Annotated in this window: 56 protein-coding genes, 1 tRNA gene and 1 riboswitch (2 of these 58 only partly in view); of the genes, 32 read left to right on the top strand and 25 right to left on the bottom strand. The window is 67.5% G+C overall.

The window, feature by feature from the left end:
- On the top strand, nucleotides 1–549 hold the 3' portion of the coding sequence (locus H6844_12085) for an isocitrate lyase/PEP mutase family protein (protein ID MCB9930137.1). The gene continues 318 nt to the left of window position 1, outside the view; the window shows 549 of its 867 coding nt (coding positions 319–867); the start codon falls outside the window, past its left edge; its stop codon occupies nucleotides 547–549.
- Nucleotides 550–663: 114 nt separating this feature from the next.
- On the opposite strand, the gene H6844_12080 is transcribed toward H6844_12085, so the two are convergent.
- From H6844_12080 to H6844_12070, 3 genes are all read right to left on the bottom strand, one after another.
- On the bottom strand, nucleotides 664–1479 hold the full coding sequence (locus tag H6844_12080) for an OmpA family protein (protein MCB9930136.1): 816 nt from the start codon (nucleotides 1477–1479) through the stop codon (nucleotides 664–666).
- A 186-nt stretch (nucleotides 1480–1665) separates the two neighbouring features.
- Nucleotides 1666–3147 carry a hypothetical protein gene (locus H6844_12075; GenBank protein ID MCB9930135.1) on the bottom strand — a complete coding sequence of 494 codons (1482 nt, stop codon included), beginning with the start codon at nucleotides 3145–3147 and terminating at the stop codon, nucleotides 1666–1668.
- The gene (locus H6844_12070; protein MCB9930134.1) at nucleotides 3129–3920 is read right to left on the bottom strand and encodes a creatininase family protein; all 792 of its coding nucleotides are present in this window, start codon (nucleotides 3918–3920) and stop codon (nucleotides 3129–3131) included. The genes H6844_12075 and H6844_12070 overlap by 19 nt, the downstream gene beginning before the upstream one ends.
- Nucleotides 3921–4174: 254 nt before the next feature.
- On the opposite strand from H6844_12070, the gene H6844_12065 reads away from it, so the two are divergent.
- The 9 genes from H6844_12065 to H6844_12025 all read left to right on the top strand — a co-directional run bounded on the left by H6844_12065 (nucleotide 4175) and on the right by H6844_12025 (nucleotide 10033).
- Nucleotides 4175–4429: a DUF2282 domain-containing protein gene (locus H6844_12065; protein ID MCB9930133.1), complete on the top strand. Its 255-nt coding sequence runs from the start codon at nucleotides 4175–4177 to the stop codon at nucleotides 4427–4429.
- 33 nt (nucleotides 4430–4462) lie between these two features.
- Complete coding sequence (locus H6844_12060) at nucleotides 4463–5362, top strand: DUF692 domain-containing protein (GenBank protein MCB9930132.1); 900 nt, start codon at nucleotides 4463–4465, stop codon at nucleotides 5360–5362.
- Nucleotides 5346–6167: a putative DNA-binding domain-containing protein gene (locus H6844_12055; protein ID MCB9930131.1), complete on the top strand. Its 822-nt coding sequence runs from the start codon at nucleotides 5346–5348 to the stop codon at nucleotides 6165–6167. The genes H6844_12060 and H6844_12055 overlap by 17 nt, the downstream gene beginning before the upstream one ends.
- 68 nt (nucleotides 6168–6235) lie before the next feature.
- On the top strand, nucleotides 6236–6697 hold the full coding sequence (locus tag H6844_12050; GenBank protein MCB9930130.1) for a DoxX family protein: 462 nt from the start codon (nucleotides 6236–6238) through the stop codon (nucleotides 6695–6697).
- A gap of 181 nt (nucleotides 6698–6878) precedes the next feature.
- Nucleotides 6879–7130: a hypothetical protein gene (locus tag H6844_12045; GenBank protein ID MCB9930129.1), complete on the top strand. Its 252-nt coding sequence runs from the start codon at nucleotides 6879–6881 to the stop codon at nucleotides 7128–7130.
- A 94-nt stretch (nucleotides 7131–7224) separates the two neighbouring features.
- Nucleotides 7225–8076 (top strand): DUF692 domain-containing protein, encoded by an 852-nt coding sequence (locus H6844_12040; GenBank protein ID MCB9930128.1) that lies wholly within the window; start codon nucleotides 7225–7227, stop codon nucleotides 8074–8076.
- Nucleotides 8073–8861, top strand: a complete 789-nt coding sequence (locus tag H6844_12035) for a putative DNA-binding domain-containing protein (GenBank protein MCB9930127.1) — start codon at nucleotides 8073–8075, stop codon at nucleotides 8859–8861. Before H6844_12040 ends, H6844_12035 begins: the two co-directional genes overlap by 4 nt.
- A gap of 162 nt (nucleotides 8862–9023) precedes the next feature.
- Entirely contained in the window at nucleotides 9024–9533 is a 510-nt protein-coding gene (locus H6844_12030) for a hypothetical protein (protein ID MCB9930126.1), read from the top strand.
- Complete coding sequence (locus H6844_12025; GenBank protein ID MCB9930125.1) at nucleotides 9530–10033, top strand: hypothetical protein; 504 nt, start codon at nucleotides 9530–9532, stop codon at nucleotides 10031–10033. Before H6844_12030 ends, H6844_12025 begins: the two co-directional genes overlap by 4 nt.
- On the opposite strand, the gene H6844_12020 is transcribed toward H6844_12025, so the two are convergent.
- A complete protein-coding gene (locus H6844_12020) occupies nucleotides 9932–10675 on the bottom strand; it encodes a hypothetical protein (GenBank protein MCB9930124.1) in 744 nt (247 codons plus the stop codon). The genes H6844_12025 and H6844_12020 overlap by 102 nt on opposite strands.
- Before the next feature lie 685 nt (nucleotides 10676–11360).
- Here H6844_12020 and H6844_12015 point away from each other — a divergent pair.
- The 3 genes from H6844_12015 (at nucleotide 11361) to H6844_12005 (ending at nucleotide 14109) form a co-directional block, all read left to right on the top strand.
- The gene (locus H6844_12015) at nucleotides 11361–12569 is read left to right on the top strand and encodes a CoA transferase (GenBank protein MCB9930123.1); all 1209 of its coding nucleotides are present in this window, start codon (nucleotides 11361–11363) and stop codon (nucleotides 12567–12569) included.
- A gap of 181 nt (nucleotides 12570–12750) precedes the next feature.
- On the top strand, nucleotides 12751–13242 hold the full coding sequence (locus tag H6844_12010; protein MCB9930122.1) for an SRPBCC domain-containing protein: 492 nt from the start codon (nucleotides 12751–12753) through the stop codon (nucleotides 13240–13242).
- Nucleotides 13243–13371: 129 nt separating this feature from the next.
- A complete protein-coding gene (locus H6844_12005; GenBank protein ID MCB9930121.1) occupies nucleotides 13372–14109 on the top strand; it encodes an SDR family oxidoreductase in 738 nt (245 codons plus the stop codon).
- Nucleotides 14110–14127: 18 nt separating this feature from the next.
- Here H6844_12005 and H6844_12000 read toward each other — a convergent pair whose 3' ends face one another.
- The 5 genes from H6844_12000 to cysE form a co-directional block, all read right to left on the bottom strand.
- The gene (locus H6844_12000; protein ID MCB9930120.1) at nucleotides 14128–14967 is read right to left on the bottom strand and encodes a TauD/TfdA family dioxygenase; all 840 of its coding nucleotides are present in this window, start codon (nucleotides 14965–14967) and stop codon (nucleotides 14128–14130) included.
- Nucleotides 14968–15073: 106 nt separating this feature from the next.
- The gene (locus H6844_11995) at nucleotides 15074–16015 is read right to left on the bottom strand and encodes a hypothetical protein (protein ID MCB9930119.1); all 942 of its coding nucleotides are present in this window, start codon (nucleotides 16013–16015) and stop codon (nucleotides 15074–15076) included.
- Between the two features lie 259 nt (nucleotides 16016–16274).
- Nucleotides 16275–18383 carry an enoyl-CoA hydratase/isomerase family protein gene (locus tag H6844_11990; GenBank protein MCB9930118.1) on the bottom strand — a complete coding sequence of 703 codons (2109 nt, stop codon included), beginning with the start codon at nucleotides 18381–18383 and terminating at the stop codon, nucleotides 16275–16277.
- A 96-nt stretch (nucleotides 18384–18479) separates the two neighbouring features.
- On the bottom strand, nucleotides 18480–19811 hold the full coding sequence (locus H6844_11985) for a DUF2254 domain-containing protein (GenBank protein ID MCB9930117.1): 1332 nt from the start codon (nucleotides 19809–19811) through the stop codon (nucleotides 18480–18482).
- A gap of 9 nt (nucleotides 19812–19820) precedes the next feature.
- Nucleotides 19821–20525: a serine O-acetyltransferase gene (cysE, locus tag H6844_11980; protein MCB9930116.1), complete on the bottom strand. Its 705-nt coding sequence runs from the start codon at nucleotides 20523–20525 to the stop codon at nucleotides 19821–19823.
- A 160-nt stretch (nucleotides 20526–20685) separates the two neighbouring features.
- Here cysE and H6844_11975 point away from each other — a divergent pair, with 160 nt between their 5' ends.
- Complete coding sequence (locus tag H6844_11975) at nucleotides 20686–21684, top strand: cysteine synthase A (protein MCB9930115.1); 999 nt, start codon at nucleotides 20686–20688, stop codon at nucleotides 21682–21684.
- 132 nt (nucleotides 21685–21816) lie between these two features.
- Here H6844_11975 and H6844_11970 read toward each other — a convergent pair whose 3' ends face one another.
- Nucleotides 21817–22668 carry a TauD/TfdA family dioxygenase gene (locus tag H6844_11970; GenBank protein MCB9930114.1) on the bottom strand — a complete coding sequence of 284 codons (852 nt, stop codon included), beginning with the start codon at nucleotides 22666–22668 and terminating at the stop codon, nucleotides 21817–21819.
- Nucleotides 22669–22799: 131 nt separating this feature from the next.
- Here H6844_11970 and H6844_11965 point away from each other — a divergent pair, with 131 nt between their 5' ends.
- The gene (locus H6844_11965; protein ID MCB9930113.1) at nucleotides 22800–23828 is read left to right on the top strand and encodes a 5-methyltetrahydropteroyltriglutamate--homocysteine methyltransferase; all 1029 of its coding nucleotides are present in this window, start codon (nucleotides 22800–22802) and stop codon (nucleotides 23826–23828) included.
- A 10-nt stretch (nucleotides 23829–23838) separates the two neighbouring features.
- Entirely contained in the window at nucleotides 23839–24462 is a 624-nt protein-coding gene (locus H6844_11960; GenBank protein ID MCB9930112.1) for a glutathione S-transferase family protein, read from the top strand.
- A 247-nt stretch (nucleotides 24463–24709) separates the two neighbouring features.
- Here the strand turns inward: H6844_11960 and H6844_11955 are convergent, their stop codons facing one another.
- The 11 genes from H6844_11955 to phnG all read right to left on the bottom strand — a co-directional run bounded on the left by H6844_11955 (nucleotide 24710) and on the right by phnG (nucleotide 33912).
- Complete coding sequence (locus H6844_11955; GenBank protein ID MCB9930111.1) at nucleotides 24710–25333, bottom strand: thiamine phosphate synthase; 624 nt, start codon at nucleotides 25331–25333, stop codon at nucleotides 24710–24712.
- Nucleotides 25334–25509: 176 nt separating this feature from the next.
- Nucleotides 25510–26304 (bottom strand): thiazole synthase, encoded by a 795-nt coding sequence (locus H6844_11950; protein MCB9930110.1) that lies wholly within the window; start codon nucleotides 26302–26304, stop codon nucleotides 25510–25512.
- A gap of 9 nt (nucleotides 26305–26313) precedes the next feature.
- Nucleotides 26314–26517 carry a sulfur carrier protein ThiS gene (gene thiS, locus H6844_11945; GenBank protein MCB9930109.1) on the bottom strand — a complete coding sequence of 68 codons (204 nt, stop codon included), beginning with the start codon at nucleotides 26515–26517 and terminating at the stop codon, nucleotides 26314–26316.
- A 2-nt stretch (nucleotides 26518–26519) separates the two neighbouring features.
- Entirely contained in the window at nucleotides 26520–27680 is a 1161-nt protein-coding gene (gene thiO / locus H6844_11940) for a glycine oxidase ThiO (protein ID MCB9930108.1), read from the bottom strand.
- Nucleotides 27674–27782, bottom strand: a riboswitch (TPP riboswitch). (Overlaps the previous gene by 7 nt.)
- A gap of 108 nt (nucleotides 27783–27890) precedes the next feature.
- Nucleotides 27891–29027 carry an alpha-D-ribose 1-methylphosphonate 5-triphosphate diphosphatase gene (locus tag H6844_11935; protein MCB9930107.1) on the bottom strand — a complete coding sequence of 379 codons (1137 nt, stop codon included), beginning with the start codon at nucleotides 29025–29027 and terminating at the stop codon, nucleotides 27891–27893.
- Complete coding sequence (gene phnL, locus H6844_11930; GenBank protein ID MCB9930106.1) at nucleotides 29024–29737, bottom strand: phosphonate C-P lyase system protein PhnL; 714 nt, start codon at nucleotides 29735–29737, stop codon at nucleotides 29024–29026. Before phnL ends, H6844_11935 begins: the two co-directional genes overlap by 4 nt.
- Before the next feature lie 181 nt (nucleotides 29738–29918).
- Nucleotides 29919–30695, bottom strand: coding sequence for a phosphonate C-P lyase system protein PhnK (gene phnK / locus H6844_11925; protein MCB9930105.1), 777 nt, complete (start codon nucleotides 30693–30695; stop codon nucleotides 29919–29921).
- A 168-nt stretch (nucleotides 30696–30863) separates the two neighbouring features.
- Nucleotides 30864–31766 carry an alpha-D-ribose 1-methylphosphonate 5-phosphate C-P-lyase PhnJ gene (locus H6844_11920; protein MCB9930104.1) on the bottom strand — a complete coding sequence of 301 codons (903 nt, stop codon included), beginning with the start codon at nucleotides 31764–31766 and terminating at the stop codon, nucleotides 30864–30866.
- Entirely contained in the window at nucleotides 31763–32857 is a 1095-nt protein-coding gene (locus tag H6844_11915; protein ID MCB9930103.1) for a carbon-phosphorus lyase complex subunit PhnI, read from the bottom strand. The genes H6844_11920 and H6844_11915 overlap by 4 nt, the downstream gene beginning before the upstream one ends.
- Before the next feature lie 3 nt (nucleotides 32858–32860).
- On the bottom strand, nucleotides 32861–33466 hold the full coding sequence (gene phnH / locus H6844_11910; protein ID MCB9930102.1) for a phosphonate C-P lyase system protein PhnH: 606 nt from the start codon (nucleotides 33464–33466) through the stop codon (nucleotides 32861–32863).
- Entirely contained in the window at nucleotides 33463–33912 is a 450-nt protein-coding gene (gene phnG / locus H6844_11905; protein ID MCB9930101.1) for a phosphonate C-P lyase system protein PhnG, read from the bottom strand. The genes phnH and phnG overlap by 4 nt, the downstream gene beginning before the upstream one ends.
- A 153-nt stretch (nucleotides 33913–34065) precedes the next feature.
- Here phnG and phnF point away from each other — a divergent pair, with 153 nt between their 5' ends.
- The 7 genes from phnF to H6844_11870 all read left to right on the top strand — a co-directional run bounded on the left by phnF (nucleotide 34066) and on the right by H6844_11870 (nucleotide 42496).
- Nucleotides 34066–34800 (top strand): phosphonate metabolism transcriptional regulator PhnF, encoded by a 735-nt coding sequence (gene phnF / locus H6844_11900; protein ID MCB9930100.1) that lies wholly within the window; start codon nucleotides 34066–34068, stop codon nucleotides 34798–34800.
- A 291-nt stretch (nucleotides 34801–35091) separates the two neighbouring features.
- Complete coding sequence (gene pepN / locus H6844_11895; protein MCB9930099.1) at nucleotides 35092–37713, top strand: aminopeptidase N; 2622 nt, start codon at nucleotides 35092–35094, stop codon at nucleotides 37711–37713.
- A 21-nt stretch (nucleotides 37714–37734) separates the two neighbouring features.
- Nucleotides 37735–38844: a UDP-3-O-(3-hydroxymyristoyl)glucosamine N-acyltransferase gene (gene lpxD, locus H6844_11890; GenBank protein ID MCB9930098.1), complete on the top strand. Its 1110-nt coding sequence runs from the start codon at nucleotides 37735–37737 to the stop codon at nucleotides 38842–38844.
- 83 nt (nucleotides 38845–38927) lie between these two features.
- Entirely contained in the window at nucleotides 38928–39176 is a 249-nt protein-coding gene (locus tag H6844_11885; GenBank protein MCB9930097.1) for an acyl carrier protein, read from the top strand.
- Between the two features lie 9 nt (nucleotides 39177–39185).
- Entirely contained in the window at nucleotides 39186–40397 is a 1212-nt protein-coding gene (locus tag H6844_11880; protein ID MCB9930096.1) for a beta-ketoacyl-[acyl-carrier-protein] synthase family protein, read from the top strand.
- A gap of 12 nt (nucleotides 40398–40409) precedes the next feature.
- Nucleotides 40410–40485 (top strand) — tRNA-Ile (locus tag H6844_11875).
- A 130-nt stretch (nucleotides 40486–40615) separates the two neighbouring features.
- Entirely contained in the window at nucleotides 40616–42496 is a 1881-nt protein-coding gene (locus H6844_11870; protein ID MCB9930095.1) for a hypothetical protein, read from the top strand.
- Nucleotides 42497–42855: 359 nt separating this feature from the next.
- Here H6844_11870 and H6844_11865 read toward each other — a convergent pair whose 3' ends face one another.
- Both H6844_11865 and pdeM read right to left on the bottom strand, forming a co-directional pair.
- Complete coding sequence (locus H6844_11865) at nucleotides 42856–44208, bottom strand: cytochrome P450 (GenBank protein MCB9930094.1); 1353 nt, start codon at nucleotides 44206–44208, stop codon at nucleotides 42856–42858.
- 128 nt (nucleotides 44209–44336) lie between these two features.
- Nucleotides 44337–45032, bottom strand: a complete 696-nt coding sequence (gene pdeM, locus H6844_11860; protein MCB9930093.1) for a ligase-associated DNA damage response endonuclease PdeM — start codon at nucleotides 45030–45032, stop codon at nucleotides 44337–44339.
- A 144-nt stretch (nucleotides 45033–45176) separates the two neighbouring features.
- Here pdeM and petA point away from each other — a divergent pair, with 144 nt between their 5' ends.
- The 7 genes from petA (at nucleotide 45177) to H6844_11825 (ending at nucleotide 51439) form a co-directional block, all read left to right on the top strand.
- Entirely contained in the window at nucleotides 45177–45728 is a 552-nt protein-coding gene (petA, locus tag H6844_11855) for a ubiquinol-cytochrome c reductase iron-sulfur subunit (GenBank protein ID MCB9930092.1), read from the top strand.
- A gap of 5 nt (nucleotides 45729–45733) precedes the next feature.
- Complete coding sequence (locus H6844_11850) at nucleotides 45734–47023, top strand: cytochrome b/b6 (GenBank protein ID MCB9930091.1); 1290 nt, start codon at nucleotides 45734–45736, stop codon at nucleotides 47021–47023.
- The gene (locus tag H6844_11845) at nucleotides 47023–47793 is read left to right on the top strand and encodes a cytochrome c1 (protein MCB9930090.1); all 771 of its coding nucleotides are present in this window, start codon (nucleotides 47023–47025) and stop codon (nucleotides 47791–47793) included. The genes H6844_11850 and H6844_11845 overlap by 1 nt, the downstream gene beginning before the upstream one ends.
- A gap of 97 nt (nucleotides 47794–47890) precedes the next feature.
- A complete protein-coding gene (locus H6844_11840) occupies nucleotides 47891–48781 on the top strand; it encodes an S-methyl-5'-thioadenosine phosphorylase (protein ID MCB9930089.1) in 891 nt (296 codons plus the stop codon).
- 3 nt (nucleotides 48782–48784) lie between these two features.
- The gene (gene mtnA / locus H6844_11835; protein MCB9930088.1) at nucleotides 48785–49879 is read left to right on the top strand and encodes an S-methyl-5-thioribose-1-phosphate isomerase; all 1095 of its coding nucleotides are present in this window, start codon (nucleotides 48785–48787) and stop codon (nucleotides 49877–49879) included.
- Entirely contained in the window at nucleotides 49876–50526 is a 651-nt protein-coding gene (locus tag H6844_11830) for a class II aldolase/adducin family protein (protein MCB9930087.1), read from the top strand. Before mtnA ends, H6844_11830 begins: the two co-directional genes overlap by 4 nt.
- 82 nt (nucleotides 50527–50608) lie before the next feature.
- Complete coding sequence (locus H6844_11825; protein ID MCB9930086.1) at nucleotides 50609–51439, top strand: N-acyl homoserine lactonase family protein; 831 nt, start codon at nucleotides 50609–50611, stop codon at nucleotides 51437–51439.
- 9 nt (nucleotides 51440–51448) lie between these two features.
- Here H6844_11825 and H6844_11820 read toward each other — a convergent pair whose 3' ends face one another.
- Entirely contained in the window at nucleotides 51449–53023 is a 1575-nt protein-coding gene (locus tag H6844_11820; protein ID MCB9930085.1) for a hypothetical protein, read from the bottom strand.
- A 169-nt stretch (nucleotides 53024–53192) separates the two neighbouring features.
- On the opposite strand from H6844_11820, the gene tcuA reads away from it, so the two are divergent.
- Nucleotides 53193–54701, top strand: a complete 1509-nt coding sequence (tcuA, locus tag H6844_11815; protein ID MCB9930084.1) for an FAD-dependent tricarballylate dehydrogenase TcuA — start codon at nucleotides 53193–53195, stop codon at nucleotides 54699–54701.
- Nucleotides 54702–54885: 184 nt separating this feature from the next.
- On the opposite strand, the gene H6844_11810 is transcribed toward tcuA, so the two are convergent.
- A complete protein-coding gene (locus tag H6844_11810) occupies nucleotides 54886–55098 on the bottom strand; it encodes a DUF1127 domain-containing protein (GenBank protein ID MCB9930083.1) in 213 nt (70 codons plus the stop codon).
- 287 nt (nucleotides 55099–55385) lie between these two features.
- Between H6844_11810 and H6844_11805 the strand changes: the two genes are divergently transcribed.
- Nucleotides 55386–55807, top strand: the 5' end (the start) of a protein-coding gene (locus H6844_11805; protein ID MCB9930082.1) for a transcriptional regulator GcvA. 505 nt of this gene lie beyond the right edge of the window; 422 of the gene's 927 nt are visible here — the first part of the coding sequence; it begins with the start codon at nucleotides 55386–55388; its stop codon lies off the right edge, out of view.

Raw genomic sequence — 55807 nt, 5'->3', positions numbered from 1 at the left:
GACCAACTGATCCCGAAGCGCGCCCACCACCATATCGGTGTCGAGCGCATGATCGCGCCGGACCTGATGGCGGCGAAGGTGGCCGAGGCGTGCGCGGCGCGGCGGTCCGACGACTTCGTCATCATCGCCCGCACCAACGCGGTGCGGAACACCGGCATCGAGGATGCGATCCACCGCCTGGAACTCTACAAGAAGGCGGGGGCGGATGTGCTGCTGGCGAGCCCGCGCAATGCGGAGGAGGCCCGTTTCCTGGGCGAGCGCCTGCCGGCGCCGTTGATGCATCTCTGCTCGCCCGGCGGCCTCGCCGCCATCGGCCTGTCGAAGCAGGAAATGGCGGACCTGGGCTGGAAAATCCTGGCCGACCCCGGCACGGGCCTGTTCGCCGCCTATGAGACCTGGCGCAATCTCTATGCCGAACTGGCGGGCGATTTCAAAATCACCTCCCGCCCGCACACCGACTGGCGCGAGTTGGAGCACGAGATGCACGCGGCCATCGACCTGCCGAAGCTGATCGCGGTGGAAAAGCGCACGGTGGAGAAAGACGGCTGACGCGCTTCCCGTTTCGCAGCCCTTCGGCTGCTGCCAAACAAGAACGGCCCGCCCTTCGGTCTGAAGGGCGGGCCGCGCTTTTGAAGAGCCGGTCTGGCTCCGCGGATTGAAGTCTTACTTCAGGACGCGGATTTCGACACGGCGGTTCTTCGGCTCGCGCACACCGTCGGCGGTCGGCACGGCCAGATCGGCCTCACCGGTCGCGCTGACATTGATGCGGCTGCTGTCGATGCCGAGCGAGTTCAGGATGTCGACCACCGACTGGGCACGCTTGGCCGACAGGCCCAGGTTGTACTGTGCCGGGCCGCTGGTGTCCGTGTGGCCGCTGACCACGACCGCGCCGTTGGACATCGCAGCAGCGCTGGCGGCAGCGGCTTCGACCGTGGCCTTCTCGTCCATCGGAACGTTCGACCGGTCAAAGCCGAAATAGATCGTCCACGGACCCATGGCCATCGGCTTGCCGATGCCGGCCATGCCGTCCTCGTACATCTTCTTGCAGGCGGCGATGTCGTCCATCTGGAAGCCTTCCTCGGCTTCCTGCATCCAGCAGTCGAAGCCGGCGACCGCCATGGCGGCGGCTTCCGGATAGCTCGCGGCGGCGCCACCGTTCAGCGCATCCATCAGCGAGGCCCGCGCCGGGCTCAGCTCGGTCAGGAATTTCTCGTCGAGCATGCGCTCGGCCAGTTCCTGCGGGCCCTGCGGCGCGCCATCGGCCGCGGCCAGCGCCTTGCCGCTGAAGAAGTTGGCGTCGGTCCAGTCTTCCTCACGACGCTCGCTATCCGCCAGCATCATGTAGTTTTTGAACAACGCCTGCGAATAGCTGTCGCCCGTCGGGGTGGCTTGCTTCGCCGTATCGTAAAGGTTGGCGCACGCGCTGAGGCTCAGGCCCAACACCGCGACGAGAACTGGTGTCTTCAAGTTTGACAGCATGGGAGGCCCATTCTCCTACGATTTTAGGTTCCGCGCTTTCCGGTATCGATTGGCTCTCCCGAGGGCTCCCCCGATTGGCCTATCAACCCATACCCATTGCCTCGCGGCACTGACCACGCGACTTACACCATTTCCGTGTACTAAACATTCGAGGCTTTGAAAAGCCTGTTAATTATCGGACGTGTGCTACTTGGGGATAGTATCGGGGCGCAACCCAAGGGAAGCCGCCACTTCCGGTGGCAGGGCAGGGGGCCGGAACCCGGGTGGGGGGGATAGTATCCACTGGCGTAGACGGGCACTGGCTTCCGAATTGGAATAGATAAGTTTGCCCTTTTGCTCCCCGATGCCAAGTTGCTGCCATAATCCAGCCAAATTGAAGAAGGTGGGCAATTCGTGCCGGTGCACGAAATCCGCCAGTTCGGACCCGCCCATGGCCCGGTCGTACAGGCGCACCAACGCCCCGGTTTCCGCGGTTTGCGTCGCGTTGCCGGCCCGCGTGAGGCCCGCGCGTACCGCATCCGCAAGCGAGCGGCGGCCCTGGGTCCGCTCTGCCACCGCCACGTTGGTTGCAAGTAAGGCGAGCGCGCCACTCCAATAGGGATTGGATCGCCGCAATCCGCCACTGGCGAGACCGTGTGCGCCGCGCGGCATGCCCTGCCACCACTCTTTCCACACCGCGTCCGCGGCATAGAGGCCGGCAAAATGCCGCAGCAATGGCTCCACATAGGTGGCCATGCCCTCCATCAGCCAGCGGCCGTCGCGGCCCAGGTCCGGTTGCGCCAGATGCATCAACTCGTGCGTCAGGATCCAATCCCGGCGGTAGAGCGTGTCCAGATCGACGCCCCGGCCGACATCCAGTTGCAGCGTCGCCCCGCCACCGCCGCGCGAACGACCGAACACCACCTTGTTGGCGTCGCCCGTCGGCACGATCGCGACCAGCAGCCGGTCGGTGGCGAAGCCCTGCCAGTAGGCCGCGGCGAGGTCCGCGAAATACCGGACCCAGCGCACCAGCGCGGCTTCGCCCGGTGCGAAGTCCGACGCGGCCGCGTGGATGGTGATGACCGCCGGCCGGCCATGGCGGCCCGGCACCGTGATCGTCGCGCCGGGGCGGGTCGAGAACACCGTGTAGCCGGCAAACGCGAGTCCGCCGGCGGTGAGCCGGAACGTCCGGCCGTCGTCCGCCCCATCGGCCGGAGCCAGCGCATGCAGCGCTAGCAGGCCCGGCGGCAGCCGCAATTTCAGAAGCAGCGCCGCGTTTGCGGCCGTCGGCTCCGGCATGCCCAGCCAGGTGTCGAGCGGGGCCATCAACGTGTCGTCGGTCAGCACCAGGTCGCGGCTTTCGCCGCCCGCGCGCACCCGGCGGCTCAGGTCGACGGTGTAGCGCAGCCCGCCGGCGCCGGTGCGCCAGCCATAGGACGTTGGCTCCGCCGGTCGTCCGTCCAGGGTCCGGACCCTGTCCACCGCCGCCCGATCCTCCGGCGCGAAGTCCAGTTCGGCGATGTCCGGCCGGCACTCCGCCTCGATGTCGAGCGACAGATTGGCGGGCTTGCCCTTCGCGGTCACGCTATAGGTGCAGGCTGGCGCGGCCGTCGCCACGGTCTCCGCCGCCATCGCGATGGCCGGCGCCGCCAACGCCAGCGCCAGCGCGGTTAGCCAGCCGAACCGCATGTCGCCCCCGCTGCCAGGGCCGCCGGGAACCATTGCCGGAGGCCGGCCTCCAGATCGGCGAGAATTGCCGCCAGGATGGCCTCGCCCTTGGCCAAGGTCGCCCGTTGCGGCTCCCCGGACGTGCCGGTCGGCCAGCGGTCGGGCAGAGGGGCGGCGGCATCGCTGCGAAAGCGAATCGGCCGGCGAAACCCCGGCGGGGATGGCATATCCGGCTCGCCATAGGCGGGGGCTTTGGCGAATCGCACCAGCGCCGGCGCGAGCGCCAGCATCAGCGATGTCTCCGCCTCGTCGGCATGGCCGCCGCCCCGTTGTCGCATCAATCCCGCCGCCGCCTTGCCCAGCAGGCGCAGGTCGGCGATGGCCGGCCGCACGCCGGTTTCGTCGAACACGTTCTGCACGGCCAAGCCCAGTGGCGCCTCGGTGGAAACGCCGGTGTTGAGCAGCACCAGATGTTCGGCGCCCTGGGCGACGAAGCCGCGCAGCACGTCCTCGACCACGGCGACGAAGGTCTCGGCCCGCAAGTGCTGGCTGCCGGCAAAGCCACGGAAGACCGGGTAATAGCCCAGGGTCAGTGTGGGGGCGACCAGCACCGGCAGCCGCGCCGCGAGTCGGCGGGCCAGGGCGTCGGCGACGATGGCGTCGGTGCCCATCGGCAGGTGCGGCCCGTGCTCTTTTGCGGCCGCGCCGACTGGCACGATCACCGGCGCTGCCAGCCAGGGCTCGACCTCCGGCCAGGTCAGGTCCGAGAGAATGGCGCCTTTCGGTTCGGTCATGGCTCGATCCCGTCTCCGGACACCGGTCGATCCCGCGGATCCGGCCCGCCCGGTTCACGCGACGGTGAGAATGGCGGGTCCGGTGGCTCATATTTTGTGAACCCGCTGGAATTTCGGCATAACATGGCCGTGAGATCACGGCCTCGTGACTCGCAGTTCATCGCCAAAGCCAACTTTTATCAACCGTGGAAGGCGCAGGGTCGGCGACCCGGCGATGCGACCGCACCGACACCAATCAAAAAGGATCGATCATCATGACCAAAACGGCTCTTCTTGCCAGCGCGATTGCCGCCGCCGTCGGCGCCTCGGTTGCCGCCGGCCCCGTCGCCGCCGCCGACCAGAAGATGGAAAAGTGCTTCGGCGTTGCCAAGGCCGGCGCCAACGATTGCCAGACGGCGACCCATTCCTGTGCCGGCACCTCCACGGTCGACGGCCAGAAAGATGCCTGGTTGCTGGTGCCGGCGGGCCTCTGCGATCGTCTGGCCGGTGGCTCCAAGACCTCCGGCTGATCGCCTTCGGACCCGACCCTCGGAATGACCGCCATGCCCACCTCGCCGCACCGCCCGCCCGCCGCCGCGCCTGCCGCGCCTGCCGCGCCTGCCGGGATCCCGGCCGCAGCGGGGATCGGGCTGCGGGCCGTGCATTTCGAGGCGTTGACGCGGACGCTGCCGCCGGTCGCCTGGCTGGAAATCCATCCGGAAAACTATCTGGGCGGCGGCGCCCCGCTGGCCTATCTGGCCAAGGCGCGGGCGCAGTATCCGGTCTCGATGCACGGCGTCGGCCTGTCGCTCGGCTCGGTCGACGGGGTCGATGCCGCGCATCTGGCGCGGCTGGCGGCGCTTGCCCGGCGCATCGAGCCGGGCCTGATCTCCGAACACGTCGCGTGGAGCGTGCACCAGGGCACGTATTTCAACGACCTGCTTCCGCTGCCCTATACAGAGGAAAGCCTGGCCGCGGTCTGCCGCAATATCGCGGCGGTGCAGGAGGCGTTCGGCCGGCCGATCCTGGTGGAGAACGCCTCCACCTATCTGCAATTCGCCCATTCCACCATTGCCGAGCCGGACTTCCTGCGCGAACTGACCATTCGCACCGGCTGCGGCCTGCTGCTGGATGTGAACAACGTCTATGTCAGTTGCCGCAACCACGGCTGGGATGCCGACGCCTATCTGGATGCCCTGGCCGGCGCCCCGGTGGGGGAGATCCATCTGGCCGGCCACGCGGAAAACCGGGTCGGCGACCGGGTGATCCGCATCGACGACCATGGCAGCCCGGTCGCCGCGCCGGTCTGGGCGCTCTATCGGCGCGCGCTGGAACTGTTCGGCCCGGTGCCGACGCTGATCGAGTGGGACACGGCGATCCCGCCGCTGGCCGAGTTGCTGGCGGAGGCCGACCGGGCCCAGGCCCTTTTGACAGAGGTGCTGCGCCGTGCCGACGCTGCGTGAGATCCAGGACGCGTTCCGCGCCGGATTGTTGGCGCCGGACGCCGCTGCCGCAGGGACCGCCGCCGCTGCCGCGATCCTGCCGGACGGTCTCGACGCCGCCCAGCGCCTGCAAATCCACCGCAATCACGTGTTCACCACGCTTGGCGATGCCTTGGCCGGAGTCTATGCCGCCGTTGCCGCCATGGTCGGAGCCGAGTTTTTCCGCGCCATGGCGCAGCGCTTCGTGACGGCCGCGCCGCCGACCGAGCCGGTGCTCTACGCCTATGGCGCCGGCTTTGCCGATTTCATCGCGGGTTTCCCGCCCGCCGCCGGCCTGGCCTACCTGCCCGATCTCGCCCGGCTGGAATGGGCGCTGCATGCCAGCTTTCACGCGCCGGACGCGCCGACGCTGCAAGCCGCCGATCTGGGTGCCCTGCCGCCGGAGGCCTTGCCGCGCCAGACCCTGCGCCTGCGCGCCGACGCCCGCCTGGTGCGCAGTTCCTGGCCGGTGGCCGATCTCTGGCAGGCGGTGCGCAGCGGCGATGCCGACGCGGTCGGCTCTGTCGACCTCGATGCCGGCCCGGTGCATCTGCTGGTGCTGCGGCAGGCGGGCGATGCCCGGCTCTGGGCCTTGCCGGCGGGCGAGTGGCACTGGCTTTCCGCCTGTGCCGGCGGCCAGGGGCTGGCGGCGGCGGCGGAGGTGGCCCTGACCGTCGATCCGGCTTTCGACCTGACCGCCGCGCTCACCCGCAACCTGCAACGCGGCACCTTCGCGCCGCTGTCGGCCGATCCGGCCGACCCCGAACCCCTGCGCAATCGCCAATAACGAACGGAGACGGAACCCCGATGACCCAGCCTGCCGGACTGGAGCCCAGACCCGCCAACAGCAGCCTGATGGAGGCCGTGAACTACGGCATCGCCCTGCTGGAGAAAATCCCGATGAGCCTGATCCTGCTGGCCGCGCGGGTGGGTATCGGCATGGTGTTTCTGCTGTCGGCCAAGACCAAGGCCGTGGACTGGAACCTTCTGGACGCGCTGACCTTCCAGCTCCAGACCAGCCCCTCCTTGCCCTATCTGTTCGAGGAATACGGCGTGCCGCTGCTGGCGCCGGCCACCGCCGGCTGGCTGGCGCTCTACATGGAAAGCTGGCTGTCGCTGCTGCTGTTCGCCGGCCTGTTCACGCGGCTGGCGGCGCTGGGCCTGTTCGGCATGACCCTGGTCATCCAGATTTTCGTCCTGCCGGGCAGTTGGGACGTGCATGTGCTTTGGGTCGCCGCGCTGCTGCTGATCATGGCGCGGGGGCCCGGCCTGATTTCGGCCGACCATTGGCTCGGCCGGATGCTGGGAGGGCGGTAATGCTTGATATGGCTCACACAACCGTGAAGGCGTGTGTGCGTGTGTTTAGTGGTGTTGCTCGCCCGAACCGGCAGAATACGCCCAGCACCGAGCCCGTCCTTTCGGGTCTGTGCGGGAGTGTTCGCCATTGCGCCGGGCTGTCCGGTGCAACCACATCTTAGGAGACTTCACAATGTCCGTAATGCAAAAGACCACCGGTGTCGTGCTTGCCGCCGCTGCGGCCGCCATGTTCTCGGCCAGCGCCATGGTCGCGCCGACCGCCGCCGTCGCCGCCGATGGCGTGAAGTGCATGGGCGCGAATTCCTGCAAGGGCCAGAGCGCCTGCAAGAGCGCGGCCAACTCCTGCAAGGGCCAGAATGCCTGCAAGGGCCAGGGCTGGATCAGCACCAAGACCGCCGAAGAGTGCATGAAACTGGGCGGCAAGGCGGGCTGATCGCCCAACCCCGCACTTGTTTTGCCGCGGTCGGGCGCCCATGTGTGCCCGGCCGTTTTTCTTTCCGGATCCGTTGCCCGAAGGAGCGCGTGCGATGGCCGACACTGCGCCGGACCGGCCGCCCTATCTGGGCTTTGGCCTGGGATTGCGGGCCCAGCACTATGCCGACGTGCTGGAGCGCAAGCCGCCGGTCGACTGGTTCGAGATCATTTCCGAGAACTACATGATTCCGGGCGGCCAGCCGCTGGCGATTCTCGACCGGATTCGGGCGGATTATCCGGTCGTCATGCACGGCGTCTCGCTGTCGATCGGCAGCACCGACCCGCTCGACCCCGATTATCTGCGCGACCTGAAGGCGCTGGCGGACCGGGTCCAGCCGCGCTGGATCAGCGACCATCTCTGCTGGACCGGCGTCGGCGGCGTGAACCTGCACGACCTGCTGCCGCTGCCCTATACCGAGGAAGCGGTCGCCCATGTCGCCGGCCGGATCCGGCGGGTGCAGGACTATCTCGACCGTCGCATCGCGATCGAGAACGTGTCCTCCTACGTCACCTATACCCATTCGGCCATGAGCGAATGGGAGTTCGTCTCGGCCGTGGCCGAGGCGGCGGATTGCTGGCTATTGTTCGACGTGAACAACATTTATGTCAGCGGTTTCAACCACGATTTCGACGCCCGGGCCTTTATCGAGGGCGTGCCGCGCGAGCGGGTGGTGCAGTTCCACCTGGCCGGGCACAGCCATAATGGCACCCATATCGTCGACACCCACGATGCGCCGGTGATCGACGATGTCTGGGACTTGTACGAAACCGCCTGCCAGCGCTTCGGCCCGGTCTCGACCATGATCGAACGCGACGACAACATCCCGCCGCTGGACGAGCTGCTGGCGGAGCTCGACCAGGCCCGCGCCATCGCCGCGGCGGTGGCGGAACGGGCCGTCGCATGAGCCGCCTTGCCGCCCTTCAGGCCCGATTCCAGGCCGGCATTCTCAGCGAATCCGACGACCGGGTCCTGGCCGACCTCGACGATGCCGCGGGCGAGAACGCCGCGACGCGCTTCGGCATTTACCGCTATGCCTACACCGCCCGGCTGGTGGAAGTGTTGCAGGCCAATTTCGAATACACCTGGAGCCTGCTGGGCGATGAGGGCTTTGCCGACGCGGCACGGACCTATGTGCGGACCGGGCCGTCGCGGTTCCGCAATGCCCGCTGGTTCGGCGACGGCTTGGCGCCATTTCTGGCGCGCCGCTTTGCCGAGACGCCGGCGGTTGGCGATGTCGCTGCGCTCGACTGGGCCATTGCGGGCGCGTTCGATGCTCCGGATTCGCCCCCGATGCGGGCGGAGGCGCTGGCCGCTCTCCATCCCCAGGCCTGGCCGGGCCTGCGTTTTGGCCTGCACCCGTCGGTGCGGGTGGTGCCGGTGGCGACGCCGGCGGCCGCCATCTGCGAGGCGCTGGCCACGGGCAACGCTCCGCCGCTCGACCCCGTCGAGCCGCACACGGTTCTGGTCTGGCGCGACGAGGCGACCGTGCGCTATCGTGCCCTGGAAGCGGATGAGGCCGCGGCACTCGATGCGGTTGCCGCCGGCCGGTCGTTTGCGGAGGTCTGCGAGACTCTGGCCCAAAGGGTCGGCGCAGAGGCCGCGGGTGCGCGGGCCGCAACCCTGCTGGCGCAATGGCTGGCGGCGGGCGTGATCGGCCGGATGGAGGGCGATGAGTCAATAAACAATTGACTTTTAACCCGATGTCACTATTGCGATATCTGGTCGGGCGGATTAAATACCAAAAGTGGCGAAGTGAATAGAACGCATCTAGAGTATTAGGGAATTGCCGTGGTACTGTCTGGAGACGCAAATCAGGGGCGCGCTCTGCCGCAAGGGGGGCTCGCGACAATCGTGAAATCGACGGACATTCCGATTTTGTCGGCAACGGACCGTTTGCAACGGGCCCTGTTGCGTTGGGTGGATCTGTGCGGCATCTCCGGCCATTACGAGGTTGCGGGCGATGTCGAAACCAGCATGACGGAACTGTCCATGCTGGACGAGCAATCCTACATCATCGGGGTGGTCGGCAAGAATCCCAGCGACTGGCCGATCATCTGGTCGGGGCAGGCCGTGCTGATCCAGGCTGGACGGGATTTCGGGCCGGCCGTGGCCGAATGGGTGGGCGAGCCCCGCCTGCTGGCCTTGTTTGCCCAGGAATACGTGGATGCGGTGCGCTACCGCCGGGCGGCGGCCCGCCGGTTTTCCCGGAGCAGCGGCGAGAGCGATGATGCGATCGACCAGTTGATTTTTCCGCTGCGGGACAAATCTTCGTTTGAGTATGTGCTCGTGCAGGGCGAGGTGGTGAGTGGGGCATTGCTGTACAGCCAGAGAAATCCGGCGCAGGACGGTGACGTGTCATGATCGTTGAACGCGAGACCAGCAGCGGCGAACTGGTGGAAAGCCGGATTTGTCCGTTGAACGAACTGGACGAATCCGAAGACGCGCTTCTGGCGCGCTTGGTGCGCTATTGGTTTTCCCTGCCCCGCAATCACGGCGTGGTGCCGGATATCGACAATGTCGGCCTGATGAAGCTGACAAATCTGGGCGTTCTGGGCTGGTTCCATATTGTCGACGTGCACAACGACGACCCGGCGAACTTCTGCTACCAGCTGTTCGCGCAGCGTGCGACCGCCGTCGGCGGGTTTTCGGGCCAGCGCATTTGCGACATCGGTTCCAAGGTCCTGCAACGGACCCTGGAACGCGATCTCGTACGGGCGAAGTCCAACCGTTTCCCTCTCTTTCAGGGCGTGAGCACCAAACTAACCAGCCACAGCCGCGAGTACCGGCGGGTTGCTCTGCCGCTCGCGAGCGGAACGGATGATGTCACGCATCTGTTGATCGGAGTTCATTTCAATCAGTGACAGATCGCTGGCGATCTGCATGATCATCTGGTCGTGGGCGATGGAGGTCATGAACACCTTGTGCGATTGCTGGGTGTCCTCGAACCAGCCGTCGACCAGCAGGTCGCAGCGTGTATAGCCATAGGTGTTGAAGGGCAGACCGCGGGCGGCGACCGGCTCAAGCGAGTTGCCGCATTGCCAGTCCATCTGCGGCCAGCGCGTCAGGGCATAGGCGCGGGCCATGCGTTGCAGCAGCCAGGCCAACCCGTTGTGACGCTCGGATTTCGCCACGAAAAGTCCGGCGGGGTAACCCACCAGGCCGCGGGCTTCCGGATACTGGTCGCGCGTGAGCGCCAGTTGCATCGGCGGCCGCTCGCTGGCCTGCTCGCCAAACCAGAGCCTCAGGGAGCGCTGCTCCTCCACGAAATCGTCGCTTTCGATCATCCGCTGGGCGATGCAACCGATGATTTCCTTGGTGTCCTGCTTGTAGACCGCCAGCCAGAACGAATTGTCCGGGCCGAGTTCGTGATAAGCGGGATTGACTGCGGAGTTGACGACGCCGTGCGGATTTGTCCGCAGATAGTAGTCGACCCAGCCCGAAACATCGTTGCTGATCGACGTGGAATAGCCGGAATTCCACAGCAGCGAGGTGCAGGCGTTCATGAATGCTCGCGGGGTACGCTCCAACATAGAATAGACCTTTCACTCGGTTGGTTGTCGTGCCTGTGTATCGTACAATCTCGGGTATTTTGTGCCAGTGTCCATGCGGGAGTAGAGCGATTCCGAGTAGATCGCGTGGATCTTTAGGCTGTTGCCTGCCCGGTTCATACGAATTCCCCGCCTGGTAGCATCGCACTTACCTCTGATAGCAGAAGTTGGCGAAAGATTACACAAGTTGTAAATATGGCGATTGGTGTGACATTGTCGATAGTGGGAATTACCTAACAAAAAGTGGCAAAAAATACATACATATGTAAGATTTTTGCAATTCAAGATACGGTTGTAATATTATATGGATGACAATGTAGGAGAAATCACTGTATACACAGGGAAATTTTCCCGAATTTGCTAATAAAAGTTGAATAATAATGTTTTGTTGCGCTTTAAAAAAATTCTATATTCGCAAAATCTCATGAATGAACAGAGTAGCGGCTAGAATAGCGAATTTTGCGTAGGGCGTTACGGATGTATGTTATACTTATGGTAGAGGTCGCGCAAAGTCAGGTCCATGGCCCGATCGGGCCGTTGAGCGGTGCGGTCAGGGTGCCGCACCCGTGCCGTGCCGCGTTTGGCTTCCGCCTTGCTATAATTGCCGCCAAAAGACCCCGTTTCGAAGGACCTTTGCCTTATGGGACCGCTCGCCCACGCCCGCGTGCTCGAACTGGGCTCGACCATAGCCGGGCCATTCTGCGGCCGGCTGCTGGCCGATTTCGGCGCGGATGTCGTCAAGGTCGAGCCGCCGACCGGCGACCCGGTCCGTTCCATGGGCAAGCACGGGAAAGACGAGGCGGGTGCCGACGTCTCCCTCTATGCCGCCACCATCCTGCGCAACAAAAAGCTGGCCGCCATCGACATGCGCACGGCGGCAGGGCAGGAGGCGATCCGCGACCTCGCCCGCAACAGCGACGTGGTGATCGAGAATTTCCGGCCGGGCGGCCTGGAAAAATGGGGCCTGGGCTATGACGACCTGAAGGCGGTCAATCCCGGCCTCGTCATGGCCCGCATTTCGGGCTTCGGCCAGTCCGGCCCCTACAGTCCGCGGCCCGGCTTCGGCATTATCGGCGAGGCGGTGAGCGGCCTGCGCCACATCACCGGCGACCCGGACCGGCCGCCGGCGCGGGTGGCGGTGTCGCTGACCGACTACATCACCGGCCTTTATGCCGCCTTCGGCATCGCCATGGCCCTGATCCACCGCGACCGCACCGGCGAGGGGCAGGTGGTCGACGCGAATCTGATGGAATCCGCCTTTAGCTTCATGGAACCGCACATCCCCGCCTACGACCAGCTGGGCCATGTCGCCAACCGTGCCGGCTCGCGCCTGCCCGGCGTGGCGCCGAACGGCCTGTTCCAGACCCGCGACGGGCGGCAAATCCAGATCGCCGCCTCGGCCAATCCGGTGTTCCGGCGGCTCTGTCGGGTGATGCAGCGGGACGACTGGCCCGATGACGAACGGTTCGCCACCGCCCGTGCCCGCGGCCGGAACCAGGACGTGCTGGAAGGCCTGATCCAGGACTGGGTCGGCACGCGGGACCTGGCGCCGTTGGAGGCCGATCTCATCGCCAACGACGTGCCCGCCACCCGCATTTTCACCATGGCCGACGTGTTCGACGACCCGCACTATGCCGCCCGCGGCAGCATCGCCCGCGTGCCGCATCCGGCCCTGGGCCTGCTCGCCATGGCCGCACCGGCGCCGCGCCTCTCGGCCACGCCGGGCGAAGTGCAGTGGCCGGGCCGCGCCATCGGTGCCGACAGCCGTGCGGTGCTGGCCGAGCGGGCCGGCTACGCGCCGGAGCGGATCGAGGCGCTGATTGCCGCCGGTGTCGTCAGTGCCGGTTGATGCCGCGGCCGGGGCCTTGCACAGAGGTGGGTACCTTGCTGACCGTCCGGCAGGCTGTTACGGTCCCGGGGTATGCCGTCGGACCCGATCAGCGCCCGAGTCCCGCCGACGCCGCGCGCGGGCGCCGTTCCCGGTCTGATGTGGTCATGCCCTCCAATCCTCGCAGATAAGGACTGAAGCCATGGCGGACGACAGCCCTGCCACCCCATCCGGCCCCTTTGATCTCAGCATCGAACTGCGGATCGAAGCTCCGCGCGACAAGGTCTGGCGCTGCTGGACCGAGGGGCCGCTGATGGAGCGCTGGTTCGCGCCGCCGCCCTGGACCACGCCGAAAGCGGATTTGGAAGCGCGGGCCGGCGGTCATTATTTTGTTTTGATGCGCAGCCCGGACGGCGTGGAGATCGAGAATAGGGGGGTTTTTCTGGATATGGTGCCGGGCGAACGATTGGTGTTCACCGATGCCTATACCGAGGCCCGCAACTGGACGCCCAGCGCCGACCCGTTCCTGACCGCCATCGTCACGTTCGCCGACGCCGGCCACGGCGCAACGCTGTTTCGCCTCTGGGTCCGGCATTGGACGCGGGAGGCGCGGGATACCCATATCGACATGGGGTTCAAAGCGACCTGGACGGCGGCGGTCAAGCAGTTGGAGGCGGTCGCCAGGACCCTGTAGCGACGCTTCCCGAACGCAAAGGGCAAGCGCCTCGGCGCCGGGCGAGGGACCCGCGCGTCCGCCGCGCCGGTTGACGCCGCCGCGGCCCGCCCGCAAGCTTTCGCATCCGAACGCGAGAGGGACCGGGCGATGCGCCTTGCCGACAAGACCATTCTCATCACCGGTGCCGGCTCCGGCATCGGCCATGCGCTCGCCGAGCGCTGCCTGTCCGAGGGCGCCGAGGTGGTGGCGGTCGACCGCGACGCTGGCGGCATGGCCCGCCTGGGGACGCCGCTCCAGCTGACCGGCGATGTCCGCGACCCGGACCTGGCCGCCCGCGCCGTCGCCCTCGCGGAGGAGCGGACCGGCAAGCTGGACGGGCTCGCCACCGTCGCCGGCATTTCCCGCAGCGGCATCGCCATCGACGCGATCAGCGAGGAGGATTGGGATGCGATCTTCGCCATCAACGTCAAGGCGACCTGGCTCTGGCTGAAAGCCGCCATTCCCGCCTTCCGCCGCCGGGGCGGCGGCGCGGTGGTGACGGTGGCCTCGCAACTGGCCTTCGGCGGCGGCGCCATGAACGCGGCCTATATCGCCTCCAAGGGCGCGATTGTCAGCCTGACCAAGACGGCGGCGCTGGAACTGGCGCCGGATCATATCCGCGTCAACGCCATCGCCCCCGGCGCGACCGAGACGCCGCTGTTCCAGGCCGGCATGGCCCGCAACCCCAATCCCGCGGCGCGCGAGAACTCCCGCAACCGCCACGCCATGAAGCGCTTCGGCCAGCCGCACGAAATCGCGAGCGGCATGCTCTATCTCTTGAGCGACGAGGCCAGTTGGACCACCGGCCACACCCTGCTGGTAGACGGCGGCTGGACCGCCGCCTGAGTCCGCCCCGGGGTGCCCCTAAACCGGCACCTCGTCCAGGCGGATGGAGCAGCGGTGCATGTGGCGGTAGGCCGGCCAGTAGTCCGCCACCGCATAGTGCAGCGTGCAGCGATTGTCCCAGAAGGCGATGGAGTTCGGCCGCCACTGGAAGCGGTACTGGAATTCCGGCAGGGACACATGCTCGAACAGGAATTCCAGCACGCCGCGGCCTTCCCGCTCCGGCATGTCCGCCAGATAGGTGGTGAAGGACTGGCAGACATAGAGCGACTTCTTGCCCGTCACCGGGTGGGTGCGCACGACCGGATGGGTCACCGGCGGGTTCTGGCCCTGCACCGTCGCCATGCCCTTGCCGCCGTCGCCCTGCCATGACCGCGCCTTGGAGGGGCGGGAGTGCAGGTTCATGAAGTCGTTGATGGCGTAGACGCCGTCCAGATAGCGCTGCATGCGGTCGCTCAGCGCCTCGTAGGCGGCGGTGCCGGAGACGAAAATGGTGTCGCCGCCCAGCTCCGGCACCTCGATCGCTCGCAGGACGCTGGCAAATTCCGGCTTTTCGCGGAACAGGCCGTCCGGGTGGTAGTGGTTGACGTTCGGCGGCCGCTCGCGGTCATAGGTCAGCGTCGAGATTTCCGGCGCATCCGCATCGACGCCGAACGAGGCCTTCTGCGCCGCCGGCACCTGGCCATAGCGCTTGGCGAAGTCCACCTGTTGCTTCGGCGTGATGTCCTGGTCGCGGAAAAACACGACGCCATACTGCATCAGCGCGTCGTGGACCGCGCGGGCCTCCGCGTCGGTGATGGTGGCCAGGTCGATGTCGGTGATTTCGGCGCCCACCGGCAGGCTGACGGGACGGATATGCATGGGCTCCAACCTCTGGGTCCGGGCGGGCCGGCGGCGTTCGCCTCGCCGGCCCCTTTGCCCCTAGCCCTACGCCGCCCGCCCCGGTTCGACAAGCCCGGATGGGACGTCAGATAGGGTCCTGGCGCTGCCGTCGCCGGGCGAGGCCGGCCAGAGCCAGACCGCCCGTTGCCAGCAGGGCCAGCGGCGCGGCTTCGGAGACCGGCGGTGCGGCGGGTTCCAGCAGCGCGGTCAGATTCCCTTGCAGCGCCGTTCCGTCCAGCAGCGTGTCATAGATCGCGACACTGTCGATGGCGCCCTGAAAGAACTCCTGCGCGGCTTCGGCGATGTCATCGCCGTTGCGGTCGATGGCGAAGGCGCCGATGCCGAAAATGCCGGGCGTTCCCGCCAGAGTGCTGGGGTTCGCGGTGTTCCAGGTCCGGTCGTTCGCGACCTGGGTCAGCAGGGTGTCGCCGGTCGAGAGATTGGCGAAGTAGATATCGGCGCTGGCCTGGCCCGGCGTGGTAACCAGGTCGATGGCGGCGGCCACATAAAGCCAGACGCCGTCGCCCAGATAGGTGTCGGCCGTCGCGCCATCGCTGAAATTGTTGCCGATGATCGACCCGATCTGGCTGGCGCCCACGGCCTCGTCCTGGACCAGGAAATAGCCGCGGTCCGCGTTCGGGCGGGTCTGGAAGATGTAGTTCACGGCCGACCCTGTCGTCTTCTGGTCGGCCCGCACCACCGCCTCGATGGTGAAGCGGTTCGGCGAGGTGAACAGCCCTGTGTTGCTGACCAGTGCGGCGCCGGCGGTCGACGACTGGGCCGGATCGACATAGGACGGCCGATAGGCCTGTCCGCCATTGAAGCCCGCCTCATAGCCGATATCGGCGACATTGCCGGGAACGCCGCCGACATTGCCCTCACCGGCGACCGCGTGCAGGTCGGCGCTGCCGGCGGAGTCCTGGTGCCGGGTGGCATTGCTCGCGCCTTCGAACGACCAGAGATGCAGGATGTCGGCATTGCCGATCTGGGCATTTTGCAGATCGATATTCGTCGCTAAAGCGGGCAACGGAGCAGACCATGCCAGGGTAATCGCAACGCCGGTGCAGATAAAGTGTGGAATAATTCTCATTTCTGCCTCCAAGTGATTCGAAATTTCCAACCCTGGACCGGGTTTCGACTTTCTGATACCAGCGTATCGTACATCGGTATGATAAGTCCAGCACCGCTTTATTGGGGGCGAATGGAGCGGTCCGCCGCATTCGCCCCAACGCAAAACGGGCACCGTTGCCGGTGCCCGTTCGCTTGGGTCCATCGGGGCAGGGGGCTCAGCCCGCCGCGCCCTTGGCCTCCTTGAAGGGGGTGCCGGCCTCGGCCAGCTTGCGCAGGAAGTCGGATGGCGCCCAGCGGTCGCCATAGCGCTGGTGCCAGGCGGCGATCTGGTTGTAGACCTCCTGCGGGCCGCCGATCAGGTCGGCCCAGAACATCAGGCCGCCGCGATAGCGCGGGAAGCCGAAGCCATAGAGCCACATGATGTCGACGTCGCTGGCGCGGTAGGAAATGCCCTCGTCCAGGATCTTGCAGGCCTCGTTGACGCTGGAGAACAGCAGCCGCTTCAGGATCTCGTCGTCGGAGATTTGGCGCGGCTCGACGCCGTGCTCCTTCATGTGCTGTTGGATCAGGTCGTGCACCAGCGGGTTCGGGTGCGGGGTACGGTCGCCCTTCTGGTAGACGAACCAGCCCTGGCCGGTCTTCTGGCCGTAATGGCCCAGTTCCACCAGCTTGTCGGCAATCGGCAGGGTGCGGTAGTTCGGGTCGGCCTCGGCCCGGCGCTTGCGCCCGGCATAGCCGATGTCGAGCCCGGCCAGGTCGCCCACCGCGAACGGCCCCATCGGATAGCCGAAATCGACCATCACCTTGTCCACCTGCTCCGGCAGGCAGCCTTCCTCCAAGAGGATCACCATCTCGCTGTTGAAGGGCGCGCGCGAGCGGTTGGCGAGGAAGCCGTCGCAATTGCCGGTGGCCGCCGGCGCCTTGCCGATGGCCTTGCCCAGCGCCATGGTCGAGGCGATGGTCGTGCCGGACGACTCCTTGCCCTTCACCACCTCCAGCAGTTTCATCACGTTGGCGGGCGAGAAGAAGTGCGCGCCGGCCACGTCCTGCGGCCGTTTGGTGACGCCGGCGATCTGGTCGATGTCCAGCGCGGACGTGTTGGAGAGGATCAGCGCGCCCTCTTTCATGGTGGCGTCGAGCTGCTTGAACACCGCCTGCTTCACGTCCATCTGCTCGAACACGGCCTCGATCACCACGTCGCAGTCGGCGATGGCGGCATAGTCGGTGACCGGCTCGATGCGGGCGAAGCGGCGCTCCATCTCGTCGGCGGCCAGCGAGCCGCGCTTGACGCTGGTCTCGTAGTTGGCCTTGACCTTGGCCATGCCGCGGTCGAGCGCCTCCTGGCTGGTCTCCAGCACCTTCACCGGGAAGCCGAAATCGGCGAAGCTCATGGCGATGCCGCCGCCCATGGTGCCGCAGCCGATGACCGCGGCGGTCTTGATCGGCTTCACGGGCGTGCCCTTCGGCACGTCCGGCAGCTTCTGCGCCTCGCGCTCGGCGAAGAAGGCATAGCGCAGCGCCCGGCTTTCGTCGGTGTTTTCCAGGTGCTTCAGCTTGGCGCTTTCCCAGGCCAGCCCCTCGTCGATGGCCGTCTTGCAGGCGACCTCGATGGCCTCGATATTGGCATAGGGCGCTTCCTGGTTGCGGGCGCGGCGCGCGATCTGCTTGCGCTTCGCCTCGAACAATTCCGGCGTGCCCTCCGCCAGCTTGTCGCCCATGTCGCGGATGCGCGGGATTGGCCGGGTGTCGGCCACGCCCTCGGCATACGTCACCGCCTCGGCCAGCAGGTCGGCATTGGCCGGGAACACGGCGTTGATCATGCCGAGTTCCAGCGCTTCCGGCGCCGGCACATGGCGGCCGCTGGTCACCAGGTCCAGGGCCTTGGCCGGGCCGATCAGGCGCGGCAGCCGCTGCGTGCCGCCGCCGCCCGGCAGCAGGCCGAGCGTGATCTCTGGCAGGCCGACCCGGGCGCTCGCCAGCGCCACGCGATAGTGGCAGCCGAGCGCCATCTCATAGCCGCCGCCCAGCGCGAAGCCGGCAATGGCGGCCACGACGGGCTTGCCGCTCTGCTCCAGCGCGTCCTGCGGCCGCATCGGCAGCTTGGCGCGCGCCTTGCCGAAAAAGCGGATGTCGGCGCCGGCGATGAACTTGCCGCCCGCGCCGATCAGCACGATGGCCTTGACCGCGGCATCGGCATTGAAGGTCTGGACGCCGTTCAGAATGCCTTCCGGCACGCCGGGGGAGAGGGCGTTGACCGGCGGGTTGTCGACGGTGATGACGCCGACGGCACCCTGTTTCGACAGGCGGACAAGGTCTTCGGACATGGGGCGTTCCTTCGTGTGCGCGTTCGTGCGGGGGCGCCCAATCTATCCCTGCCGGCCGGGCGGGGCCATAGGCGAATACGTCCTCGGATGCGGCGCTCAGCCCTCCCAGGCGGGCAGGGGTTTGCGGCCGACCTCGTGCCGCAGCGCCCGCTCGACCAGATCGCGGATCACGGCCTTGTCGGGATCCAGCGCCGTCGAGGCTTCGAATTCCGCCTGCACCAGTTGCAACTCGCGCCGCACCGTCTCCTCGCCCGGCAGGCCGACGCCCAGCCCCAGGGTCGCGAGCGCGTCGACCAGGCTCCGACACATCAGCATGTTGGTGGCCGACGCCCGGCGCAACGGCGTGAAGGCCGACTCGATCAACTCGCTGACCGTCGCGTGCGGCGCGGTCACCCGCGCGCCGCCGGCCGGGTCCGTATAGACGCCCAGATTGAGCCGCGCCCGGCGCACCCACAGCAGCGACGAGGCGAGGCGGTCGGCACAGGCGACGGCGGTGAAGGTGTCGTTGACGCCGGGGGAGAGGGCGCGCAGGGCGATTTCCACCAGCAGCGTGATCGAAAACGCCAAATCCTCCGTGGTCGTCCGGCACGGGCCGTAGACGATCAGGCCGTGAATATGGCCGATCAACGGCTCCGAATGGGGGCCCACCACCAGGGCGATCCGCTGGCCCGGCACCACATAGGAGCCGGGGACGATGTCGAAATCGACGAAGGCTTCATGGTCCCTGGCAAGGGCGGCGACCGCGCGGAAATCGATCCGGTTCACATAGCCGCTCCGGCGCGCGGTCATCACCGTATCGCCGCAGACCGGCCGCGCGAGATCGGCGCGCGAGAGAGGATTGCTCCAGGCGATGGCGCGTTTCAGTTCCGCGTCCAGCGCGTCGCCGATCAGGCCGATTTCCTCGTCGACGGTCACCTTGCGCGCGGCCGAGTTGACGAAGAACAGCAGCATGACCACGCAGGTCGCCGCCAGCAGCACCGCCACGCCGATCGTGATCTGTCCGGGCGCGTCGCTCGGATGGCTGTAGAGTGCGATCACGCAATAGAGGAAGGTCGCCCCCAGCAGGCCCACCGCCACCTGGTTGGTGCGATCCTCGGCGAAGCGCTGCAACAGGCGCGGGCCGATATTGCCCGCGGCCAGCGTGAACACCACCAGCACGCTGGAATAGACCAGGCTCAACGCCGTCATGGTGGAGCCGGCAATGGTGGTGAGCAGGGTGGAGAGTTCGCCGTGCTGGGCCGAAAGATTCAGGCCGAAATCGGGAAAGGTCCGCACCCACAACCAGTCCAGCCAGCGGGTGACGATCGCCAGGGCGATTCCCATCAGGCTGATGGAGCCGGGAACCGTCACGAACCCCCGCAGCCAGCGAATGCCGCCCAGCGTGGCGGATACCCGCGCCCGGACCAGATTTGCCAGCCGTGAAAACACGCCCGGCCGTTACTCCTTACCGGAGATCACATGCAGCGAGGTGCGCTGTTCCGGCCGGAGCGCGGCCAGTTCGCCTTCCAGCAAGGCCACCCGCTGGGTCAGCCGCTCGACCTCGGCCAGCAGGGTCTCGACCCGGCGCTCGACCGGGTCCTTGACCCCGCCGGAGACGCCATAGGCATCGAAGGGCTGTTCGTTGTCGGCCTTGCCCTTGGCCACGCGGGCCGGGATGCCGACCACGGTCACGCCCGCCGGCACCTCGCCCAGCACGACGGCGTTGGCGCCGACGCGGGCGCCCTTGTGCACGGTGAACGGCCCCAGGATCTGCGCGCCGGAGCCGACGATGACGCCGTCTTCTAGCGTCGGGTGGCGCTTGCCCTTGTTCAGCGAGGTGCCGCCCAGGGTCACGCCCTGATAGAGCGTCACGTCATCGCCGACCTCGGCCGTCTCGCCGATGACGACGCCCATGCCGTGGTCGATGAACAGGCGTTTGCCGATGGTGGCGCCCGGGTGAATCTCGATGCCGCTCAGCACCCGGCCCATATGCGAGATGAACCGGCCCCAGAAGAACCAGCCGTTGCGCCACAGCTTGTTGGCGACGCGGTGGAACACCAGGGCGTGAAATCCCGGATAGCTGAAGATGACGTCGAGCCGCGACCGCAAGGCGGGGTCGCGCTCCTTGTAGGTTTCGATTTCCGACCAGAGATCCCGCAACATGGCAGCCTCACACCGAAAAGGTTGGCCTATAGTATGGCGCCGATCGCGCCGATCGGCTAGCGTCCCCGGCAAACACAGCATTTTTGCAAGCGATGCAAGGAAAACCGCACTATCTTCGCGGTTCTTGCTCCCAACGGCTCAGATTACGAAGGCACCCCCGATGGACGTCCGCAGCGGCTTTGTCGACAGTATTGGCAACACCCCTTTGATCCGCCTCAACCGGGCGTCGGATGCGACCGGGTGCGAGATCCTGGGCAAGGCGGAGTTCATGAACCCCGGCGGCTCGGTCAAGGACCGGGCGGCTCTGGCCATCGTCCGCGATGCGGAAGCCAAGGGCCTGCTCCGCCCCGGCGGCACCATTGTCGAGGGCACGGCCGGCAATACCGGCATCGGCCTCGCCCTGGTCGGCAACGCGCTCGGCTACAAGACCGTCATCGTCATTCCCGAGACGCAGACCCAGGAAAAGAAGGACATGCTGCGCCTTTGCGGCGCCGACCTGCGCGAGGTGCCGGCGGTGCCCTATCGCGACCCCAACAATTACGTGAAATACTCCGGCCGGCTGGCGGACGAGATCGCGGCGGAGAATGCCGCCGGCGCGATCTGGGCGAACCAGTTCGACAATGTCGCCAACCGCCAGGGCCATTACGAGACCACCGGCCCGGAGATCTGGCGCCAGACCGAGGGCAGGGTGGACGGCTTTATCTGCGCCGTCGGCTCCGGCGGTACGCTCGCCGGCACGGCACAATACCTGCGCGAGCAGAAGGCGGGCGTGCAGATCGGCCTCGCCGATCCGCCGGGCGCCGCGCTTTATGAGTACTACAAGAACGGCACGCTGAAATCCGAAGGGTCCTCGATCACCGAGGGCATCGGCCAGGGCCGCATCACCGCCAACCTGGAAGGGCTCTCGATCGACCGGCCCTACCGGATCCCCGACGCGGAATCGCTGCAATGCGCCTTCGATCTGCTGGCCGAGGAGGGGCTGGCGCTCGGTTCGTCCTCCGGCGTCAACGTCGCCGGCGCGATCCGCATGGCCCGCGACCTGGGGCCGGGGCATGTGATCGTCACCATGCTCTGCGACGGCGCGGCCAAATACCAGTCGAAAATGTTCAACCGCGCCTTCCTGGAAAGCAAGGGCCTGCCGGTTCCCGCCTGGCTTTAGGACGGGCTCCCCTTCGAGCTTCCCCGGCGTCGCCGGAGGCGACAGCCGGGGCCTCTATCCGTTGCGGCCATGCGCTGGCCGGAGGTCCCGGATCGCCCTCGCGGTCGTCCGGGAAAGCGCACGGGGCTTGCTTCAGGCGGCCACCAGTTCGCCGCGGGCATCGTCGGAGGCGATGGTACAGCGCCAATGGATGCGGCGTTCCTCGATCGGATAGCCGCCGCCGGCCATGTGCAGCAGGCAGCGATTGTCCCAGGTCACCAGGTCGCCCGCCTGCCATTGGTGGCGGTATTCGGCGCCGGGCGCGATCTGGTGCGCCTGGAGATCCTCGAACAGGGCGTTCGCCTCGCCATCCGGCAGGCCGACAATGCGCAGCAGGTGGGTCGGGTTGAAATAGAGCGACTTGCGGCCGGTTTCCGGATGCGTCCGCACCAGCTTGTGCCGCACCGGCGGCAGGTCGCGGTCCTCCGGCTCCAGCAGGTCGTTGCCGCGCCGCGCGGCGCCGCCATAGACATAGTCCGCCTCCAGCCCCTCAATCCGCGCTTTCAGGCTGGCCGGCAGGGCGGCATAGGCCATGGTCATGTTGGCGAACAGCGTGTCGCCACCATGGGACGGGATTTCCAATCCGTAAAGCTGGGTCGCCTTGCAGCCCTTCGGGTCCCACGGCCCGTCCGTGTGCCAGCTGCCGCCGCGGTTGTAGACCGACTGGTTCACCGAGCCGTCGGCATTGCGGGTGCCGATGCCCATCACCGTCAGTTCCGGATGCTCCGCGTGGCGCGATTTCCGCACCAGATGCGGAAACACCTGGCCGAAGCGCCGGCCGTGCGCCAGGAATTGCGGGATGGTCAGGTCCTGGCCGCGAATGCAGATGACGCCGGCGTCGAGCCAGGCCCGGTAGATCGCTTGCCACTCGGCCTCGCTCAGGGTGCAGACGTCGACGCCGGTGACGATGGCGCCGCAGCCGGGGCTCGCTTGCTCGATCCGCATGGGTCGGGTCCTCCTTGCAGCCGTCCGGGGCCGCATGCCCGGATGCCGTTTGTCCTCAGTCTAGCGGCTCTCGCGGCTTCGGCCTACAGTGTCGCCGAGCCCTTCCGTCCAGAAAATCGCAGGTCCGCACCATGGCGCTTCCCCTCATTCCCACCATGCTGGTCGGCAGCTATCCGCAGCCGGGCTGGCTGATCAACCGCGACGTGCTGATGGGCAGCGGCCCGCCGCGGGTGCGCATGCGCCAGGTCTGGCGCATGGGGGGCGAGGCGCTGGACGAGGCCCAGAACGATGCGGTCCTGACCGCCGTGCACGACCAGGAGCGCGCCGGCATCGACGTCATCACCGATGGCGAGGTGCGGCGCGAGAGCTATTTCAACGCCTTCGCCACCGCGCTCGACGGCGTCGACATCGACAATCCCGGCACGGTGCGGGCCCGCAACGGCAAGCCGACCCAGGTGCCGCGCGTTGTCGGGCCGATCCGGCTCACACGCTCGGTGCATGCGGAGGAAGTGGCCTTTCTGCGCGCCCAGACCGACCGGCCGATCAAGGTGACCATCCCCGGCGGCTTCACCATGGCCAAGCTGGCGCTGGACGAGCACTACAACGACCAGGAAGCCCTGATCATGGCCTATGCGGCCGCGGTGAACGAGGAGATCAAGACCCTCAAGGCCGCCGGTGCCGACTGGATCCAGATCGACGAGCCCTACATGCAGGCCAATCCGCAGGAGGCGGACCGCTGGGGCGTCGCCGCCATCGACCGGGCGCTGGAGGGGATTGCCGGGCCAACGGCGGTGCATCTTTGCTTCGGCTATGCCTATGTCGTCAGCGGCAAGCCGTCCGGCTATTCCTATCTGCCGCAGTTGAACGCCTGCCGGGCGGATGCGATCTCGATCGAGGCCGCCCAGCCGCACCTGGACCCGGAGACCCTGCGCAGCCTGCCGGACAAGAAGGTGATCTATGGCGTCATCGACCTTGCCGATCCGGTGGCGGAAACGGCGGAGGTGGTGGCGGACCGCCTGCGCGGCGCCCTCCGCCATATCGACGCGGACCGCCTGATCGGGGCCCCGGATTGCGGCATGAAATATCTGCCCCGCGGCCTGGCCTTTGCCAAGCTGAAAGCGCTGGCTGACGGCGCGGCGCTGGTGCGGGCATCGCTCTGAGGCTCTGGCCATGGCGCTCACCCTCTACGACAACTGGGATTCCGGCAACGGCTACAAGGTGCGCCTCGCCCTGGCGCATCTGGGCCTCTCCTATCGTCTGGTCGACCTCGACACCGACCGGGGCGAGACGCGCACGCCGGACTTCCTGGCGATCAATCCGAACGGCAAAATCCCGGCGGTGGTGTTCGAGGACGGCCGCATCCTGTTCGAGTCCAACGCCATCCTCTGCTATCTGGCCGAGGGCTCGACCCTGATGCCGGCGGCGCCGTTCGCCCGCGCCCAGGTGCTGCAATGGCTGTTCTTCGAGCAATACAGCCACGAGCCGCAGGTGGCCGTCGCCCGCTATATCCGCCGCCATCTGGCCGAGGGCCATTCCCGCTATGCCGAACTGCCGGCCCGCATCGCCGGCGGCAACCGCGCGCTGGGCGTGATGGAGGGGCATTTGGCCGGCCGGGATTTCCTGGTGGGAGAGGGCTTCTCGGTCGCCGATATCGGCCTCTACGCCTACACCCATGTGGCGGCCCAGGGCGGTTTCGACCTGGGGCAATTCCCGGCGGTGCAAGCCTGGTGTGCGCGGGTGGCGGGATTGCCCGGCCACGTGCCGATGCTGGAAGGCCCGCCGCAGAGCCCCTGACTCTATCCGCCGTCACGCTTCGCCCGCCGCAGTTTGTGTGTCGCGGCCGCCGCGGAGCGGTGAGCTTGTGTGTCCCGGCCGCCGCGGAGCGTTGTGCCGGGATCGGTTGCTCTCGCGAACACCGGCGGCTGCGGTGTTCGCACGATGACATCGGCCCCGGATCGGCGCTCCGCACCGTCCGGGGTACATCGGCGCTCCGCAGGCTCCGGGGTCCACCGGCGCTCGGGCTACACTACCGCCAATCGGCTTAAGTGTTCCAAGCCTCGACAAACGCCCGCATCACCCGCGCCGGGTCGTCGGCGCGCATGACCTCGCCCATGACGGCGATGCCCTTGGCGCCGGTCGCCCGGCAGGCGGCGACGCGCTCCGGCGTCAGCCCGCCCAGCGCCACCAGCGGCAGAGGGCTCCCGCCAGCGATGGCGGCGAGGCGGTCCACGCCCAGGGCCGGGCCATAGCCGGGCTTGCTGCGCGTCAGGAAGATCGGGCTCAGGCTCGCATAGTCGGCGCCTGCCGCTGCGGCCGCTGCCACCGCCTCGGCCGTATGGCAGGAGCGGCCGATCAGGCAGCGCGGGTCCGCCCGGCGCTTCGCCGCCGTCACGTCGCCGCCCGCCGGCAGGTGCAGCGCCCGCAGACCCAGGCTCGCGGCCAGCGCCACGTCGTCGTGCACGCCCACCCGCGCCTTGTAGGGCTCGGCCCGCTTTACCAGCGTTTCGGCCAGGCGGCGGCGGTCGTGGGCGGGCAGGTCCTTCTCGCGCAGGCTGACCCAGCGGCAGCCGCCGTCGAAGGCCGCGGCGACCACGTCCGGCAGCGGCCGACCGGCTTGGCCCCGGTCGGTGATCAACAGCACGGGCGGGGAGGGGAGCGGGCGCATCGCAATCTCTCTCAGCTTTCCCGGCTCGAGCCGGGACCTCTTGCCGATCGAACTCTTCCGGAGGTCCCGGACAGGGCTGCGCCCTTCCGGGAAAGCTCATAGGGGCCGGACAGGGCTGCGCCCTTCCGGGAGAGCGCAGACGGCGGAGTGTCCGGCACGGTCTCCGCCGCCACGCCTCAGCCGCCGATCAGCCCCAGTTGCGGGCTCGACGGTTCGGCGCGGGCCAGCTTGGGGATGCGGCCGGCCAGGTGGGCGTCGCGGCCCGCCTGCACCGCCCGGCCCATGGCGCGGGCCATGCGCACAGGGTCCAGCGCCTTGGCGACCGCCGTGTTCAGCAGCACGCCGGAGCAGCCCAGTTCCATCGCAATCGCCGCGTCGCTGGCAGTGCCAAGCCCCGCGTCGCAGATCACCGGCACCGGCGAATCCGCCACGATCCGCGCCATTGCCGCCGGGTTGGCGACCCCCAGGCCGGAGCCGATGAACGAGCCCATCGGCATCACTGCCGCGCAGCCGACATCCGCCAGCTTGCGGCAGGTCACCGGGTCGTCGTTGGCGTAGGGCAGGACGGTGAAGCCGTCCTTGACCAGTTCCTCGGCGGCGCGCAGCAATTCCTCGACGTCGGGATAGAGCGTGTCGCGGTCGCCGATCACCTCCAGCTTGACCCAGTTGGTCTCCAGCGCCTCGCGCGCCAGTTGCGCGGTCAGCACCGCGTCCTTGGCGGTGGCGCAGCCGGCGGTGTTCGGCAGCAGGTGCTTGCCCGCCAGCACATCGGTCATGCTCTCGGCATAGGCTTCCAGCGAGATGCGGCGGATCGAGACGGTGACGATCTCGGCACCGCCGGCCTCCAGCGCATCCAGCATCACCTGCCGGTTCGGATAGCCGGCCGTGCCCAGCATCAGGCGCGAGCGGAAGCGGACGCCGCCGATTTCCAGCGCGTCGTCGGTCTCGGTTTTGGGGGCGGTCGTTTGCATGGTTGAGGCTCAGCCTCCGGAAAACGGTTTGACGATTTCGACGGCATCGCCGTCGGCAAGGGCGGTGGCGCTCCAGTCGGGCTTGCGCACGACGGCGCCGTTCAGCGCCACGGCGACGCCCTTGGCATCCGGCTGCACGCCTTCCTCGGTCAGCAGCGCGATCACGGTGGCGGCTGCGGACTGGCGCGGCTCGCCATTGACGGTCAGGGTCATGCTCATGCGACGGCCTTGGTGGTCGGGCGGGAGGCGAAGCGGTCGTTGGTGAAGGGCCGGGCGACCGCCGGCATGTCGTGGCCCAGCACCGCGGCGCCGACCGCGTCGGCGGTCATGGGGGCCAGCAGGATGCCGTTGCGGTGGTGGCCGGTGGCGAGGAACAGGCCCTCCACCGCCGTGGGGCCGAAGATCGGCGCGTCGTCGCGGCTGGTGGGGCGGAAGCCGGCCCAGGTCTCCACCACCGGCAGTTCCTCGATGGTGGGCAGCGCCCGCCAGGCGGTATCCAAAAGGGTCAGCAGGCCGCCGGCTGTGACTGTGTCGTCGAAGCCGCGTTCCTCCACCGTGGCGCCGATCAGCAGGCGGCCGTCGAGCCGGGGGATCAAATAGGTGGCCGGAGCCCACACCACGTGCGAGAGGATCGGCGCGGCCGGGTCCATCTGCACCGCCAGCATCTGGCCCTTGAGCGGGCGCACCGGCGGCTTTGCTTCCGGCGGGATGTTCCGGATCGCGCCGCACCAGGCCCCGGCGGCCAGCACCACCGCGTCGGCGGCGTGGACCTCGCCGGCAATGCGCACGCCGGTGGCGCGGTCGCCAACCGTCTCCAGCGCTTCGACCGGGGTGTGGGGGTGCAGGCGCACGCCGGCGCGCTCAGCCGCGACCACCAGGGCGCGCAGCACGTCGCGGTTCTCCACCTGGTGGTCGCCGGGGGAATAGACGCCCGCGGTGATGGTGCGGCCCAGATGCGGCTCGCGCCGCCGCGCCTCTGCCGGCGTCAGCCATTCCAGGGCCAGGCCGAGGCCGGTCTGATAGTCGTAATGATGGCGCAGGGCCGCCGCCTCGTCGCGGTTGGTGGCGACCACCAGCGTGCCCTCGTCGCGATAGCCGACCGAGACGCCGCTTGCCGCCTCCAGCGCGTCGCGGAAGGCGGGCCAGCGTTGCTGGCTGTCGAGGCAGAGCGCCGTCAGCGCTTCCTCGCCCGGCTCCGCCTCGACGCTGGCGGCCAGCATGCCGCCGGCGGCCCAGGTCGCGCCCTTTGTGCCGGGACCGATGGCGCCGGCGTCAAGGACGTCGACCGTGCAGCCGGCCTCCGCCAGCCGCCAGGCGATGGCAAGGCCGTTGATGCCGCCACCGATGATAAGGACCGATTTGCTCTTGGATGCCATTGTGAAGGCCTCCCTGCGCTGGCATTACCCAGATCAGGTGTGTTTCGGGTCTGCTCTCAGCCTTGCGCCACCCTATTGCGCAAAGCACCCCGGGCTAGAAACCCCCATATTCGATGCTGCGGGCGGGATGTCAATGGCAGCGGTGCGGCAGCGCCGGCGCGTCGCGGCCGGACTGCGATCCGATATCTTCCAAACCCGAACGCGTCGCCCTCAGGCCACCCGCCGGCCTTCGCGCCAGACGGCGCGGACCACGGGCACGCCCTCGACCAGCCGCACCTGCACCAGGTCGGCGCGCCGGCCTTCGGCGATCGAACCGCGGTCGCGGAGCCCGGCCATGGCGGCCGGTGCCGCGGTCACGGTGGCAATGGCGTCGGACAGGGGCAGGCCGGCGCGCTCGTGCAGCAGGAAGGCGGCGTGCAACAGGCTGAAGGGTGCGTAGTCGCTGGAAAGGCCATCCACCAGCCCTTCGTGCGCCAACTCCATGGCCGAGACATTGCCGGAATGGGACCCGCCGCGCACCACGTTCGGCGCGCCCATGACGACGCCGATCTTCGCCGCGTGCAGAGCCTTGGCCGCTTCCAGCGTGGTCGGGAATTCGGCGATGGCGATGCCGTCGGCGGCGGCCTCGGCCACATGCTCCAGCGTGGTGTCGTCGTGCGAGGCGACCGGCAGGTCCGCGCCCTTGGCCCGCCAGCGCGCCAGGATCTCGCGGCGATGGATCGGCACCAACTTCTGTCCGGTCTCGATCCGGTCGGCCACGCGCCGTTCGAAGGTCTCGCCGGGCATCAGGCGCGGGGTCAGGTAGACGCGATAGCTCTCCATGTCGCGCCATTGCCGCTGGCCGGGCGTGTGGTCCATCAGGCTGATGAGGCCGAACAGCGGCTCGTCCCAATAGGGCTCCAGCAGGCGCAGCACGCCGGGGTCCGGCAGTTCGCAGCGCAGGTGCAGCCGGTGCTCGGCGCGGAAGGCATCGGCGGCCATGCCCTGCTTGATGCCGTCGACGGAGAGTTGCAGGAATTCGCGCCGGCCCGGCGCGTCCGAATATTCGCCGACCGAGATCGAGTCGTAGACCGTGGTGATGCCGGCGCCGGCGCAGGCCGCGTCGTGTGCCAGGATCGCCGCCAGTGCCGACGGCCAGGTGATGCCGGGGCGGGGGCGCAGGTTCTTCTCGATATTGTCGGTGTGCAGTTCCACCAGGCCGGGGATCAAATAATCCCCCTCCAGGTCCTGCCCCTGTGTGGCGTCCGTTCCGATGGCGAGGATGCGGCCGTCTCGGATGGCGAGAGCGCCGGACATGACCCGGTCGCGTAGCACCAGCCGGGCGTTGGTCAGTGTGGTTTCACTCATGCGGCGGCTGCAAACTCCGTAACGTCGAACAGGCGGGTGGCGATGGCGTCGCGCACGGGCGCGTCATGGCAGATGGCGACGATGGCGGTGCCGGCGGCGCGCGCCTCGTTGACCAGGGCCACCACAGTCTCGCGGTTGGCCTGGTCGAGCGAGGCGGTCGGCTCGTCCAGCAGCAGGATAGGGTAGGCACGCACGAAGCTGCGGGCAATGTTCACGCGCTGCTGCTCGCCGCCGGAGAAGGTGGCGGGCGGCACGCTCCAGAGCCGCTCCGGCAAGGCCAGGCGGTGGAGCAGGGCGCGGGCGCGGGCCTCCGCCTCCTCCTGCGCGACGCCCTGGGCCAGCAGCGGCTCGGCGACGATGTCCAGGGTCGGCACCCGCGGAATGACCCGCAGGAACTGGCTCACATAGCCCATGGTCTGGCGCCGCACCGCCAGGATGGCGCGCGGCTCGGCCGTCACCATGTCGACCCAGGTCCCCTGGTGGCGGACATGGATATGGCCGGCATCCGGCAGGTAGTTGGCGTAGAGCGAGCGCAGCAGCGTGCTCTTGCCGCTACCGGACGGGCCGGCGAGCACCACGCACTCGCCGGGCGCGACGGTGAAGCTCACGTCCCGGAACACCGGCAGCCGCACGCCGCCCTGGGTGTGCAGGGTGAAGGTCTTGGCGAGGCTTTCGACCCGGAGAATGGGCGAGGGGGTCATGGATGACATTGTCCTTCCCCCGGACCCGCCTCACCCTGTCCATCCTCCAAACCCGTTTCACCCTGAGTAGCCCGGATGCAATCCGGGCGTATCGAAGGGCGTTTCGCGGCCGGCTTCGGAAGACCCTTCGATACGCGCTGCGCGCTGCTCAGGGTGAGACGGTCGGTGGTGGCGAGGAACTTCACGGCGTTCACCCCTGCAGCACGGCGGAGACGAGAAGCTGGGTGTAGGGATGGTGCGGGTCGTCCAGCACCTGGTCGGTCAGGCCGGCCTCCACCACCTCGCCGCCCTTCATCACCATCAGCCGGTCGGCCAGCAGGCGGACCACGGCCAGGTCGTGGGTCACCACCACCGCCGCCAGCCCCAGCGAGCGCACCAGCCCGCGCAGCAGGTCGAGCAGGCGCGCCTGCACGCTGACGTCCAGGCCGCCGGTGGGCTCGTCCATGAACACCAGGCGGGGTTTCGAGACCAGGATGCGGGCGATCTGCAGGCGCTGTTGCATGCCGCCGGAGAAGTCGCGCGGGCGGTCGTCCACGCGGTCCTCGGCGATCTCGACCCGGGAAAGCCAATCGAGCGCTTCCTGCCGGATGTTGGCGTAGTGGCGGGCGCCGACGGCCATCAGCCGTTCGCCGACATTGCCGCCGGCGGACACGCCCATGCGCAGGCCGTCGCGCGGGTTCTGGTGGACGATGCCCCAGTCGGTGCGCATCAAGAGGCGGCGTTCCGGCTCCGACAGGCGGAAAATGTCGGTCAGGCCATTGGTGCGCGTTGCGAAGCGGATGCGGCCGGCGCTGGGCTCCATCTTGGCGGAGAGGCAGTTCAGCAGCGTCGACTTGCCGCTGCCGCTCTCGCCGACAATGCCCAGCACCTCGCCCGGATAGAGCGTGAAGGAGACGTCCCGGCAGCCGACCCGGCCGCCGGGATAGAGCTTGGTGACGCCGTCGGCGGTGAGAAGGGGAGCGGTCATCGGCCGTCGCCCCCCATCTGGGCGTCATTGCGAGGAGCCGCAGGCGACGAAGCAATCCAGCAATGGCTCGCCTCGGGCGGGAGAGTGGCTGGATTGCCGCGCCCGCTCCGCGGGCTCGCAATGACGCCGCTGGAGGATAGGGAGAGGCTGGTCGCCACGCCCAGCGCTTTATTCGCCATAACCCGCCTCCTCGGCCTCCGCCGCCATTGGCCCGACATGGCCGGCGGCGCGGCGGCCGGTGCAATAGTCGCTGTCGGAGCAGACGAACATGTGCCCGCCCCGGTCGTCGAGGATCACCTCGTCCAGGAACGAGTCGGCGGCGCCGCAGAGGCCGCAAACCTCGTCCCATTCCTGCGGGCGGAACGGGTGGTCGTCGAAGTCCAGGCTCTTGACCGATGTGTAGGGCGGGATGGCGTAGATGCGCTTCTCGCGCCCCGCGCCGAACAATTGCAGCGCCGGCATGTCGTGCATTTTCGGATTGTCGAATTTCGGGATCGGCGACGGTGCGGTCACATAACGGCCGTTGGTCAGCACCGGATAGTCGTAGGTGACCGAGATCTCGCCGAAGCGGGCGATGTCTTCGTAGAGCTTCACCTGCATCAGGCCGTATTCCGCATAGGCGTGCATTTTTCGGCACTCGGTTTCGCGCGGCTCCAGCTTGCGCAGCGGCTCCGGGATCGGCACCTGGTAGACCAGGATCTGGTCGGCGCGCAGCGGCTCTTCCGGGATGCGGTGGCGGGTCTGGATGATGCTGGCCTCGGCGGTTTTCTCGGTGGTGCGCACGTCGGCGGTGACGGCGAAGAAGCGGCGGATGTTGACGGCGTTGGTCGTGTCGTCGGCGCCCTGGTCGATGACCTTGAGCGTGTCGTCCCGGCCCAGGATCGCCGCCGTCACCTGAATGCCGCCGGTGCCCCAGCCATAGGGCAGCGGCATTTCCCGTCCGCCGAACGGCACCTGGTAGCCGGGAATGGCGACGGCCTTCAGCAGCACTCGGCGGATCATCCGCTTGGTCTGCTCGTCCAGATAGGCGAAGTTGTAGGCGGTCGCGCCGCCGGCCTTCCGTTCGCTCATTCGGCGGCCTCCTGCCGCTCTTCGGTCATCTCGCGGCGCAGGCGACGCAGCAATTCCAGTTCCGACTGGAAGTCCACATAGTGCGGCAGCTTCAGGTGCTGGACGAAGCCCGATGCCTCGACATTGTCGGAATGGGAGAGGACGAATTCCTGGTCCTGAGCCGGGTGTTTCGCCTCCTCGCCGAATTCCTCGCAGCGCATGGCGCGATCGACCAGCGCCATGGCCATGGCCTTGCGCTCGGAATGGCCGAAGCTGATGCCATAGCCGCGGGTGAATTGCGGCGGCACGTCCTTCGCGCCCTCGAACTGGGTGACCATCTCGCACTCGGTGACGGTGATCGTGCCGAGCGAGACCGGGAAGCCCAGTTCCTCCGGCACGAATTCCACCTCCACCTCGCCCAGGCGGATTTCGCCGGCGAACGGGTGGACGCCGCCAAAGCCGCGCTGGGTGGAATAGCCGAGCGCCAGCACGAAGCCCTCGTCGCCGCGGAACAGGTTTTGCAGGCGCTGGTCGCGGCCCGCCGGAAAGCGCATCGGCTCACGGGTCAGATCGAACGGCTCCGCGTTCCCGTCTTCTGCGGCGGCGGGCTCTATCAGGCCCTGGGCGCCCAGCAGGTCGGCGACGCGGGGCATGTGCACGTCCAGCGCTTCCTCGGCGACGGGGGCTTCTGGCGCCGGCCGGTCTTCGTCCAGCAGCGAGAAATCCAGCAGGCGGTGGGTGTAATCGTAGGTCGGCCCCAGCACCTGGCCGCCCGGCAAATCCTTGAATGTGGCCGAGACCCGGCGGCGGACCAGCATGGTAGCGGTGTCGATCGGCTGCGACGATCCGAAGCGCGGCAATGTGGTACGATAGGCCCGCAACAAAAACACCGCTTCGACCAGATCGCCCTGGGCCTGTTTGATCGCCAGCGCGGCCAGCTCCGGATCGTACAGCGAGCCCTCGGTCATGACGCGGGCGACGGCCAGACCCATCTGCTCCTGAATTTGCCGGACCGAGAGTTCGGGCACGGCCGGGTCGCCGCGGCGGGTCTCGGCCAGCAGTTCGTGCGAGTTCTCGATGGCGCGTTCGCCACCCTTCACGGCCACATACACGGATCAGGCCTCCTCGATCGCGACGCCGCGCGGCAGACCCATCGCCCGGTCGCCGGCGGTCAGGATCACGTCGATGCCGCTAGGATAAAGGGCATGGTTGTCTGCCCATTGGTGGACAAATTTCGGCGGCAGTCCCTGCGGCGCGGCCATGGCCTCGCCCTTGATGCCGGGGCCGGTCAACCGTAGCGCCGGCCCGTCGGCCAGGGAGGGCAGGGCCAGGATCAGCGTGGCGGAGCGGTCGGGGTATTGCGGGTCGCCGATTGGGAAGGCGTGCAGGGGCGGCATGGAGGCGGGCGCGGCGATCACGGCAAAGGTTGCGCGCTCCGGGCGCTCCGCCAGGGGGCAGCCGCAGTGAAAGCGCAGGTGCGCCGCTGCGCTGGCGGCCGCGGAATCGAGCCAGACCGTCGTTTCCTGGTCGAACAGGGTCAAGGCCAGTGCGGTCAGCGCCGGTGTCCAGCCGTCGGGAAGAGCCTGCGGCGCCGGCAGGGAGACCAGCGTCCCCGGCCTGGCCATGGCATCGAGCAAGGCGCGGAAGCAACGCTGCGAATCGTGGACCGGATCGCGAAATCCGGGCAGCAGCGCGGCCGCGGGGGCGGCGGTGACGGTCATCGGGGATCCTCTCCGCGGACCAGGGTGAAGAAGTCGACCTTGGTGGCCGCGGCCTTGCGTCCCTGGGTCGTTCGCGCCTGCTCCAATGCGGCGGCAAGCGGGGGAAGGACCCGCTCCGCCAGGCTCGGGTCGCGCTGCAAGGTCGCATCCAGCAGGGCGATCAGCTCGGCTTTGCGCGGGTCGCGACCGGCGCAATAGCCGAACCCTGTCCAGCCACCCGGAAGTTGTACGGTCGCCCGGGTAACGGTCATCTCGCCCAGGTTAAAGCGGGCTCCGGAACCGCCCATTTTCCCTTGAACCATGACCGCTCCGGTCTCGGGCCTGCGCAACCATTTATGGTCGGTTTCCGACCCCCATTTTGTCCATAGCGAATTCAATGTATATACATTTGTCGATCCGAACAAATATAGCCATTGGTTGCGTGCGAATTTTTGTTTGGTGTCCATAGCTCGTCTCTTGACGCTTGCTCGGATTTTCAGGGGCGCTATAAGGATGGGCGCATCTTCCTACTAGGATGCCGTGTCGTTAGCATCGCGTCATCGTCCGATCGTGAAGCCGCTGACCGATGGTAGAGCCAGAAAAATAGAAAGAACAACGAAATGGGAGCCTCTGTCGTGTTGGTTCGTGGTGAAGGAAGCCCGCTGTGGCAGCAGATCGCCCGGCAGATTGAGCAAGATATACGCGGGCAAGTGTTACGCCCCGGTGACAAACTTCCAACGGAATGGGAACTGACTCAGCGATTTCAGGTTAATCGGCACACCGTGCGCCGCGCGCTGGCCTTTTTGGCCGAAACGGGGTCGATTCGGGCCGAACAGGGCCGTGGCACATTCGTGCAGGAGGGCACGGTCGACTATCCGATCAACCGCAAGACCCGGTTCGAAACCGTCGTGCGCGAGCGGAACCAGAAGCCGGGCGGCCGGCTGCTGAGCATCAGCGAGGAACGGGCGAGTTGCCGTTTTGCCGGGCCGTTGGAAATCACGGCCGGCACGGTGGTCAACGTGCTGGAAGTGTTGCGCACGGCCGACGGTTTTCCGGTGTCGATGGTGACCCATGTGTACGAAAAGGCCCGCTTTCCGCGAGTGGCGCAGGTGGTCGCGGAAAACGGATCGATTGTCGATGCGATGGTCGATGCCGGTCTGGCGAACTATTCCCGCACCGATACCAAGGTGACCGCCCGCCTGCCGTCGCCGCACGAAACCCGTTTGCTGCAAACGTCCAAAACCCGTCCGGTCCTGCTGGTCGAGGCGTTGGAGGTGGATTCGATCGGCGTGCCGCTGATGATCAGTTACACCCGGTTTCCCGCCGACAGGGTGCAACTGGTTTTCAAATCCTAACCGCCCGCTGCGTCGGCGCGCCGGCCCCCGATCCACGGGCGGGCGGCGCGCCGGACGCGGTTCGGCCGGCAGGCGGTTCGGCAGCGGGTTTGTGCGCCAATCGGGCGGAACCGCGCCCCGGTGAACCATTGCGCGGTCGATGGGGATGGCCGCCGTCGCCGTTTTGCCGCCGCCGCAGGCCGGCGGGCCCTTCCCAACCGTTGGCGCATCCGCCACTCTTCCCATATGCAATGAAGGGACCGATGCGGAGCGCTGCCGATGGCGCTCCGAGCCGTCAATGAAAGGCGCGTCATGCGAACCGACGACCCGCAAACGATCCGCTTGGCCGACTACCGCCCGCCCGCCTTCCTGGTCGGGCATGTGGCGCTGACCTTCGACCTGGACGACCATGCGACGGTGGTGGAAGCGGTGCTGCAACTGCGGCGGAATCCCGCCCATGGCGACGCCGCGGCGCCGCTCTATCTGGACGGTGAGGCGCTGGAATTGCTGCATCTGTCGCTGGACGGGGCCGTTCTCGACGAGGATCGCTACACGGTCGATGCGGAGGGAATGACCATCCGGGATGTGCCGGACGCCTTCACGCTCACCAGCCGCGTGCGCATCGACCCGGCGGGCAACACCCGGCTGGAAGGGCTGTACCGTTCCGGCAGCGCGTTCTGCACCCAGTGCGAGGCGGAAGGCTTCCGCCGCATCACCTTTTTCCCCGACCGGCCGGACGTGATGACCACTTTCCGGGTCACCGTGCGCGCCGACCGCGAGGCCTGCCCGGTGCTGCTTTCCAACGGCAATCTGGCGGCGGAAGGCGCGTTGGACGGGGGGCGCCATTTCGCGGTTTGGGAAGACCCGCACCCGAAGCCCTCCTATCTCTTCGCCCTGGTCGCAGGGCAGTTGGAGGCGCTGGAGGACCGGTTCCGCACCGCGTCGGGCCGCGACGTGGCACTTTATATCTATACCGAACCCGGCGAGTCCGCCCGGGCGACCTATGCCATGGACGCGCTGAAACGCTCCATGACCTGGGACGAGGAGGTGTTCGGCCTCGAATACGACCTGGACCGGTTCAACATCGTCGCCGTCAGCGATTTCAACATGGGCGCGATGGAGAACAAGAGCCTCAACGTCTTCAATTCCAAGTACATCCTGGCCGACCCGGACAGCGCCACCGACACCGACTATGCCGGCATCGAGCGGGTGGTGGCGCATGAGTATTTCCACAACTGGACCGGCGACCGCGTCACCTGCCGCGACTGGTTCCAGCTCTCGCTGAAGGAAGGGCTGACGGTCTTCCGCGACCAGCAGTTCTCCGCCGACATGCGCGACGCGGCCGTGCAACGGATCGACGACGTGCGCACCCTGCGCGCGCGGCAGTTCCCGGAGGATTCGGGGCCGACCGCCCACCCGATCCGGCCGGACTCCTATATGGAGATCAACAACTTCTACACGCCCACCATTTACGAAAAAGGTGCGGAAGTGGTGCGGCTGCTCCACAGCCAGCTGGGGGCGGAGGGCTTCCGCAAGGGCATGGACCTCTATATCCGGCGCCACGACAACCAGGCGGTCACCTGCGACGACTTCCGCCGCGCCATGGCCGACGCCAACGGGCTGGACCTGGAGCCGTTCGCGATCTGGTACAGCCAGGCGGGAACGCCCCGGGTGACGGCGCACGGCGTCTATGACGCCATGGGCGAGACCTACACCCTGACGCTGCACCAGCAGACGCCGCCCACCCCCGGTCAGCCGCAGAAGCGGCCGCTGCCGATTCCGCTGGCGCTGGGTCTGGTGGGGCCGGATGGGGCCGACCTGCCGCTGGTGCTGCATGGCGAGGCGCTGGAGCGGCCGGTCATCACCCTCACCGAAGCCGAGCAGGCCTTCACCTTCGAGCAGGTGCCGGTGGAACCGGTCGTCTCGCTGAACCGCGGCTTCTCCGCGCCCATTATCCTGCGGCAGGAAATCCAGCCCGAGCAGCGGGCCTTCCTGGCCGCCGGCGACCCGGACCCGTTCAATCGCTGGGAGGCGATGCAGCAGTTGGCGACCGAGGCCCTGCTGGCGCGCATCGCCGATGCGGAGGCGGCATGGCCGGACGCGCTGCTGGACGCCTTCGCGCGCAATCTGACGGCGGACGACCTCTCGCCCGCCTTCCGCGCCGCCCTGCTGACCCTGCCGAGCGAGGACTATCTGGCCGAACAGCAGGCGGTGATCCATCCGGACGCCACCCACGCCGCGCGTGAGGCGCTGCGGGCCGATCTGGCGCACCGCCACGCCGACGCCTTCCGCCGGCTCTACGAGGGCTATCGCGCCAACGCGCCCTACAACCCGGATGCGGACAGCGCCGGGCGGCGGGCGTTGCAGAATGTGGCGCTGGCCTATCGCACCGCCGGGCCGGAGGGCAGCGCTCCCGCGGAGGCGCAGTTCGACGCCGCCGACAACATGACCGACCGGCTGGCGGCGCTCAGCCTGTTGAACCAGATGCCGGGCGCGGCGCGCGACCGGGCCCTGGCCGCGTTTGCCGAGCGCTTCGACGGCGACGCGCTGGTGATGGACAAATGGTTCTCGCTCCAGGCGAGTGCGCCCTTGCCGGATGCGGCGGCGCATGTGCGCCAGATGATGCGGCACCCGCGCTTCAGCCTCACCAACCCGAACAAGGTGCGGGCGCTGGTCGGCGCCTTCGCCATGGCCAACCCGACCGGCTTCCATGCCGCCGACGGCAGCGGCTATGCCTTCCTGGCCGAGCAGATCACGGCGTTGAACGCGCTCAATCCGCAGATTGCCGCCCGGCTGGTCGGGCCGCTCGGCCGGTGGCGCCGGTTCGACCCGGGGCGGCAGGCGAAGATGCAGGCCGCGCTGCGCGACATTGCAGCAACCCCCGATCTGGCGCGCGACTTGGTTGAGGTGGTAAGCAAGTCGCTCGCCGACTGAGCCCGATCCTGAAAGAGCGCCATGCCCGCCCCCTACACCCTGGCCGAGATCGCGGCCGCCCTCGACGCCGCGGTCGAGGGCGATGCCGGCCTCTCTGTGCAGCGCCTGATGCACCCGCTGGAGGCCTCGCGCCCCGACGATCTGATTTTCGTCATGGCGCCGGAACTGGCCGCGCGCCTGGGCGAAAGCCCGGTGCGCCAGGCGGTGCTGGCCGAGGGGTTGGAGGCGCCGCCCGGTTCGCTCGACGCCTGGATCACGGTGCCGCGGCCGCGCTTCGCGCTGGGCCTGTTGCTCGACCTGTTCGAGCGCCGGCCCTACAGCCCGCCGGGGGTCCACCCCAGCGCGGTCGTCGAGGCGGGCGTGGAACTGGGCGACGGCGTTTCCATCGGTGCGCTGGCCTATGTCGGCCCGAACGCGCGAATCGGGGCCGGCACCGCCGTGCTGCCGCAGGCGACGGTGGGCGCGGACGCCAGGATCGGAGCGGACGGCCTGATCTATCCGGGCGTGCGAATCGGCGAGCGGGTGGAAATCGGCGACCGGGTGATCATCCACCACAATGCCAGCATCGGCAGCGACGGCTTTTCCTATGTCACGCCGCAACAGGCCAGCTTCGAGGCGGCGAAGTCCAGCGGCGACCGGGTGGCCGAACAGGCCCAGATCAAAGGGTTGCGCCGCATCGCCTCCATCGGCACGGTGCAGATTGGCGACGACGTGGAGATCGGGGCGTGCGCCGCTGTGGATCGCTCCAATATCGGCGCCACGGTGATCGGGCGCGGCACCAAGCTGGATAACCACGTCCAGATCGGTCACAATGTGCGGATCGGCGAAGACTGTCTGTTTTCGGGGCAGGTAGGGATTGCCGGCAGTGTCCGGGTCGGCAACCGGGTGGTGCTGGCGGGTCAGGTCGGCGTTGCGGATCATCTGGTGATCGGCGACGATGCGGTGGTCGGCGGCGGCAGCGGCCTGTGGAAAAACGTCGAGCCCGGCCAGGTGGTGATGGGGTATCCGGCCGTGCCGAAGTCGGACGCGCTGCGGCAACAGGCGGATTTGGCCCGCCTGCCACGGTTGCTGCGCGACATGGCTACGCTGAAGCGACAGGTTGCGGCATTGCTACAAGGCCGCGCAGAATAGCCTATCGCCGCTTTGGGAAATCTTGCTATAGGCAATCCAATCGGCATCGGCAGGCGGCCGGTGCAGTCATATGAGGCAACGGAATGGCGGAAGTACGCGACAAGATCATCCAGATCATTGCCACGGAGTGCGAGGTCGATGCGGCCAAGATTGTGCCGGAGGCCACGCTGGATGACCTTGGCATCTCCTCGGTGGATTTGGTCCAGGTGATGTTCCAGATCGAGGAAGAGTTCGACGTGTATCTGGCAGACGAGGAAATCGGCGCCGACACCGAGAGCGTCGGTCAATTGCTGGATGCGGTTGAAAAGCTGATCGCTGACAAGTCGGCCTAAGGCAAAGCCATGCATCGTGTTGTGATTACCGGGGTCGGTTGCGTCTCCGCACTGGGCCTGACGGCGCCTGCGCACATTCAGGCGACGCGGGAGGGTGTCAGCGGGCTGGCGACGGTGACCCAGGTCGATCCCGATCGCCTGCAATCCAAGGTCGCGGCCGAGCTCAAGAATTTCGATCCGGCCGACCATCTGGATCGCAAGACCCTGGGCATGGTCGACCGCGTCGCCGTGCTGGGCTTGGTTGCCGGCGCGGAGGCCATTGCCGATTCCGGCCTGACCTTCGACGGCGAACTGGCGGAGCTGACCGCGGTGATCCTGGGCACCGGCGTCGGCGGCATGAACACGGTCGACGACAATTTTTATCGCCTGTATGCCGAGGGCGCGCAGCGCCTGCATCCGTTCGTCATTCCGAAGCTGATGGCGAACGCTGCCGCCAGCCAGATCACCATGGCCCACGGGATTCGCGGGCCGGCCTACAGCATCGCGTCGGCCTGCTCGTCCTCGAACCATGCGATTGGCGAGGCGTATCTGAAAGTGCGCTCCGGCCATATGCGGGCGGCGGTAACCGGCGGCTGCGAAAGCTGCATCACCTTCGGCACGCTCAAAGGGTGGGAGGCGCTGCGGGTGATGGCGCCCGATGTCTGCCGGCCGTTCAGCAAGGACCGCAAGGGCATGGTGCTGGGCGAGGGCGCCGGCATCGTCGTGCTGGAGCGCCTGGAAGACGCCCGCGCGCGTGGCGCCAAAATCTATGGCGAGATCGCGGGCTTCGGCACCTCGTCCGATGCGGGCGACCTGGTGCAGCCGTCGGCCGACGGCGCGGCGCGGGCGATCCGCGGCGCGTTGCGCGACGCGGGCCTGAACCCGGACGATATCGATTACGTCAACGCCCACGGCACCGGCACGCCGGCCAACGACCCGACCGAGACCGAGGCGCTGAAAATGGCCTTGGGCGAGCGGGCGCGGGCCATTGGCATTTCGTCGACCAAGTCGATGCACGGCCATGCGCTGGGCGCGGCCGGTGCGCTGGAACTGATCGCCACGCTGGGCACGTTCGACGGCATCTTGCCGCCGACGATTTCCTTCACGGAAGCCGACCCGGCCTGCGACCTGGATTACATCCCGAATGTGGCGCGGGAAGCCCCGGTGCGGGCGGCGCTTTCCAACAGCTTCGCCTTCGGCGGGTTGAATGCGGTGTTGGCCTTGCGCCGATTCGCGGCATAATCCCACCCTGGCGGGCCTGTAGTTCAGCGGTCAGAACGCGCGGCTCATAACCGCGTTGTCCCAGGTTCGAATCCTGGCGGGCCCACCATCTCCTTCTTCCATTTGCTACCATGGGTGGCGGGCTGCTGCGGTTTCGCCTGGAGCGGCAAGCCGTTCTGCGGTATGGTTTATTCTCCAGCGGCGCAGGGGACGCCACCATTGCGTGGAGGATATGGCAGATGGGGTTGCTTCGGATTCTCGCCTGGATCATCGGCGCGATCGTGGTCATCTATCTCGGCGCCATGATCTATTTCTGGCCGGGGGATTTGCCGCCGGTCGCCTATGACAAGGTCGATACCAAGGTGATCGACCTGTCCTATGGCAACGGCCTCGCCGGCGACAACAAGGACAGATTCTACCACACCAGCCAGGGCGCGGAGATCTTCCCGATCCGCATGTTGCGGGCGCTGACCGACCCGAAGACCGGCAAGCCGTTCATGGAGGATCTGGAGCGGTTCGGTCTGATGCCCGACCCGAAGCGCGACGATGGCCTGGCGGTCGGCCTCACCCTGGCCCGGAACGACTTCACCGCCGGGCTGGAAATGGTCGGCATCACCTGCTCGGCCTGCCACACCGGCGAGTTCCGCTACAACGGCAAGGGCGTGCGCGTCGACGGCGCGCCCAACATGTTCGACATGCAGACCTTCTATGCCGACATGTTCGGCGCGGTTGTGGCGCTGAAGGACAATGGCGAGTTGCGACGCCAGTTCCTGGAGCGGCTGTTCCAGCAGGCCTATGGCGAATACGGCTGGCTGGCGCCGGTGATCCGCCCGGCGGTGCTGCTGGGCCAGGCGGTGGGCCTGCTGACCCATATCGACGAGCTCAAGGCGCGGGCCAGCCTTGCCAAGGTGATTGCCAAGGCGGTCGAGCGGCGCAACGCCAAGCCGGAATGCCAGGGGCCGAAGGCGCAATGCACCTCCGGCTTCGGGCGGCTGGATGCGTTCAACGGCACCCGCAATTTCATCCTGGCCCAGCTCAGCGACGACAATCTGGTGGAGTTGAACGCGCCGTCGAAATTCCCGCCGGTCTGGAATTTCAAGGACTATCGCTGGGTGGAATGGACCCAGAACACCAATTCGGTGATGGAACGCAATTTCACCGAGACCATGGGCGCGGGCGCCACGGTGAAGCTGTTGCCGGACCAGGGCGACGAGCGTTTCACAAGCTCGATTCCGGTGCGCAACATGCGCGAACTGGAAGTGCTCTCGTACAATATCACGCCGCCGAAATGGCCGGAGCAGGTGTTCGGCAAGATCGACCCGGCGCTGGCCGGCCAGGGCAAGGCGATCTATGACGCGACGTGCGCCCGCTGCCACGAATACGGCGCGAGCGATTACACCGACACCGGGCTGCTGGAACTGCGCCGGTACGCGCCGGGGCTGGAGACACCGATTCCCGGCGTGCCGTCGGTCGGAACGGATGCCGGGGCGGCGCTGACCGTCGCCTGTCCGGTGCCGAATCCGGGCGACCTGCCGCAGGTGGCCGGCTTCAAGAAGCGCCAGTATTCGGCCGAGGACGCGACCTTGCTGAAAGACTGCAAGGGTGTCACCGCCGGCCAGCCGTTCGAGGGCTATGCCTTCGCGACGGTGGTGGCGGCTGCGGTCAAGGCGGTCATGGACAAGGCCGTTATCGCCGACAATGTCAGCGAGTCCGAACTGCGCGAGTACGAGGATCTGGACCGGCGCGGCAAGATCTACTGGCGCGACACCGTCCTGCCGGATGGCGGCGACGACGCCAAGCCCTATCTGGGCGACGGCAAGCCGTATGCGGCCCGGCCGCTCTACGGCACCTGGGCGGCGGCGCCCTATCTGCACAACGGCTCGGTGCCGACCCTGGCCGACCTGCTGGAGAAGGCGAACGACCGGCCCAAGGAGTTCCCGCTGGGCCAGCGCGACTATGACCCGGTCCGGGTCGGGTTCCAGATCGATCTGCCGCGCGACCAGTGGAAATACACCGTGAAGACCTCGGAGACCGGCAACGGCAATGGCGGCCACGAATACGGCACCGATCTCTCGGCCGACGACAAGCGGGCGCTGCTGGAATATCTGAAGACGAAGTAGCCGGCGGCACCCCCGGACGGCTGTACCCCGGAGCCTGCGGAGCGGGCATCCGGGGCCGGTGTCGGCATGCGAACACGGGGGGCGGCAGTGTTCGCACTTACCGGCCGGCCCCGGCTCACCGCTCCGCGGCGGCCGGGGAACATTTCGGGTTAGGGCTCTGAGCCCTCCGTCCCCGTGCATGTCCGTTTCCGTACCCCGGAGCCTGCGGAGCGGGCATCCGGGGCCGGTGTCGGCATACGAACGCCCGGGCGGCCCGTGTGCGCGAGATCGGGCGATCCCGGCCCGGCGCGCTGCGCCGGCCGGGACGCAGGCAGCGCGGCGCACTCGCACCATCGGCGGCGCCGGAAGGAGCGGTGGCTTCAGCCGCCGACCGCGACCGTTACCTTGTCCGGGAAGACTTTCAGATGGCCGGCCATTTCCGGCGCGCCGGCCAGCTTCAGCCCGTCCTGCGCCAGCAGCGGCTTCAGGATCTGCGGGATCTGCACCATGCTGATATAGCGGCCGAAACAGGCATGGTGGCCGGTGGCGAAGTGCAGGTAGTGGCTGGCCGGCCGGCCGGGCTTGAACTCCGTCGGCGTCTCCAGCACCCGCTCGTCGAACATGGCCGACCAGGTGAGGTTGAACACCACCGCGCCCGCCGGCAGGGCGGTCTCGTGCGGCGTGCCGGCGCCCAGCGTGTAGGGCTGTTTCAGCACGCGCACCACCAGCGGGTTGATCGGGCGGAAGCGCAGCGCCTCGAACACGATGGCGGCAAGCTTCTCGTCCTCGCCCGCCTTTGCCGCGGCCTGGGCGGCGGCCAGCAGCGGCGGTTGGCTCAGCATGACCAGCAGGGCGGCGTTGCAGGCCTGGTTCGTGGTCTCGTCCATGCCGATCAGGCAGCCCTGCAACGTGCGAATCACGCCCTCGTCGTCGAAGCAGAGGCCGCCGCCGGCCTTCTGTTGCGCCAGCAGCCGGCCCAGCACGTCGTCCCGCTCCTCGCCGGAGGCACGGCGCCGGGCGATCAGGCCAGCCAGCGCATCGCGGCTTTCCGCGCCGGCCTGCACCGCGGCCTCGCGCACCGCCGGCACCTTGTCGAGATTGACGAAGAATTCCTCGAACGCGGCCCGCGCCCAGCGTTTCATGTCGTCGTCCGGCGCCTCGAAGCCGAAATATTCCTGGGCGACGCGCAGCGGAACGATCCGGGTCAGGCTCTGGACGATGTCGAACGGCTGGCCGGTGGCGACCAGTTCGTCGACGATTTGCGCGGCGTGGCGCGAGACGATCCCGTGCACGCGCGGCAGGTCCTCGCGCCGGATGGCGAGGCGCATGGCCGAGATGTCGTGGTCGTATTGCGGGGTGATGTCCTGGCTCAGCACGAACGGCCCGATGACGCCGGTCATGTTCGGCAGGTAGGGCACGCCGAACACGGTCTCGCGGTGCAGGATTTCCTCGACATCGCGGAAACGCGAAACGAGCCAGATCGGACCCGCCGGCATGATCGGCCGATGGTCGCGCAACTCCCGGAAGAAGGGCAGGGCGTTGTCGCGAATCTGGCCGCGGACGAAGCCGGCCTGCCGCAGCGCGATCTCCTGCGGGCTGCCGCCGCCGGCGGCAATGGCGTCGAACTGGTCGAGGATCGGTGTGGCGGGCTTGGGTGGCGGCGTCGCCGGTCCGCCATTGCCGGGGCTTTCCCTGCCGCAGATCAACTGGATCAAACCGCGCACGAATGACATGGTTCTCGTCTCCTCGCGTCGTCTTGCCGTTGCCGGTCGGGTGGGCGCAGGCGTCCCCCGGCACCCCGTCATGACCGTTGCAGCCTATCGTTGTCTGTGAAGCGTGTCACCGTTGCAAAGGGTTGAGGTCATGGCCGCAAGTCTCGCCGCGCCGTTCCGCTCCGACCCGCGACCGCATAGACCCGTCCCGGGCCGAGCGCGAGGGCGACCGGAGGGCAGCGAAACAGGCCGTGAATGGCGCGGTCGCGGATATCCAGGCCGCCGGTCAGCGCGCCAAAGGCCGGCAGCACCGCCTGGTGGCCGTCGGTGACGAAGCAGCGGGCGCTGAGGGCGCGGGCGCGGGTGACGATCCGCACTTTCGGGTGCAGGTGGCCGGCCACTTCGCCGGGGTGGCCCGGCTGCGGCTCGTGCCGGAAGACGAGCGGGCCGAGCCGCCATTCGGCCGCCACCCTGCCGCCGAAGCCGGCGGGCGGCTCCGGGTCGTGATTGCCGGCGATCCAGATCCAGTCCGCGCAAGCGGCGACCAGGGTGCGCAGGCGGGCGGCGACCGTCGGCTCCAGCCGCTCGGCGGCCAGGGCGTCGTGAAACGAATCGCCGAGCGCCACCACGTGGACCGGCTGCCGCCGCGCCACGACACGGGCCAGGCGGTCCAGGGTTTCCCGGCTGTCGTAAGGGGGCAGCAACACGCCGCCCGCCGCATACGCCGATGCCTTTTCCAGGTGCAGGTCGGCGACGGCCAGCAGGCGTCGGTCCGGCCACCACAGGGCGCCGGTCGGGTCGGCCACGAGGCGGGCGCCGTTCAGGGTGAAATTCCGTTCCGTCATAGGCACGCACCCTGCCGTTTCCGAGGGACAAGGCTGTGTGGCGGATTGACGCTTGCGACCGGGCGCTGATTTGAGTGTGGGGCTGACTTCGGCTAGACGGTGTGATCTCAATAGGTCCCTCGTTACACTGGGGAAGGAGTGAGGATGGCGGACGCCGTACACGGGGCGGACCATCACGATGATGGTGAAACCCGACGCGATTTTCTGATGTTGGCCACTGCGGGCATGGGCGTGGTGGCCGTTGGCGCTGCGGTTTGGCCGCTGATTGATTCCTTGAACCCGGCAGCGGATGCGCTGGCCGTGTCCTCGACGGAGGTCGATCTGGCGCCGATTGCCGTGGGCCAGGCGATCACGATCATGTGGCGCGGCGCGCCGGTGTTTATCCGGCACCGCACGCCCAAGGAGATCGAGGAGGCGCAGGACGTGAATGTCAGCGAGCTCCGCGACCCGCAAACCGATGCCGAGCGCGTCATCAAGCCGGAATGGCTGGTGATGATCGGCGTTTGCACGCATCTGGGCTGCATTCCGCTCGGCCAGCGGCCGGGCGACAAGAAGGGCGACTATGACGGCTGGTTCTGTCCGTGCCACGGGTCGGAATACGACACGTCCGGGCGGATCCGCAAAGGCCCGGCGCCGGAGAACCTGCATATTCCGCCCTATGCGTTTGAATCCGATACGAAAATCAAGATCGGGTAAGCGACATGGCTGATCACGATACACCGCACACTCCGATCACCAATCCCCTGGCCAAATGGGTAGATGACCGCCTGCCGGTCTTCTCCATGATGAACCATGCGACGGTGGACTATCCGACCCCGCGCAACTTGAATTACTGGTGGAATTTCGGCTCGCTGGCCGGCGTTTGCCTGGTGATGATGATTGCGACCGGCCTGGTGCTGGCGATGAACTACACGCCGCACGTCGACATGGCCTTCGCCAGTGTCGAGCGCATCATGCGCGACGTGAATTTCGGCTGGGTCATCCGCTTCGTGCATATGAACGGCGCCAGCTTCTTCTTCATCGTCGTCTACATCCACATTTTCCGCGGCATGTATTACGGCTCCTACAAGTCGCCGCGCGAATTGCTGTGGATTCTGGGCGTTCTGATCCTGCTGCTGATGATGGCCACCGCCTTCATGGGCTATGTGCTGCCCTGGGGCCAGATGAGCTTCTGGGGTGCGAAGGTCATCACCAGCCTGTTCTCGGCCATCCCGTTGGTGGGTGAGAGCATCGTGACCTGGCTGTGGGGTGGATTCTCGGTCGACAACCCGACGCTGAACCGCTTCTTCGTGCTGCACTTCCTGCTGCCGTTCGTCATCTTCGGCATCGTCATCCTGCACATCTGGGCGCTGCACAAGCACGGCTCGAACAACCCGCTGGGCATCGACATGAAGGGCCCGCAGGATTCGATCCCCTTCCACCCGTACTACACGGTGAAGGACTATTTCGGCATTGCCGTGTTCTTCCTGGTGTTTGCCTGCGTGGTGTTCTACGCGCCCGACTATCTGGGCCACCCGGACAACTACACCGAAGCCAACCCGCTGAAGACGCCGCCGCACATCGTGCCGGAATGGTATTTCCTGCCCTTCTACGCGATCCTGCGCGCCATCCCGGACAAGCTGGCCGGTGTCCTTGCCATGTTCGCGGCGATCGCGGTGCTGTTCATCCTGCCCTGGCTGGACCGCTCGCCGGTGCGCTCGGCCCGGTTCCGTCCGATGTACAAATGGTTTTTCTGGCTGCTGGGCCTGGATTGCATCCTGCTCGGCTGGTGCGGCGCCAACGCGCCGGACGATGCCTGGCTGGGCCTGAAATTCGTGTACTGGAGCCGGATCGGCGCCGCGTACTACTTCCTGCACTTCCTGGTGATCATCCCCTATCTGGGGCTGTTCGAGCGGCCGAAACAACCGCCGGCCAGTATCGCCGAGCCCGTGCTCGGTGGGGGAACCGGAGCCGCCGCCGCTGCCGCCGCCAAGCCGATGGAGAAAGCCTGATGCGTATCCTTCGCTTCGCCCAGGCGGCCGTTGCCGCCGCTGCGGTCGCGTTCGCGCTGCCGGCGTCGGTTCAGGCGGCCGGCGGTGGGACCGAGATTGCCAGCCAGGACTGGTCGTTCAGCGGTGTGTTCGGCACGATCGATCGTGCCGCCGCACAGCGCGGCTATCAGGTCTACAAGGAGGTCTGCGCCGGCTGCCACTCCATGAACCTGATGCATTATCGCGACCTGGCCGGCATCGGCCTGCCCGCGGAGACCATCAAGGCTCTGGCGTCGCAGGCGGATATCGCGACGACCAACGACGATGGCGATGCGACGACGCGGCCGCGTCGTCCGTCCGACCCGTTCCCGGCGCCGTTCGCCAACGAAAAGCAGGCCCGCGCCTCGAACGGGGGCGCCTTGCCGCCGGACCTGTCGTTGATGGCCAAGGCGCGCGAGAACGGCCCGAACTACATCTACGCCCTGCTGACCGGCTTTCACGAGCCGCCGCCCGGGTTCAATGTGATCGAAGGCATGCACTACAATGTGGCCTTCGACGGGCATCAGATCGCGATGGCGCCGCCATTGTTCGACGACGCGGTGACGTATGCGGACGGGACCAAGGCCTCGCTCGATCAGATGGCGCACGACGTCTCGACCTTCCTGATGTTCACGGCCGAGCCGCATTTCGATGAGCGCAAGCGCATGGGCCTGAAAGTGGTGCTGTTCCTGCTGGTGCTGAGTGTCATGCTCTACTTCGTGAAGAAGAAAGTCTGGGCAGACGTGCACTAGCCGCAAGCGCTGTCCGTGCTTAAATGTTGCGAAGGGCCGCTGTTACAGGCGGCCCTTTTGCTTGAAAGAGACCGTTTCAAGAGGAAGGAGGCCCGCCATGGCCCATCCCCCAGGGACCCCGCCGGTCATCGGTATTATCGGCGGCAGCGGCATTTACGAGATCGACGGGCTGGAGAATGTGCGCTGGCAGCGCGTGCATTCGCCGTTCGGCGTCGCCTCCGACGCGGTGATGCACGGCGAACTGAACGGCCAGCAACTGGTCTTCCTGCCCCGCCATGGCCGCGGCCACCGCATCCCGCCCTCGGACCTGAACTTCCGCGCCAATATCGACGTGCTGAAGCGCTGTGGCGTGACCGAGATCATCTCGCTGTCCGCGGTCGGCTCGCTGAAGGAGGAGTTGCCGCCGGGCACTTTCGTGCTGGTGGACCAGTTCATCGACCGCACCTTCGCCCGCGAGAAGAGCTTTTTCGGAACCGGCTGCGTCGCCCATGTCTCCATGGCCGACCCGACCTGCGCGCGCCTGATCGATGCCCTGGCCGAGGCGGCCGCGGCGGTCGGGATCGCAGCGGTGCGCGGCGGCACCTATCTGACCATGGAAGGGCCGCAATTTTCCACCCGCGCCGAATCGGAACTGTATCGGTCCTGGGGCTGCTCCGTCATCGGCATGACCAACATGCCGGAGGCCAAATTGGCGCGCGAGGCGGAAATGTGTTACGCGACCGTCGCCATGGTCACCGACTACGATTGCTGGCACGACGGCCATGACGACGTCACCGTGCAACAGGTGGTCAAGGTGCTGGGCGAGAATGCAGAGAAGGCGAAGACGCTGGTGCAGGCGGTGATCCCGCGGCTGGAGGGCCGCAAGGAGTCCTGTTCCAGCGGCTGCCATACCGCCTTGGACCTGGCGATCATCACGCCGCCGCATGCGACGGATTCCGAAGTCGTGGCGCGGCTCGACGCCGTGGCCGGCCGCATACTGGGGCACTGAGCCATGTTGGTGGACGGCACCCCTTACCGCACCATCTGGCCGAATGCCGATGGCTCGGTCGGCATTATCGACCAGACCCGCCTGCCGCACGCGTTCGAGACCCGCAGCCTGCGCGTCCTGCCGGAGGCCGCGGAGGCGATCCGGGCCATGCTGGTGCGCGGCGCCCCGCTGATCGGGGCGACGGCCGCCTATGGCATGGCGCTGGCGATGCGGGACGATCCCAGCGACGCCGGCCTCGCCCTTGCCTATGAGACGCTCTACGCGACGCGCCCGACGGCGGTGAATCTGCGCTGGGCGCTGGACGACCTGCGTGCCCGCCTCTCGGCCCTGACGCCGGCGGAGCGGGCGGCGGTTGCCTGGGCGCGGGCCGGCGCAATCGCCGACGAGGATGCGGCCATCTGCGAGGCCATCGGCGACCACGGCCTGCCCCTGATCCGCGACGCCGCCGCGGCGAAGGAACCGGGCGAGACCGTCCATATCCTGACCCATTGCAACGCCGGCTGGCTGGCGACGGTGGACTGGGGCACGGCGCTGGCGCCGATCTACAAGGCGCACGACGCCGGCATTCCCGTGCATGTCTGGGTCGACGAGACCCGGCCGCGCAACCAGGGCGCCTCGCTGACCGCCTGGGAGTTGGGCCGCCACGGCGTGCCGCACACGCTGGTGGTCGACAATGCCGGCGGCCACCTGATGCAGCGCGGCCAGGTCGACCTCTGCATTGTCGGCACCGACCGGACGACGGCGGCGGGCGATGTCTGCAACAAGATCGGCACCTATCTGAAGGCGCTGGCGGCGTCGGCCCACGGCGTGCCGTTCTATGTCGCCCTGCCGGGCCCGACCATCGACTGGACCCTGACCGACGGCCTCGCCATTCCCATCGAGGAACGGGCCGAGGCCGAAGTGACCGAGATGTGGGGCAAGACGCCGGCGGGCGATCTCACCCGCGTTCGCATCACGCCGGAGACGACGCCGGCGGCCAACCCGGCCTTCGACGTCACACCCGCGGCACTGGTGACGGCACTGGTGACCGAGCGTGGTGTTTGTGCCGCGTCGGCTGACGGGCTCGCGGACCTGTTTCCGGAGCAGGCGGCGGCATGAGCGAAGCGGATTTGCGCCGGCAGGTGGTGGACACGGTCCGCCGCATGAACGGCCTCGGCATCAACCAGGGCACCAGCGGCAATGCCAGCGTGCGGTGGGGCGAGGGGATGCTCATCACCCCCTCCGGCCTTCCGTATGAGGCGATGGAGCCCGAGGACGTGGTGGCCGTCCGCCTCGCCGACGGCGACTGCACCGCCCGCAATGGCCTCAAGCCGTCCAGCGAATGGCGCTTCCACCGGGATATCCTGGCGGCGCGGCCGGACCTGAACGCGCTCGTCCACACCCATGGCCGGGCGGTGACGACGCTCGCGTGCCTGCACCAGGACATTCCCGCGTTTCACTACATGGTGGCGGTGGCCGGCGGCGACACGATCCGCTGCGCGCCCTATGCCCTGTTCGGCACGCAGGCGCTTTCGGATCACGCGCTGAAGGCGCTCGACGGGCGCAAGGCCTGCCTGCTCGCCAATCACGGCATGATCGCCTGCGACGCCTCGCTGGACAAGGCGCTGGCGCTGGCGGTGGAGGTCGAGACCCTGGCGGACACCTACTGGCGTTGCCTGCAGGTGACGCGCCCGGCGATCCTCAACTCGGGGCAAATGGCCGAGGTGCTGGAGAAGTTCAAAACCTACGGCCGGCGCCAGACCTGACGCGGTGCCTCTGTTCCCGGCGGCGCGGCTCGCCTATCCTTGCGGGCCAAAGCCAAACACAAGCCCGAGGAACCGCCCGCCCATGACCGCCGCCCCATCTCCAGACGCCATCCCCAAATACGAAGTCTATGCCATCCGCTATGCCGACCAGGGCGACGCCCCGGTTTCGGCCGGCAGCCTGATGCTGAGCGCGGATCACGACCAGATGATCCCCGGCATGGCCTATTACGTCTATCTGATCCGGGGCGAGGGCCGCACCATTGCCGTCGATACCGGCTATGCGCCGGTGCTGGCGGACCGGCTCGACTCGCGCCTGTTTTTCTCCGGGCCCGACGGGTTGCGGCGGCTGGGGGCGGATCCGGCCGGGATCAGCGACCTGATCATCACCCACGCCCATTACGACCATGTCGGCAATCTGGACGAATTCACCGGCGCCACCTTCCACATCGACACCGAGATGATGCCCATCGTAGACGGCACCGACCCCTGTCACCCATTCTTCCGCCAGGGCTATGGCAAGCGTGATTGCGCCACCATCCGCCGGCTCAAGGCCGAGGGCCGGCTGGTGGAGCACCGCAATGTCTCGGTGCCGTGGTCGGGCATCGAACTGGTGCATATCGGCGGCCATTGCCGCGGCCAGATGGCCATCCGCGTCAACACCCGCCGCGGCCCGATCGTGCTGGCGAGCGACGCCGCCCATCTCTACCAGGAATGGGAGGAGGAGCGGCCGTTCGGCGTGTTCTACGACATGAAGGCCATGCTGGACGGCTACCGCCTGCTGTCCGATCTTTCGGGTGGCCGGCGCACGGAGATGATTGCCGGCCACGACGTGGCGGTGATGAGCCTGTTTCCGGCGCCGGACAAGGCGTTGGCCGGCGAGGTCGTGGCCCTGCACGCGGACCCGGTGGGGTAGGGCCGTCGCCTATTTCTGCCGGCCGAAGCGGGCCGCCAGGTTTTGGTCCAACCAGGCCGTCAGGGCGGCATCGGCCACGGCGCTGGCTTCGGCCTGCCAGGCCAGGGCGGCGGCATCGCCGCGATAGCGCATCCGGTTTTGGATTTCGTCGACAAGGCCGGCGGCCGCCCGGTCGCCGGCCGCACTGGCCAGCGTCGCCCAGTAAAGCGCCTGGTGGTAACTGCGCCGGGCGCCATAGCCGGAAAGATGGGCCATGGCCCGGCTGCGCATGGCGGAGACCGACGCATAGGCATCGTCGCCGATGGGGCTCTCGACTTCCGCCTGGATCGCCAGCACGTCCGGGGTGGTGAGGTCCCGCTCCAGTCTGTCAAGCAGGCTGATGGCGCCATCGGCGCCGGCGGCCCCTGCCTGAAGCGCCAGGCGATAGGCGGCGGCGGGATCTTCGGTTTCGAGCACGGACGCCAGGGCGAGCCCGGCTTCGGTGTTCCCCTCGGCCGACAGCGGCTCCAGCAAGGCGCGGCCCTGGGCGACGGCTTTCGGCGTGCCTTTGCCGGTGACCAGGGCCTTGCCGATGGTCAGACGCTCGTCTGCGCTCAGCTTGTCCGGGCTGGTCAGGGCGGCGCGGAGCTTTGCGGTTTCGATGATCGGGTTGGCGGGGGTCGGGAAGCGCTTCACCGTCGGCTGAAGCTGTTCGAACAGCGCCTTCGGATCTTCGATGATATCCGCGTCCAGATAGACGAGGTCCGTCGGGTGGGACTCGATGGTGATGCTGCCCGGCTCCTGGACGAACCGGCGCACCTCGCGCACGGCGGCGTTGACGAAGGCCTGCTGGTCCGGTGCCAGGGCCTGCCGGGTCTGGCCCGGGCCGCGGGACGATTGCAGCGCCTCGGCGAGGCCGCCCTGCACCATGGCGGCGGCGGCATCCGGGTCCTGGAGATTGGGCGGCAGGAAGGCCTTGGCTTTCTCCCACAGCCCCTGGTCTTCCACGGTCACGGCGGCGTGGGAGAGCAAGGCGTCGATATCGTCGTTCTGCTTGATCGCGAAATAGGCGAAATCGACGTTGAGGTTGACCGACGCCAGCCCCGTCAACGCGGTATCCGCCATGACCCGCAACCGGCCGGGGCCGATCTGGTAGTCCAGGTCGATGTCGAAATGGTCCATGGCGATGCGGTTGATGCCCGCGGCCTTCACCTGCTCGTTCATCGGCGGCATCAAGCAGCTCAGGCTGGCGGTGGCGCTCTGGAGTGCGATGTGCAGGCGCAACGTGTCCCAGCTGGCGGGGGACGCCGTGGCGATGGTGGCGCGTTCGGCCTGGACGACGCAGGGCTCGTCGCCCTCCCAGGGAACCTCCGGATAGATCGTCAGGCCGTCGAGGAAGACGGAGCCGGACCGGAAGTCGGCGGAGATGTGCGAATAGGTGAATTCGACCTGATCGCGCAACGCCATCACACCCGTCTGAACCAGAGCCTGGACATAGCGCTCGACGGTCACGAATTCCCAGAGCGGCGGACGGGGGTCGCCTTCGGCGTGGGCGGTTCCGGTCAGACAAACGGCCGCGAATGCGGTCAGGGCAACTCGGCGCATCGAACCTGTCCTTGCTTGGATATTCAGCCGGTTATTCCGCCCGGCGCGACGCCAGTGTCCGCCAATCCGGGCGCAAAGTCCAGGATGGCGGTATCGACCTCGACGAACGCGGGACGAACTGGTTATAACCGCCCCAGAGATACAGTCGCTGCAAGGAAGTACCCGGATCATGGCAGATATCAGTACGGACGTCTTGGTGGTGGGCGGCGGCAACGCCGCCATGTGCGCGGCGCTGTCCGCCCGTGAGCAGGGCGCGAGCGTGATCGTGCTGGAACGGGCGCCCAAGGAAGAGGCCGGCGGCAATTCCGCCTTCACGGCGGGCAATATCCGCACCGTGTTTCATGGCGTCGACGATATCCGCGAACTGTGCCCGGACCTCTCGGACGACGAGGTGGCGATGTCGGATTTCGGCACCTACACCGAAGACCAGTTCTACGACGATATGGGCCGGCTGACCGAGTACAAGACCGACCCGGACATGTGCGAGTTGCTGGTCACCCGGTCGCTGGAGACCATGAAGTGGATGCGCAAGAAGGGCGTCCGCTTCCTGCCGATCTACGGCAAGCAGGCCTTCAAGATCGACGGCATTTTCAAGTTCTGGGGCGGGCTGGTCGTCTCGGCCTGGGGCGGTGGCCCGGGCCTGGTGGAGGCGCTGACCGAGGCCTGCGGCAACAACGATATCAAGATCATGTACGGCGCCCGCGCGACCGAGCTGATCTCCGATGACGATGGCGTGCACGGCGCCAAGGTCCGTCTGCGCGACGAGAACGGCAAGCTCAAGACCGTCCGCGTCAACGCCCGGTCGGTGGTGCTGGCGGCCGGCGGCTTCCAGGGCAACCCGGAAATGCGCACCCGCTATCTGGGCCCCGGCTGGGACGCGGCGAAGGTGCGCGGCACCCGCTTCAACACCGGCGACGGCATCACCATGGCCCTGGCCGCCGGCGCCCGCCCCTATGGCAACTGGAGCGGCTGCCACGCGGTCGGCTGGGACTACAACGCGCCGGAATTCGGCGACCTGGATGTCGGCGACAATTTCCAGAAGCACTCCTACCCCTGGGGCGTCATGATCAACGCCGAGGGCAAGCGCTTCGTCGACGAGGGCGCGGACTTCCGCAACTACACCTATGCCAAATACGGCCGGGTGATCCTGAACCAGCCGAACCAGATGGCCTGGCAGGTGTTCGACAACAAGATCATCCCGAACCTGCGCGACGAATACCGCATCCGCCAGGTGACCAAGGTCCGCGCCAACACGCTGGAAGAACTGGCGGAGAAGCTGGAAGGCGTGAACGCCGAACAGTTCCTGCGCGAGATCAAGGCCTACAACGCGGCGGTCCGCCAGGACATCCCCTACAACCCGAACGTCAAGGACGGGCGCTGCACCGAAGGGCTGGCGATCAACAAGACGAACTGGGCCAACACCATCGAGGAAGCGCCGTTCGAGGCCTATCAGACCACCTGCGGCATCACCTTCACCTTCGGCGGCGTGCGCATCTCGACCGATGCGCAGGTGCTGGACACCGAGGAATTGCCGATCCCCGGCCTCTACGCCGCGGGCGAGATGGCGGGCGGCCTGTTCTGGTTCAACTATCCGGGCGGCACCGGCCTGATGGCGGGCGCGGTGTTCGGCAAGATCGCCGGCGAGAATGCCGGCAAGGCCGCGGTCGCGAACGCCTAAAGCGGAGCCTTTTCCAGCCGGCTCACCAGCCCCGCTTCCGTGTCCCCGCTTGCGCGGGAGATGGGGCAGGAGAGTGGGTCAACCAGGACCGAAAACGCCCTAGCCACTCTCCGTCCGACCGCAGGAGCCCCAAATTGACCCGCCGCCGGCCTTGCGGCGGGTCTTTTTGTGCCGGTTGATGGGCTTACGGGTGACGCCGATGCAGGTCGGCGGCCGTCATCGCCTCGTCCGGTGCCTGGCGCGCCGTGATGTCCGCGATTCTGCCAATGTCGGCTCGGGAAATGCCGATATCCGCCAGCGCGCGGTCGTCCAGCCGACCCAGTTCCCGGAGAGTCTGGCGCCGCCGGGCCGCGCGTCGCATCGGCTCCAGCGCCTGTGTCAGCCAGTCGCCAAGCATCGCGCCCTTGGCATGAAGCAACCGGAACGCACCACCGCCCAGGGGTTCGAATTGCGGCGAACACGCCCGAAGCGTTTCGGTGCGTTCGGCCAGGGTGAGAAAGTCGTTCATGGCACAGACCTTTCGAGGTTTCGCAAGGAAGCATTGCGTAAGCCGAACTTGTTTGTTGAAGTCCGCCCACTCACACAGTTCTTCTGTCGCCACCCAAAATCGTGATCGAAACACCGTTCCACAAACGAGAAGATCTAGAGGGATGGATTAGAAAATCTATTTGCAGTGAGGCCCGAATGCCCCGTGATCTCCCGACCCTGAACAGCCTGCGTGCGTTCGAGGCCGCCGCGCGCCATCTGAGTTTCAAGAAGGCCGCTGCGGAACTGCACGTGACCCCGGCCGCCATCAGCCAACAGGTGCGGACGCTGGAGGAATACCGCGGCGTCGTTCTGTTCGAACGCTTGACCCGCGCGCTGCGGCTGACGGAAGCCGGGGAGGCCGCATTGCCGCTGCTGCGCGAGGGGTTCGACAGGCTCGCCGAGGCGTGCGAGGCCATGGGCGCGGTCGGGCGCGGCCGGATCATCACGGTGAGCGTTGCGCCCTCGTTCGGCGCGAAATGGCTGGTGCCGCGCCTGGAACGGTTCCGCCACGCGCACCCCGACTACGATATCCGGGTCGACGCCAAGGACGAGCACGCGAACTTTGCCGGCGACGGCGT

The sequence above is a fragment of the Alphaproteobacteria bacterium genome, assembly GCA_020638555.1.
Lineage (GTDB): Bacteria > Pseudomonadota > Alphaproteobacteria > Bin95 > Bin95 > JACKII01.
This window is presented reverse-complemented; position numbering and strand designations above follow the sequence as displayed.

Bases quoted from the DNA above. Each gene is read 5' to 3' on its own strand.
- H6844_12080 (MCB9930136.1), bottom strand. From the start codon at position 1,479: ATGCTGTCAAACTTGAAGACACCAGTTCTCGTCGCGGTGTTGGGCCTG.
- H6844_12075 (MCB9930135.1), bottom strand. From the start codon at position 3,147: ATGCGGTTCGGCTGGCTAACCGCGCTGGCGCTGGCGTTGGCGGCGCCG.
- H6844_12070 (MCB9930134.1), bottom strand. From the start codon at position 3,920: ATGACCGAACCGAAAGGCGCCATTCTCTCGGACCTGACCTGGCCGGAG.
- H6844_12065 (MCB9930133.1), top strand. From the start codon at position 4,175: ATGACCAAAACGGCTCTTCTTGCCAGCGCGATTGCCGCCGCCGTCGGC.
- H6844_12060 (MCB9930132.1), top strand. From the start codon at position 4,463: ATGCCCACCTCGCCGCACCGCCCGCCCGCCGCCGCGCCTGCCGCGCCT.
- H6844_12050 (MCB9930130.1), top strand. From the start codon at position 6,236: ATGGAGGCCGTGAACTACGGCATCGCCCTGCTGGAGAAAATCCCGATG.
- H6844_12045 (MCB9930129.1), top strand. From the start codon at position 6,879: ATGCAAAAGACCACCGGTGTCGTGCTTGCCGCCGCTGCGGCCGCCATG.
- H6844_12040 (MCB9930128.1), top strand. From the start codon at position 7,225: ATGGCCGACACTGCGCCGGACCGGCCGCCCTATCTGGGCTTTGGCCTG.
- H6844_12035 (MCB9930127.1), top strand. From the start codon at position 8,073: ATGAGCCGCCTTGCCGCCCTTCAGGCCCGATTCCAGGCCGGCATTCTC.
- H6844_12025 (MCB9930125.1), top strand. From the start codon at position 9,530: ATGATCGTTGAACGCGAGACCAGCAGCGGCGAACTGGTGGAAAGCCGG.
- H6844_12020 (MCB9930124.1), bottom strand. From the start codon at position 10,675: ATGAACGCCTGCACCTCGCTGCTGTGGAATTCCGGCTATTCCACGTCG.
- H6844_12015 (MCB9930123.1), top strand. From the start codon at position 11,361: ATGGGACCGCTCGCCCACGCCCGCGTGCTCGAACTGGGCTCGACCATA.
- H6844_12010 (MCB9930122.1), top strand. From the start codon at position 12,751: ATGGCGGACGACAGCCCTGCCACCCCATCCGGCCCCTTTGATCTCAGC.
- H6844_12005 (MCB9930121.1), top strand. From the start codon at position 13,372: ATGCGCCTTGCCGACAAGACCATTCTCATCACCGGTGCCGGCTCCGGC.
- H6844_12000 (MCB9930120.1), bottom strand. From the start codon at position 14,967: ATGCATATCCGTCCCGTCAGCCTGCCGGTGGGCGCCGAAATCACCGAC.
- H6844_11990 (MCB9930118.1), bottom strand. From the start codon at position 18,383: ATGTCCGAAGACCTTGTCCGCCTGTCGAAACAGGGTGCCGTCGGCGTC.
- cysE (MCB9930116.1), bottom strand. From the start codon at position 20,525: ATGTTGCGGGATCTCTGGTCGGAAATCGAAACCTACAAGGAGCGCGAC.
- H6844_11975 (MCB9930115.1), top strand. From the start codon at position 20,686: ATGGACGTCCGCAGCGGCTTTGTCGACAGTATTGGCAACACCCCTTTG.
- H6844_11970 (MCB9930114.1), bottom strand. From the start codon at position 22,668: ATGCGGATCGAGCAAGCGAGCCCCGGCTGCGGCGCCATCGTCACCGGC.
- H6844_11965 (MCB9930113.1), top strand. From the start codon at position 22,800: ATGGCGCTTCCCCTCATTCCCACCATGCTGGTCGGCAGCTATCCGCAG.
- H6844_11960 (MCB9930112.1), top strand. From the start codon at position 23,839: ATGGCGCTCACCCTCTACGACAACTGGGATTCCGGCAACGGCTACAAG.
- H6844_11955 (MCB9930111.1), bottom strand. From the start codon at position 25,333: ATGCGCCCGCTCCCCTCCCCGCCCGTGCTGTTGATCACCGACCGGGGC.
- H6844_11950 (MCB9930110.1), bottom strand. From the start codon at position 26,304: ATGCAAACGACCGCCCCCAAAACCGAGACCGACGACGCGCTGGAAATC.
- thiS (MCB9930109.1), bottom strand. From the start codon at position 26,517: ATGACCCTGACCGTCAATGGCGAGCCGCGCCAGTCCGCAGCCGCCACC.
- thiO (MCB9930108.1), bottom strand. From the start codon at position 27,680: ATGGCATCCAAGAGCAAATCGGTCCTTATCATCGGTGGCGGCATCAAC.
- H6844_11935 (MCB9930107.1), bottom strand. From the start codon at position 29,027: ATGAGTGAAACCACACTGACCAACGCCCGGCTGGTGCTACGCGACCGG.
- phnL (MCB9930106.1), bottom strand. From the start codon at position 29,737: ATGTCATCCATGACCCCCTCGCCCATTCTCCGGGTCGAAAGCCTCGCC.
- phnK (MCB9930105.1), bottom strand. From the start codon at position 30,695: ATGACCGCTCCCCTTCTCACCGCCGACGGCGTCACCAAGCTCTATCCC.
- H6844_11920 (MCB9930104.1), bottom strand. From the start codon at position 31,766: ATGAGCGAACGGAAGGCCGGCGGCGCGACCGCCTACAACTTCGCCTAT.
- phnH (MCB9930102.1), bottom strand. From the start codon at position 33,466: ATGACCGTCACCGCCGCCCCCGCGGCCGCGCTGCTGCCCGGATTTCGC.
- phnG (MCB9930101.1), bottom strand. From the start codon at position 33,912: ATGGACACCAAACAAAAATTCGCACGCAACCAATGGCTATATTTGTTC.
- phnF (MCB9930100.1), top strand. From the start codon at position 34,066: ATGGGAGCCTCTGTCGTGTTGGTTCGTGGTGAAGGAAGCCCGCTGTGG.
- pepN (MCB9930099.1), top strand. From the start codon at position 35,092: ATGCGAACCGACGACCCGCAAACGATCCGCTTGGCCGACTACCGCCCG.
- lpxD (MCB9930098.1), top strand. From the start codon at position 37,735: ATGCCCGCCCCCTACACCCTGGCCGAGATCGCGGCCGCCCTCGACGCC.
- H6844_11885 (MCB9930097.1), top strand. From the start codon at position 38,928: ATGGCGGAAGTACGCGACAAGATCATCCAGATCATTGCCACGGAGTGC.
- H6844_11880 (MCB9930096.1), top strand. From the start codon at position 39,186: ATGCATCGTGTTGTGATTACCGGGGTCGGTTGCGTCTCCGCACTGGGC.
- H6844_11870 (MCB9930095.1), top strand. From the start codon at position 40,616: ATGGGGTTGCTTCGGATTCTCGCCTGGATCATCGGCGCGATCGTGGTC.
- H6844_11865 (MCB9930094.1), bottom strand. From the start codon at position 44,208: ATGTCATTCGTGCGCGGTTTGATCCAGTTGATCTGCGGCAGGGAAAGC.
- pdeM (MCB9930093.1), bottom strand. From the start codon at position 45,032: ATGACGGAACGGAATTTCACCCTGAACGGCGCCCGCCTCGTGGCCGAC.
- petA (MCB9930092.1), top strand. From the start codon at position 45,177: ATGGCGGACGCCGTACACGGGGCGGACCATCACGATGATGGTGAAACC.
- H6844_11850 (MCB9930091.1), top strand. From the start codon at position 45,734: ATGGCTGATCACGATACACCGCACACTCCGATCACCAATCCCCTGGCC.
- H6844_11845 (MCB9930090.1), top strand. From the start codon at position 47,023: ATGCGTATCCTTCGCTTCGCCCAGGCGGCCGTTGCCGCCGCTGCGGTC.
- H6844_11840 (MCB9930089.1), top strand. From the start codon at position 47,891: ATGGCCCATCCCCCAGGGACCCCGCCGGTCATCGGTATTATCGGCGGC.
- mtnA (MCB9930088.1), top strand. From the start codon at position 48,785: ATGTTGGTGGACGGCACCCCTTACCGCACCATCTGGCCGAATGCCGAT.
- H6844_11830 (MCB9930087.1), top strand. From the start codon at position 49,876: ATGAGCGAAGCGGATTTGCGCCGGCAGGTGGTGGACACGGTCCGCCGC.
- H6844_11825 (MCB9930086.1), top strand. From the start codon at position 50,609: ATGACCGCCGCCCCATCTCCAGACGCCATCCCCAAATACGAAGTCTAT.
- H6844_11820 (MCB9930085.1), bottom strand. From the start codon at position 53,023: ATGCGCCGAGTTGCCCTGACCGCATTCGCGGCCGTTTGTCTGACCGGA.
- tcuA (MCB9930084.1), top strand. From the start codon at position 53,193: ATGGCAGATATCAGTACGGACGTCTTGGTGGTGGGCGGCGGCAACGCC.
- H6844_11810 (MCB9930083.1), bottom strand. From the start codon at position 55,098: ATGCTTGGCGACTGGCTGACACAGGCGCTGGAGCCGATGCGACGCGCG.